The sequence below is a fragment of the Streptomyces sp. NPDC002754 genome, from assembly GCF_053592315.1.
In genome coordinates, this window is sequence record NZ_JBSFVM010000007.1 from 115,344 (window position 1) to 171,150 (window position 55,807).

Genomic DNA, 55,807 nt, shown 5'->3' on the forward strand with positions numbered 1-55,807 from the left:
TCGGCGTCTCCGTCGGCCAGGACGTCACCCCCGGCGAGCAGATAGGCCTCTCCGGAGCCACCGGCAACGTCACGGGCCCGCACCTCCACTTCGAGGCCCGTACCGGCCCCGACTACGGCTCGGACATCGACCCCGTCGCGTACCTGCGCCAGCACGGTGTGAACGTCTGACCCGCAAGACCCCACGCACGCGAAAGCCCCGGCTCACCGAGCCGGGGCTTTCGCGTGCGTGGGGTCGCGATGTCCAAAAAATATCCCCGGATTCAGTCCCCTCGTCGGAAATTCAAGTCCGGTGGAATAGAGTCACGGGGTAAACGTTCCGGCCGCGTGCCATTCGCGCTTGACCGGGTGTCAATCGACCGCGTATCGCGGGCATCGAGGCGGAGGCCGAGTCATGCGCATTCCCGCACAGTCGGTATGCACAGCGATCCGCGACGACATCGTCGCCGGCGTCTACGAGCGCGGTGGCCGGCTCACCGAGGAACTGCTCGCGCGTCGCTACGGGGTCTCGCGCGTGCCTGTCCGTGAGGCGCTGCGCACCCTGGAGGCGGAGGGGTTCGTCGTCACGCGCAGGCACGCGGGCGCGTGCGTGGCCGAACCCACCGAGCGGGAGGCGGCCGACCTCCTGGAGATCCGCATGCTGCTCGAACCCATGGGCGCCGCCCGCGCCGCGCAGCGCCGCACCGAGGCCCACCTCAAGGTGCTGCGCGGCCTGGTCAGGCTGGGGCAGGAGCGCTCCCGGCGGGGTGAGAGCGAGGATCTGCGCTCTCTCGGCAGCTGGTTCCACGAGACGCTCGCCCAGGCCTCGGGCAGCCCTGGCCTGATCACCCTGCTCACCCAGCTCCGCCACAAGATCGCCTGGATGTACGCCGTGGAGAGCCCGGCCCGGCCGGCCGAGTCCTGGGCCGAGCACGGTGCCATCGTCGACGCCGTGGCGCGGGGCGACGCGGAGCGTGCCCGCGCCCTGACCACCCTGCACGCGGAGCGTGCGGCCGCCGCCCACAGGCTGCGCGTCCCCCGCGCGGGCGGGCGCGTGAGGACTTCGCAACATGCAGTCAACACGGTGGGGCGCCAGGCTTAACAACAGCGCCGTATACAAAGAAGTGCACTATTCGGTGAATGGATTGAACGAGGTGCGGGGAAAATTGGCTGCCTGTTTCTTCCTATTCCCTGTCGCTCAATTCGCTCCGCAATCGTGAACGAAAAAGCCGCGCGTCCCAAAAGGGAACGCGCGGCTCAGCCGTACTGCTTTTGTCTTTGTGTCAGACGGTCTCGGGGAGCTCCTCGAGACCCTCGGCGACCAGCTTCGCCAGACGGTCGAGCGCGGCGTCCGCACCCTCGGCGTCGGAGGCCAGCACGATCTCCTCGCCGCCCTGCGCGCCCAGGCCGAGCACGGCCAGCATGGAGGCGGCGTTGACGGGGTTGCCGTCGGCCTTGGCGATCGTCACGGGAACGCCGGCCGCCGTGGCGGCGCGGACGAAGATGGAGGCGGGGCGGGCGTGGAGGCCCTCGGTCCAGCCGACGTTGACGCGGCGCTCAGCCATGTGATGCTGCCCTTCAGGTGTCTCACGGTTGTCTAGACCAGTGTTCCATATCGTAAGGCGTGCGTGACGCGGACCCAGGTCCTCACCGGCACGGCCCTTCGGTCCTCCATAGCGTGCCTCCCGTACGCACGGGCCGCGACCCGTACGACAGGCCGTCATCTGTCAGTGCCCGGCCCTACTCTTGCGGCATGGAGACCCCGTCGGACCGGCATGAGTATCCCGCCCACTGGGAGGCCGACGTCGTGCTGCGCGACGGCGGCACCGCGCGGATCAGGCCCATCACGACCGCGGACGCCGAGCATCTGACCAGCTTCTACGAGCAGGTCTCGGACGAGTCGAAGTACTACCGTTTCTTCGCGCCCTACCCCCGCCTGTCCGCCAAGGACGTGCACCGCTTCACCCATCACGACTACGTGGACCGGGTCGGTCTCGCCGTCACGGTGGGCGGCGAGTTCATCGCCACGGTGCGCTACGACCGGATCAACGCGCAGGGGAGGCCGGCGACCGCGCCGGCCGACGAGGCGGAGGTCGCCTTCCTCGTGCAGGACGCCCACCAGGGCCGGGGCGTCGCCTCGGCGCTCCTGGAGCACATCGCGGCCGTCGCCCGCGAGCGCGGCATCCGCCGGTTCGCCGCCGAGGTGCTGCCCGCCAACAGCAAGATGATCAAGGTGTTCCGGGACGCCGGGTACACGCAGAAGCGCAGCTTCGAGGACGGCGTCGTCCGCCTGGAGTTCGACATCGAGCCCACGGAGGCCTCGCTCGCGGTGCAGCACGCGCGCGAGCAGCGCGCCGAGGCCCGCTCGGTGCATCGCCTGCTCGCCCCCGGCTCCGTCGCCGTGATCGGCGTGGGGCGTGCCGCCGGAGGAGTGGGCCGCAGCGTTCTCGACAACCTGAAGGACGCCGGTTTCACGGGCCGCCTGTACGCGGTGAACCAGGCGTTCGGGGACGACGTCACCGAGATCGACGGCGTGCCCGCCCACCGCTCCGTACGCGACATCGACCCGGCCGCCACGGTCGACCTGGCCGTCGTCGCCGTGCCCGCCCCGGACGTCCCCGAAGTCGTCGCCGAATGCGGCGAGCGCGGCGTGCAGGGCCTCGTCGTGGTCTCCGCCGGCTACGCCGAGAGCGGGGAGGAGGGCCGCGAGCGCCAGCGCGCCCTGGTCCGCCAGGCCCGCAGCTACGGGATGCGCATCGTCGGGCCGAACGCCTTCGGAATCGTCAACACGTCACCTGAGGTACGGCTCAACGCCTCGCTCGCCCCCGAGATGCCGCGTCCCGGACACATCGGCCTGTTCGCCCAGTCCGGCGCCATCGGCATCGCGCTTCTGTCCCGCCTGCACCGCAGGGGCGGGGGCGTTACCGGAGCCAGCGGGGTCTCCACGTTCGTCTCCGCGGGCAACCGCGCGGACGTCTCCGGGAACGACGTCCTGCAGTACTGGTACGACGACGCGGACACCCACGTCGCCCTCATGTACCTCGAATCGATCGGCAATCCCCGCAAGTTCACCCGCCTCGCCCGCCGCGCGGCCGCCGCCAAGCCCCTCGTGGTCGTGCAGGGCGCCCGGCACAGCGGCATCGCGCCGACGGGGCACGCGGTGCGGGCCACCCGCCTCCCGTACGCCACCGTGTCCTCGCTGCTGCGGCAGGCGGGGGTCATCCGGGTCGACACGATCACCGAACTCGTGGACACCGGCCTCCTGTTGGCCCGCCAGCCGCTGCCCGAGGGGCCACGCGTCGCCATCCTCGGCAATTCGGAGTCACTGGGCCTCCTGACGTACGACGTGTGCCTCTCCGAAGGGCTGCGCCCCAAGCCACCGCTGGACCTGACGACCGCCGCGTCCGCCGCCGACTTCCGGGCGGCTCTGGAGCAGGCACTGGCCGACGAGAAGACGGACGCCGTCGTGGTCACCGCGATCCCCGCCGTGGGGGAGGGCCCCTCGGAAGACGCGGAACTCGCGGCCGCCCTGAGCGCGGCAGCCGCCACCGGCCCCACGAAGCCGGTGCTCGTCGTCCACGTCGAGCTCGGTGGCCTCGCGGAAGCACTCTCCGCCGCGGCCAGCACGGGACCCAACGCGCCGGACACGCCACCGCACCGCACCACCCCCGAGACGGTCTCCGAGGAACTGCCGCCTCCCGCGGAAGCGGAGCCCGCGCCGCGCCTCATCCCCGCCTACCCGGCCGCCGAGCGCGCCGTCCGCGCGCTCTCCCAGGTGGCCAAGTACGGCCAGTGGCGACGGGACACGGCCGCGCCCGGCAAGGTGCCCGAGTACGACGCCGTCGACGAACAGGGGGCCGCCGACCTCATCGCGGAACTGCTCGCCAAGGAGAGCGACCCGCGAGGCGCCGACCTCGCCCCGGAGGACGCCCGCGCGCTGCTGTCCCGCTACGGCATCGACGTGCGCGCCACCACGCCCGCACCCGGCCCGGACGAGGCCGCGGCGGCAGCACACACGCTCGGCTACCCGGTGGCCCTGAAGACGACGGCCCCGCACCTGCGGCACCGCCCCGACCTGGGCGGCGTACGCCTGGACCTGACCGGCGAGGGAGAGCTGCGGCGCGCCTACGAAGACCTGACCCAGCGGCTCGGCAAGCCGGCCGAACTGCGGCCGGTCGTGCAGTCGATGGCACCGCGCGGAGTCGACACCGTCGTGCGCGCCGTCATAGACCCGGCCGCGGGCGCCGTGCTCTCCTTCGGGCTCGCCGGCGCCGCCTCCGAACTGCTCGGTGACACCGCGCACCGGCTGATCCCGGTGACCGACAAGGACGCGCAGGCGATCGTGCGGTCCATCAAGACGTCCCCGATCCTGTTCGGCTGGCGCGGCGCGGCCCCCGTCGACACGCCCGCGCTCGAGGAGCTGCTGCAGCGGGTGTCGCGCCTGGTCGACGACCACCCCGAGGTCGTCGGCGTCGCCCTCGAACCGGTCGTCGTGGCGGAGCGCGGGCTGACCGTCCTCGGCGCCTCCGTCCGGCTCGCGCCGCCGCCCGCCCGTGACGACCTCGGCCCGCGCACCCTGCCCGACGCGTACTGAACCACTTCGCGACCACCCCGTCCGAAGCCCTCACGGAGAGTTATCCACAGGGGCATCGGCAGTCTCTTTGCGGGCCTTAGGATGGACCCCATGGCCAAGACCAGTACGACGACCCAAGGGCTGCGAGCGGCGATCGAGCGCAGCGGTTACTACCCGGCTCTTGTGGCCGAGGCGGTGGAGGCCTCGGTCGGCGGCGAGCCGATCTCGTCATATCTGGTGCACCAGGAGACCACGTTCGACGCGAACGAAGTCCGTCGGCATGTCACCGTCCTGGTCCTGACCGACAGCCGCTTCATCGTCAGCCACACCGACGAGCAGGCGGCGGACAGCACGTCCCCGACGTCGTACGCGACGACGTCGACGGAGTCCGTGCAGATCGGCCGGATCTCGTCGGTCGTGCTCAGCCGCGTCGTCGCCAATCCGGAGAAGTACGTCCCGGGGTCGCTGCCCCGCGAGGTCGTCCTCACCATCGGCTGGGGCGCCGTGTCCCGCATCGACATGGAGCCGGCGACCTGCGGTGACCCCAACTGCGAGGCGGACCACGGATACACGGGCAGCACGACCGCGGACGACCTGAGCCTGCGCGTCAGCGAGGCAGGGGACGGCCCGGAGACCGTGCGCCAGGCCCTCACCTTCGCCCAGTCCCTCTCCGAGGCCATCGCGGACGCCGGCCGCCGATGACGCAGGCCGCCTGGGACGACGTAGAGCCGCTGCCCGTCCACTCCGCTCCCGTCCCGGCGTACGGCACCGGATCCCTCGCCGATCTACTGCCCACCATCGGCACCCACCTGGGCGTGCCCGGCTGTACCGCCGCCATCCCCGAGCTGCAGCCGGTCGACCGCGCCTGCGTGTTCCTGATCGACGGCCTGGGCTGGGAGCAGCTCAGGGCGCATCCGGACGAGGCCCCGTTCCTCAGCTCGCTCATATCGTCCTCGCGCGGCGGCACCGGCCGCCCGATCACCGCGGGCTATCCGGCGACCACCGCGACCTCCCTCGCCTCCGTGGGCACCGGTCTGCCGCCCGGCGCGCACGGCCTGCCCGGCTACACCGTGCGCAACCCGGACACCGGCGAGCTGATGAACCAGCTCCGCTGGAAGCCGTGGACGAAGCCGCGGACCTGGCAGCCGTACCCCACGATCTTCCAGCGCGCCCACGAGGCGGGCGTGCACACGGCACAGGTGTCCGCGCCGCACTTCGAGTCGACGCCCCTCACCAAGATCGCCCTCAGCGGCGGCACGTTCCACGGACGCCTCTCCGGCGAGGACCGCATGGACCTGGCCGCCGAGCAGCTGTCCGCGGGGGACCGGTCGCTCGTCTACACGTACTACAGCGAGGTCGACGGCAAGGGGCACCGCTTCGGCGTCGACTCCGACCCCTGGCGCGGCCAGCTCATGTACGTCGACCGCCTCGCGCAGCGCCTCGCCGAGCAACTGCCGCCGCGCAGCGCCCTGTACGTCACCGCCGACCACGGCATGGTCGACATCCCCTTCGACGAGCAGTCCCGTATCGACTTCGACGACGACTGGGAACTGGGCGCGGGCGTCGCCCTGTTGGGTGGCGAGGGCCGCGCCCGCCATGTGTACGCGGTGCCGGGCGCGGCGGGTGACGTGCTCACGGTGTGGCGCGAGGTGCTCGGTGAGCAGTTCTGGATCGCCTCGCGCGACGAGGCCATCGCGGCCGGCTGGTTCGGGCCACAGGTTGATCAACGTGTGTACGACCGGCTCGGTGACGTCATCGCCGCGGCCCGTGACGACGTGGTCCTCATCGCCTCACGAAGCGAGCCGAAGGAATCCCTGATGGTCGGCAACCACGGCTCGATGACCCCGGCGGAGCAGCTCGTACCACTGCTGGAAGTACGGTCCTGACCCACCGGCCCCACCGATCACTTCGGCAACCCCCTCACGTCACGCGAAAGGTGCTCAACTTCCCATGCCCGAGCTGGTGTTCTTCTCCGGAACGATGGACTGTGGGAAGTCGACCCTCGCTCTGCAGATCGAGCACAACCGCTCGGCGCGCGGCCTCCAGGGCCTCATCTTCACCCGCGACGACCGTGCGGGGGAGGGCAGGCTCTCCTCCCGCCTCGGCCTGGTCACGGACGCCGTGGAGGTCGCCGACGACCTGGATGTCTACGGGTACGTGGTCGACCACCTCTCGCACGGTGGCAGGGTGGACTACCTGATCGCGGACGAGGCACAGTTCCTCGCGCCGGAGCAGATCGACCAGCTCGCCCGCGTCGTCGACGAGCTGGAACTGGACGTCTTCGCCTTCGGCATCACGACCGACTTCCGCTCCAAGCTGTTCCCCGGCTCGCAGCGCCTGGTCGAACTCGCCGACCGCGTAGAGGTGTTGCAGGTCGAGGCGCTGTGCTGGTGCGGTGCCCGTGCCACGCACAACGCCCGTACGGTCAACGGCGCGATGGTCGTCGAAGGCGCCCAGGTCGTCGTCGGCGACGTGGACCACATGGCGGACGAGATCGGCTACGAGGTGCTGTGCCGGCGGCACCATCGGCGGCGGATGACGAGTGCGACGGCGCACGCGGCAGCGCTCTCCCCGGACGTGCTGCCGGTCGGCTCGGCCTGAGCGAAACACGGGTCCCCGGGAAACGCAGGCCCCAGGAGACGCTCCACCTACGCAGCCGGAGACGCCACCACCGAGAACTCCGCGCCCTCCGGATCCGCCACCGTGGCCACCCGTCCGTGCGAGCCCTCGCGGGCGGCGGACACCACGTGGCCGCCCAGGTCGGCGGCGCGTTCCACCGACTCGTCCACGTCCCTGACCGTGAAGTACGTCATCCAACGCGGGCCCTGGCCACGGGGCAGGGCGTGGCCGACGCCGTGCACGGAGGCCACGGGGCGGCCCGCCAGGTGCAGGGTCAGGAAGTCGAAGTCGGCGGAGACGACGGCCTCTTCGGTGTATCCGAAGACCGCCTGGTAGAACTTCGCGACGCTCGCGGTCTCCCGCGTCACCAGCTCGTTCCACGCCATCGCACCCGGCACCCCGGTCACCGCCGACCCCACGTGCCCGGCGGCCTGCCAGATTCCGAACACCGCGCCCGCGGGGTCGGAGCCGATCGCCAGCCGGCCTGCTTCCCCGGCGTCCAGCGGGCCCACGCCCACCGTGCCGCCGCAGTGCCGTACCGTCTCGGCCGTCGCGTCCACATCGTCCGAGGCCATGTAGGGGGTCCAGGCGATCGGCAGCTGGCGGCCGGGCGGCAGCTGGCCGATGCCGGCGACTTCCCTGCCGTTGAGGAGCGCCCGCGCGTACGGGCCGAGCTGCTGGGGGCCGGGCCTGAACTCCCAGCCGAACAGCGCCCCGTAGAACTCCTGGGTCGCGGCCATGTCGTGCACCATCAGGCTCACCCAGCAAGGGGTGCCCGGTGCGCGCCGGGCTGCTGCCTCGGTCATCGTCACTCTCTCCTCGGAACGGAACCCTCGGGGCCCGCGGCTCGGGCTCTCAATGTCAGGTGGCGCCCGTATCTCAGGTGGCGCCCGTGCCGATGGTGGCACTCGGTGCCGTACGACGCTCTTCGGCCGCGCCGAAACCATCGGACTCCCCGCGGAGGATGCCCGAAACGGTGTTTCGCATACGTTTCGGTGCCGCGGCCCCGCCATGTCCGGTCAACATACGCTCGGTAGTCGATCGAGCACGCTATACGACCAGGAGCGCGCAGGCCAGAGCATGAGCAAGGATGGACCCATGAATGCCATCATCTCCGCATCCGAACTCGCGAGCGAGTTGACGGGCGGGCGGCCCCCCGTGCTGCTCGACGTCCGCTGGCAGCTCAGCCTCGCCAAGTCCGCCGGTGCGCCGGCGTTCGACGGCCGTGCCGAGTACACGGCGGGCCATGTGCCGGGCGCGGTCTACGTCGACCTCGACACGGAACTCGCTGGTCACGCGGGGCCGGGCGACGGCCGGCACCCCTTGCCCGAGCTGTCCGGATTCGGTGCGGCGATGCGCGCGGCCGGCGTCTCCGCGGACCGCGACGTGGTTGTATACGACGGCGGCCAGGGCTGGGCCGCGGCGCGCGCCTGGTGGCTGCTGCGCTGGACGGGTCACCCGTCCGTGAGAGTTCTCGACGGCGGGCTTGACGCCTGGGACGGCCCCCTGGAGACCAAGGCCCCGGCGCCGCAGCCGGGCAGCTTCGAGCCTGCACCCGGTGCCACCGGACTGCTCGACGCGGATGCCGCCGCGTCCCTGGCCCGCTCCGGTCTCCTCCTGGACGCCCGCGCCGCCGAGCGCTACCGCGGCGACGTGGAGCCCATCGACCGCGTCGGCGGCCACATCCCCGGCGCCGTGTCCGCTCCGACCACGGAGAACGTCGGCGGCGACGGCCGCTTCCGGCCGGCCGCCGAGCTCGCGGAACGCTTCAAGTCCCTTGGCGCGAACGGTGATCCGGGCCAGGTCGGCGTCTACTGCGGCTCAGGTGTCTCCGCCGCGCACGAGATCCTGGCGCTCGCCGTGGCGGGCACCGACGCCCAGCTGTACGTCGGCTCCTGGTCCCAGTGGTCCGCCGACGAGGCGCGCCCGGTGGCGACGGGACCGGACCCGCAGTAGCCACCGCCACGCAGAGGGGGCCCGCGCCGACTGAACGGCGCGGGCCCCCTCTGCGTACAAGAGCTTGCTACTCGTGACGCAAGAAGTGACTACTCCTGCTTCTTGCGGCGCGTACCGAAGACGATCTCGTCCCAACTCGGCACCGCGGCGCGGCGGCCGGGCCGTACTCCGTCGGCCTCGGCCTGGCGGTCGGTGGTGCCGGTGAGGCGGTCACGGTGGCCGGCGACGGCGCGCGGCATCAGGATGTCCGCGTACGCCGATCCGGCCCCGGCCGACGCCGCGGGCGCCGCCGGCTCCTCCACCTCGGCGGCCGCGGGCGGCTCGGGCTCCTCCTGCGGCGGCTCGGGAGCCACGGCGGGACGCTCGGGCACCGCGAGGTCGCCGCGGTAGCTGGGCACGGCCTCCAGGAGGCTGGTCAGCGAGTCGCGCTCCGGCGGGGCCGACGAGGTGATCGCCGGCAGCTCGGTCTCTTCGGGCTCCGGCTCCACGGGCGGCGCGGGCCGCTCGAGCTGCCGGTCCAGGGCACGGTCGAGGGGGCGGTCCCTGGGCAGCCGGGCGATACGCGGCACGAACGGGAACGTGGGTTCGGGCGTGCCGATGTCCTCGGACTCGCCGATCAGCGAGCGCGCCTCGTCGTCCACGGCCTGGACCAGCCTGCGGGGCGGGTCGTACGTCCAGCTCGCCGAGTGCGGTTCGGCCGCGACCCGGTAGACGAGCAGGACTTCCCACGTGCCGTCGTCCCGGCGCCAGGAGTCCCACTGGACCGAGTCCTTGTCGGCGCCGCGCAGCACGAGGCGCTCCTGCACCGCCTCGCCCAGCTGGGGCCCGGCGTTCTCGCCGGGGCGGCGCACGGGGGTCTTTCTGGCACGCTCGGCCATGAACGCGCGCTCCGCGAGCACGGGGCCCTCGAATCGGCGCACCCGGTCGACCGGGATGCCGGCGAACTGCGCGACCTCTTCCGCGGTCGCGCCTGCCCGTATACGCGCCTGAATGTCGCGCGGGCGGAGGTGGCTCTCCACCTCGATCTCGATCTGGCCGAGGCGCGGACGGTCGCCACGTACGGCGGCCCGGAGGCGCTCGTCGATCGGCAGCGTGTACTCCGTGCTGTCCGCAGCCTTCAGCACCAGCCGTGTGCCGTCGTTAGAGACGGCCACGACACGCAGTTCGGGCATGGGGACCTCCCGGGTGGTGCCTGCCGACGTCACGTGCGTCGCTGCTTCCGCTAGTCGAGTGTGGCCTGCCCGGGTGCAGCCTGCCACAACCTTGCCGAGTTGCCCGGCGTGTCGGGCATGGGCCCTGGTACGCCGTTATGGCACGGTTACCTATTCGCAACGCTAAGTGACGGACACCGTCACCCTGTGCAGCGAACCCCCTCCCCACGGTCCTGGCAGGACTCGAGCACCCTGGCGGGAGACCGGGCCCAGGGCTGGCAACAGTACTCCATTCGGGCCACTTGCGTGGATCGGCACGCTGTTGAAGTTCTGTCGGGGAGCGGGAGTTGGGGCTGGGATTCTCCGACCCTGGCGGGTGATGTGTGGGGTCCGCGTGTTCTGCTTCACGAAACCTCCGGAACCGGAACTGATTCCTCCTCCGATACGTCCTTTCTCTTGTGTCCTAGGGAGTTCGCTTACTCTTGGGAGCTTCGTTGGTGCATGGGTGGTTTTGTCGAGAAGGGCGGGAAAGTTCCGATCATGGGCAGGAAGCCGGAGATCTCCGAGGACATATCCGAGGACATGGAGGAAGAGCCCAAGGGGAAGCGGCTGGATCTGAGCGTCCCGCAGGTGGCGGGCAGTGCGATCGCCGCCGTCGTGGCCGCGAAGCTCGCCTCGGGGCTCGGTGTCTACGGGACGATCCTCGGCGCCGGCGTGGTCAGTGCGCTCGCCACTTGCGGTGGCACGCTCTTCCAGCACTTCTTCAAGCGCACCGGAGAGCAGATACGTGACGTCAAGGACGTCGTGAAGCCGAAGACCCGGCAGGTGCCGGTGACGGCGGAGGGCAGGCCCGTGCCCCGTACGTTCCGCTCGGACTCCTCGATGGGCGCCACGAGTTCCATGGTCACGGGTTCCGAGCCGCCCGCGGCGCGACCGGCCGTGACGGCACTGCCGACCACCACGACCTGGGGGACACGGAAGACCCCGGCCGCGGATGCCGATGAGACGACGGCGTTGCCGCAGGCCTCCGCCGTCGAGCAGGTCACCGCCATGGAAAAGGTCACCGCCATGGAGCGGGTCTCCACCACCGCCACCGAGGGCACCCAACTGCTCGACACGGGCGCCGTGGCCGACCTGCTGCCCGACGAGGACACCGACAAGACGCGACTGCTGGGCACCGCGGGTGCGGCCGCCGCGGCCGATCCCGAGAAGACCCAGCTGATCAAGCCGGAGACGGTCGACGTGGCCACGCGGATGCTGCGCGTCCCGGACGGTGAGGACGTCGACGGCGGCGCGGACCTCGACGACGAGTTCACCGGGGGCGACGAGTTCACCGAGGGCACCGTGCACCGTTCGGGCATCAAGAGCTGGAAGCGGCCGCTGATCGCCGCGGCGCTCGTGTTCGGCGTCACCATGGGCGGCATCACGACGTACGAACTGGTGTCGGGCAACACCTTCGGCGGTGGGAGCGGCGGTGGCACCACCATCGGCGACGCCTTCAAGGGGCGCAGCTCCTCGTCCGGCGGCGACACCACTCCGGACACCACCCCGGCGCCGTCCGACAGCGGTGACACCGGCTCGGACACCGGTACGCAGCACAACGACGACTCAGGCACCACCACCCCGGACCCGAGCGCCACCCCGACGAACGGTGACACCGGCGGTTCGGACAGCGGCTCGGACTCCGGTTCGGACAGCGGCTCCTCCCACTCGGGCTCCGATTCGGGCTCCGATTCGGGCTCCGATTCGGGTTCCGACACCGGTTCGGACTCCGGTTCGGACTCGGGCTCCGACAACGGCTCGGATTCCGGTTCGGACAGTGGCAGCACCACCAACCCGACCACCGCGCCCACACCGGGCTCGGACGCCCAGCCGCAGTCGGAGTGACCCGATGCACGCCCCTCCGGGGGCCGGCGGGTCAGTCGCCGAGGACCCGCCGAAGATAGGCATTGCCGAACACGCGGTCCGGGTCCAGGCGGTCGCGCAGCGCCGTGAACTCGCCGAAGCGCGGGTACGCGCGCGTGAAGTAGTCCGCGTCGCGCGTGTGTATCTTGCCCCAGTGCGGGCGCCCCTCATGGGCGGTGAGGATCTGCTCGGCCGCGGTGAAGTACCGGTGGTACGGCGTCCCCTTGTACATGTGCACGGCTACGTAGGCGGTGTCGCGGTCGGACGCAGTGGACAGCGCGATGTCGTCGGCCGGGGCGGTGCGGACCTCCACGGGGAAGCTGACCCGCAGGCGCGAGCGGTCGACCAGGGACTTCAACTCGCGCAGTGTGTCCACCAGGGCCGCGCGCGGAAGCGCGTACTCCATCTCCACGAAGCGCACGCGGCGCGGTGATGTGAAGACCTTGTAGGGGATGTCCGTGTATGTCCGGGAGGACAGTGCCCGGCTGGAGACCTTGGCGATCGACGGGATCGTGGCGGGCACCGCGCGGCCGATCGAATTGGCCACCTGGAACAGGCCGTTGGAGAGCAGCTCGTCCTCGACGAAGCCGCTGAGCCTCGAGACGGGGGCCTCCGGGCCCGCGCTGCGGTTGTTGCGCTTGGTGTTGCAGCTGCCCGTGTGCGGGAACCAGTAGAACTCGAAGTGCTCGTTCTCGGCGTGCAGCTCCTCGAAGTCCGTGAGCACCCGGTCGAGGGACATCGGCTCCTCGCGCGCGGAGAGCAGGAAGATCGGCTCCACGGCGAAGGTGATCGCCGTGATGATGCCGAGGGCGCCGAGACCGATGCGGGCGGCCGCGAAGACGTCGGGGTTCTCCTTCTCGGAACAGACGAGGAGTTCTCCGCTCGCGGTGACCAGCTCAAGTCCCTTGATCTGCGCGGCGATCGACGCGGAGTCGCGGCCCGTGCCGTGCGTGCCGGTGCTGGTGGCGCCGGAGACCGTCTGCTCCATGATGTCGCCCATGTTCGTGAGCGAAAGGCCCTCGCGGGCCAGGGCCATGTTGAGTCGCTTGAGCGGTGTACCGGCCTCGACCGTGACGGTCCCGTTCACCCGGTCAATGCTGCGGATCCCGGTCAACAGTTGAGGGCGTATCAACACCCCGTCGGTCGCGGCCGCCGCGGTGAAGGAGTGGCCCGAGCCGACGGCCTTCACCTTCAGGCCGTCCTCCGCGGCGCCGCGTACCGCCGCTGTCAGCTCCTCGACGGACGCGGGCGTCACCTCGCGCACGGGGCGTGCCGTGACGTTCCCCGCCCAGTTACGCCAGGCTTGGCTGCTCCTCCGGCTGCCCGTCCGCGTCCCCGGCGTGCCCGGCGTTCCCGTCTGCGACCTGCTCATTGGTGCTTCCTCCCCGCTGCGGAACAACCGGCCGCTTCAGCCGGCGATAGCCGAGGAGCCCGACGACGACCGCGACGGCGCCGGATACCCCCGGCACCGCGTACCCGGCTCCCGCCCCGGCCGCGTCGATCACCCAGCCGGCCACGGAGGAGCCGAGCGCGACGCCGACCGAGAGTCCGGTACTCACCCAGGTCATGCCCTCGGTCAGCTTCGCGCGCGGTACGTGCTGCTCGACGAGGGCCATCGTCGTGATCATCGTCGGTGCGACGGACAGGCCCGCGACGAAGAGCGCCACGGCCAGGAGTGGCAGGTTCCCGACCAGTTGGAGGGGGATCATACTCACGGCCATCGTGACGACACCCACCAGCCACCTGGGAGCGGGCGCCCCCTTGAAGTGCAGCAGGCCGAACAGGGCGCCCGCGAGGCAGGAGCCGGTCGCGTAGACGGCGAGCACCACGCTGGCCATCGACTTGTGGCCGAGGTCCTCGGCGTAGGCCACCGTGACGACGTCGATCGACCCGAAGATCGCCCCCGTCGCGACGAAGGTCGCCACCAGAACCTGCAAACCACGCGCGCGGAGCGCCGATCCGCGGGTGTGCTGTTCACGCGGGTGCGGTACGGGTTCCGTGGCTCGCTGCGACGTCAGCCAGAAGACACCGGCCGCGAGGAAACAGCCCGCCAGAAGGGGGCCCGCCTCCGGGAACCACACGGTGGACAGTCCGATCGAGATGATCGGCCCGAACACGAAGCACACCTCGTCCAGCACCGACTCGAAGGAGTACGCGGTGTGCAGCTGCCGCGGGACGTCTCCGTAGAGGGCCGCCCATCGTGACCGGATCATGGAGCCGACACTCGGGACGCAGCCGACGAGCGCCGCGCACGCGAACAGGGTCCAGTCCGGCGCCGTGTACTTCGCGCACAGCAGGAGAGCGGTGACGGCGGCGAGCGAGACCAGAGTGGCGGGCCGCAGCACCCGGCGCTGTCCGTGCCGGTCGACGAGTCGGGAGATCTGCGGCCCGATCAGCGCGGCGGACAGGGCGACTGTCGCGGACAGGGCGCCGGCGAGCCCGTAGCGACCGGTCAACTGGGAGACCATCGTGACGATGCCGATGCCCATCATGGACAGGGGCATCCGGCCCAGGAGCCCGGCCGCGGAGAAGCTCTTGGTTCCGGGCAGGGCGAATATGGCGCGGTAGGGGCTGGGCAACTCGACTCCGGTAAGGCGTAAAAGCAGTGGATACAGCTTACGCGTGTCACGGCCCGGGCGACACGCGGTTTTCCGCCTGTCAGTGCCGGGTGGGAGGATCGAAGACATGCCAGACGCGCACGCTGCCAGCCTTGATGCCCGCCCCTACGATGCCCTGCTGCTGCTCTCGTTCGGTGGTCCGGAGGGCCCCGACGACGTCGTCCCGTTCCTGGAGAACGTGACGCGCGGCCGGGGCATCCCCAAGGAGCGGCTCAAAGAGGTCGGGCAGCACTACTTCCTGTTCGGCGGGGTCAGCCCGATCAACGACCAGAACAGGGCGCTGCTCGACGCCCTGCGCAAGGACTTCGCCGAGCACGGCCTGGACCTGCCGGTCTACTGGGGCAACCGGAACTGGGCGCCGTACCTGACGGACACGCTGCGCGAGATGGTCACCGACGGCCACCGCCGCATCCTCGTCCTCGCCACCAGCGCCTACGCCTCGTACTCGGGCTGCCGCCAATACCGCGAGAACCTCGCGGAGTCGCTCGCCGCGCTGGAGGCCGAGGGCCTGGAACCGCCGAAGATCGACAAGCTGCGGCACTACTTCAACCACCCCGGCTTCGTGCGCCCCATGATGGAGGGCGTCTTGAAGTCCCTCGCCGACCTCCCCGAGGACGTCCGCGCCGGCGCCCACATCGCCTTCACCACGCACTCCATCCCGACCGCTGCGGCCGACACCTCCGGGCGGCCCGAGGAGCACGGCGACGGGGGCGCGTACGTGAAGCAGCACCTGGATGTCGCGCAGCTGATCGCCGACGCGGTGCGCGAGGAGACCGGTGTCGCCCACCCCTGGCAGCTCGTCTACCAGTCGCGTTCCGGCGCCCCGCACATCCCGTGGCTCGAGCCCGACATCTGCGACCACCTGGAGGAGCGCCACGCGGCGGGCGTCCCGGCCGTCGTCATGGTGCCCATCGGCTTCGTCTCCGACCACATGGAGGTCCTCTACGACCTCGACACCGAGGCCGAGGCGAAGGCCGCGGAGCTGGGTCTTCCAGTGCGCCGCTCCGCCACCGTGGGAGCCGACTCGCGCTTCGCGGCCGCCGTACGGGAGTTGACCCTGGAACGGGCCGCGACCGAGAGCGGCAGGAACGTCACACCGTGCGCCCTGGGCGCGCTCGGCGCGAGCCACGACCTGTGTCCCGTGGGCTGCTGCCCCGCCCGCGCCCCCAAGCCGGCCGCCGCCGGCGCCGACAGCCCGTACGCGTAAGGACAGTGACGTGACCGACTCCCAGGCCCCCAGGGCCACCGAGGCTGCCCACACCGCAGGCGACCTCACGTCCCTCAAGGCGGAACTGCTCGAGATCGCCCTGGAGGCGGCGGCGCGGGCCGGCGTGTTCCTGCGCGACGGCAGGCCCGAGGACCTCGGTGTCGCCGCCACCAAGACGAGCGCCGTCGACGTCGTCACCGAGATGGACATCGCCTCCGAGAAGCTGATCACCGACTACCTGGCCGAGCGCCGCCCCGACGACGGGGTGCTCGGCGAGGAGGGCTCCTCCGTGGAGGGCACCAGCGGCGTCCAGTGGGTGATCGATCCCATCGACGGCACCGTCAACTACCTTTACGGACGCCCGGATTGGTCCGTCTCCATCGCGGCCCGCAAGGACGGCGAGACGCTCGTCGGCGTCGTCGCCGCCCCGATGCGCGCCGAGACCTACCGCGCCGTCCTCGGCGAGGGCGCCTTCGTGAACGACCGCCCCGCGCACCCGCGCGTGGCGCCGCCCCTCGAGCAGGCGCTGGTCGGCACCGGCTTCGGCTACCTGGAGTCGCGCCGCGCCCGCCAGGCCGAGGTCCTCGGTCAGCTGGTGCCGCGCGTGCGCGACATCCGGCGCGGCGGCTCGGCCGCGATCGACCTGTGCGACGTGGCGCTCGGGCGCATGGACGCGTACTACGAACGCGGCCTGAACCCCTGGGACTTCGCGGCCGGCGACCTCATCGCGCGCGAGGCGGGCGCCCTCACCGGAGGCCGTCCCGGAGAGCCGCTCTCCCCGGAGCTGACGATCGCGGCGCCCCCCGGCGTCTTCGAGCCGCTTCAGAACTGGCTGGAAGAACTCGGCGCCTGGCACGACTGAGCGCCCCGGCCAACGGCTCACAGCCAACGGCCAACGGCTCACGCACTCGCGGAACGCGAAAGGGCCCCGGCGCCCGCCTGGATCAACCAGGCGCCGGGGCCTTCGTACGTGCGTCAGACGCTCGAGGCGTGAACCTCCACGCCGTGCTCGGCGGCGAGGCGGCGGAGGTCGTCCAGTTCGCCCTGCTCGACCTCGGCAAGGAAGTCGTCACCGGTCTCGCGCGCCAGCGTCAGGTCGGTCTCGGCCGCCTTGATGCGCTGCAGAAGTCCTGCGGTGAATGCGTCCATGGTTGCGCCCCCTCATCCTGGGTCGTGGGTCGATGGCACGGGGGTGTGCCCTTGGAAGGGGCGATCACGTCCCGAGGCAGCCCTGGCGGAGGGCGGTCTCTACAGCGGCTCGTGGCATGCCACATACAAAGCGTGATCGCGGATGTACAGCCGTCCTCCCCAAGCTCCCTTCCGGAGAAACCTCGGCCTACGCAGAAAAAATCCCGCATTCCCCGGGGCCCCGTCCGTCTTACAGCCGGTTTATGGCCGAAAGGGGCAGGATGGTGACCACAGCCCCACACCCGACCTGCCCGCGTGCCCGAGAAACGCGCCGGTGGGCGACCAGAGGAAGGACAAACGACGTGCGCGTACTCGTCGTCGAGGACGAGCAACTGCTCGCCGATGCGGTGGCCACCGGACTCCGCCGGGAGGCCATGGCCGTCGACGTCGTGTACGACGGTGCGGCCGCCCTGGAGCGCATCGGCGTCAACGACTACGACGTGGTCGTCCTCGACCGCGATCTCCCGCTTGTGCACGGCGACGACGTCGCCCGCAAGCTCGTCGAGCTGGGCATGCCCACCCGCATCCTCATGCTGACCGCCTCCGGCGACGTCAGCGACCGCGTGGAGGGCCTGGAGATCGGGGCGGACGACTACCTCCCCAAGCCCTTCGCGTTCAGCGAGCTGACGGCCCGTGTGCGGGCTCTCGGGCGACGTACGAGCATGCCGCTGCCACCCGTGCTCGAGCGCGCGGGGATCAAGCTCGACCCGAACCGCCGTGAGGTGTTCCGGGACGGCAAGGAGATCCAGCTCGCTCCCAAGGAGTTCGCGGTCCTCGAGGTGCTGCTGCGCAGTGAAGGCGCCGTCGTCTCGGCCGAGCAGCTCCTGGAGAAGGCCTGGGACGAGAACACGGACCCGTTCACGAACGTCGTGCGGGTCACCGTGATGACCCTGCGCCGCAAGCTGGGCGAGCCCGCCGTCATCGTCACCGTGCCCGGCTCGGGCTACCGGATCTGATCCCTAGATGGCCGCCGCACCCGCGCCACCCTCTCCGGCGCCACCGAAACCGACATGGAAGCCCGGGACGAAGACGGAACCGCCCTTCCCCTGGCTCCGCCCGACCATCCGGATACGCCTCACACTGCTGTACGGCGGCATGTTCCTCATCGCGGGCATCCTGCTGCTCTCGATCATCTACCTCCTGGCCGCGCAGGCCCTCGACGTGGGCGGCGACCTGCCGTTCAAGGTCACCGACGGGCATGTCATCAGCGCCAGCTGCAATTTCCCGACGGGGAACATCTCGGCGAGCGAGCTGAACGATCTGATGAACGGCTGCGTCAACAAGCAGCGCCAGCACGCTCTCGACGTGCTTCTCAGCCGCTCCCTGATGGCCCTGATGGGCCTCGCCGTCATCGCTTTTGCCTTCGGCTACGCCATGGCGGGCCGTGTCCTGTCCCCGCTCGGCCGGATCACGCGCACCGCGCGCAGGGTCGCCGGCACGGACCTGACGCGCCGCATCGAGCTGGACGGACCGGACGACGAGCTGAAGGAGCTGTCCGACACCTTCGACGAGATGCTGGACCGCCTGGAGCGCGCCTTCACGGCGCAGCAGCGCTTCGTCGGCAATGCCTCCCATGAGCTGCGTACGCCGCTCGCGATCAACCGCACCCTCCTGGAGGTGCACCTCTCCGATCCGGGCGCCCCTGTGGAGCTCCAGCAGCTCGGCAAGACACTGCTCGCCACGAACGAGCGCAGCGAGCAGCTCGTGGAGGGCCTGCTGCTGCTCGCCCGCAGCGACAACCAGATCGTCGAGCGCAAGCCCGTGGACCTGGCGGAGGTCGCCTCGCAGGCGATCGACCAGGCCAGGTCCGAGGCCGACGAGAAGGGCGTGGAGATCCGCGGGGAGTGCAAGGAAGCGGTGATCCAGGGCAACGGCGTGCTCCTGGAGCGCATCGCCCTGAACCTCGTACAGAACGCGGTCCGCTACAACATCCCCGAAGGGGGATGGGTGGAGGTGGACACGGAGGCCCAGCACGGCCAGGCGGTCCTGGTGGTCGCGAATACGGGTCCCGTGGTCCCCGCCTACGAGATCGACAACCTCTTCGAACCATTCAGGCGGCTGCGGACCGAGCGCACCGGCAGCGACAAGGGCGTGGGCCTCGGGCTCTCCATCGCCCGGTCCGTCGCGCGCGCCCACGGCGGCCGCATCACAGCCGAGCCACGCGAGGGGGGTGGGCTCGTGATGCGGGTCACCCTGCCGATCTAGCTCGGTTCAACGTGCGTGCGGCGCATGGATCTGACATGCTTCCGCCGACGCGCTGGGGACGTTCGCTTTTGGCTGAATTTTCCGGACCTGCGCCGGAGATTGTCGTGTGTGATCGATCACATGGGCTTTTTTTCGGCCGTCCACTCTCCGTGATCGCAAAAGCCGTGTGAAAGCCGGGAAAGTCCGGGTTTTCGGGCGCCTTGATCACGGGAAGTACACGGGGTGGCGCCTGTGCAGTGCGGCAATCGGACCGTGTACGGTCCCGTTCGCCACCCAAGACGATCACTCGTGAGGGATCCAGTTGGGTGTCGATTGAGTAACAGACCTTGATGTGAGGCAAAATCTCCGCCTCAGGTCGGGCACAAGTCCGGCCTCTCATGCGTTACGGCGCTTGAGACACCGAAGACACCCAGAGGGGGAGAGCGACATGGCAACGGATTACGACACCCCACGCAAGACCGATGACGACCTCAACGAAGACAGCATTGAGGAACTGAAGTCGCGGCGTAACGACAAGTCGGCGTCGAATGTCGACGTGGACGAGTTCGAGGCGGCGGAGGGCCTGGAGCTTCCGGGCGCCGACCTCTCGAACGAGGAACTGGCCGTCCGTGTCCTGCCCAAGCAGCAGGACGAGTTCACCTGCATGAGCTGCTTCTTGGTGCACCACCGAAGCCAGCTCGCGCGGGAGAAGAACGGGCAGCCCATCTGCCGCGACTGCGACTGAGGGCGGGTCGGGCATGACCAGCTCGACCCCGCCCTGGAAGCGCCGCTCCCGCAACAAGAAGGACCGCGGGGCGGCTCAAGGCCCGTCAGAGGCCGTGCGTGACGACGAGCGAGGCTCTTTCCCAGGAGCACCAGGTGCTGTACCCGGTGCCCCCGGAGAAGACGCCTCGCTCGAATCGGCGGACGATCACGCGTCGACGGGCGAACTGCCGGTGGCCCCGGCGGCCGGCGGTGACGGTGCGCGCAGAGGCGGCGCCGTCGCGAGAAGTGCCAGAACAGCCAGAACGGGGCTGGCCAAGGGCGGCGCGGCCGCCAAGGCCTCGATCGGCTATCTCGCCGATCGCATCATCGAGATCGCGCCGCGGGTTCCCGTGCGGGACCTGGCGACCCTCCGCAAGCAGTTCCCCGGTCTCGACCCGGAACAGCTCGCGGACAAGCTGGTCACGGGCGCGGCCGCAGCAACATCCACCGTGGGTGCGGGAGTCGGCGCCGCCGCGATGCTGCCCGTACCGCCCGCGATGCCGACCGAACTGGCCGCGGAGGTGACCGGCGTGGCCGCGATCGAGCTCAAGCTGATCGCCGAGCTGCACGAGGTCTACGGACTGCGCCCGCCAGGGGCCCTGAAGGCCCGTAGCGGCGCCTACCTGACCGCATGGACGGAAGAGCGCGGCATCGACGTGGCGAAGCCGACCACGGTCAACGCAGCGCTCGGCGGGCAGATGAAGCGCGAGCTGCGGCAGCAGATCATGAAGCGGATGGTGCGGAACCTTCCGAGCCTGACGCCGTTCATGATCGGCGCGGCCGTGGGAGCGTTCATGAACCGGCGTGACACCAGAAAACTGGCCGACCGGGTACGCCAGGACCTGCGGCGACACCAGGTCCCCTGGGAGGCGCTGAACGAACAGTCGCCCCTGGAGGAGCCGCCCGACGCCCTGGAGATCGGGGCCTGACCCCGCCCTCGCCGGGCGCGGCCCGGAGTTCAGGCGCGGCTCAGAGCCTTTGCCAAAGCTTCAGGGTCGCGCGTCGACAGGTAGACGTACGGCGTCGGGTCCGACGGATCCGTGATCTCCGCCCGCACCGCGGTCGTGACATAGCTGCGCAGCAGCATGAAGGCGCGCGGGTCGGCCTTGTACGTGCGCCACGCGCGTGCCTCCTCCGCGTCCAGCACGTGCACCTCGCCGAGCGCGGACAGCGGGATCTTCGCGTCGCCCGCGACCAGCGAGTCGGCCACGACACGGACCCGCGCCGAGCCGTACGAGCTGGTGATCACGGCCGCGACGACCAGTCCGACGACGAAGCCGCCGAGCAGTGGCAACGGGCCGAAGGGCAGCATGATGATGGCCCCGACAACCCCCACCATGAACGTGATCAACCACCACGTACGGGGCGCGGTGAGTCGTTCGTCGTAAGGCGTCGTCGAGAGCTCCATGGGGTCAAGCTTGGCACGATGCGTGCACTGATAGGACGCGCGGGTAAGGTCTGCGGCTGTGAGTGGTACTTCTGCAGCTCTGACGCCCCCCGCCGACGCCATAGCCCCGGTGCGGCACCCCGACGCGCCCGCCCCCGGCGAGCTCCTCGGCGCGCACTACGGACACTGTTTCGGCTGCGGCGGCGACCAACCGCACGGGCTGCACCTGGAGGCGCGGGCCGGTGAAGGCGTCACCGTCACCGCCGAGTTCACCGTGCGCCCCGCGCATCAGGGCGCGCCGGGTCTCGCGCACGGCGGGGTCCTCGCTACCGCGCTCGACGAGACGCTCGGCTCCCTGAACTGGCTGCTTCAGGCCATCGCCGTGACCGGCCGCCTGGAGACCGACTTCGTGCGGCCCGTTCCCGTGGACACGGTGCTGTATCTGTCCGCCGAGGTGACGGCCGTCGCCGGCCGCAAGATCTACTCGACCGCGACCGGCCGGATCGGCGGCCCCGACGGGCCCGTGGCGGTGCGTGCCGAAGCCCTCTTCATCGAGGTCAAGGTCGACCACTTCATCGAGAACGGCCGCCCGGCAGAGATCGAGGCGGCCATGAGCGACCCCGACCAGGTCAGGCGCGCCCGCGCCTTCGAGGTGAACCCGTGAGCATTGTGTCCGGCGGCCCCGGCAGCGAACTCGGCGTGCTCCTGCGGCGCGTCGACCCCGACGTGCCGCTGCCCTCGTACGAGCACCCCGGCGACGCCGGAGCGGATCTGCGTACCACCGAGGCGTGCGAACTCGCGCCCGGTGAGCGGGTCGTCCTGCCCACCGGTGTGTCGGTCGCCCTGCCCGAGGGGTACGCGGCCTTTGTGCACCCCAGATCCGGCCTCGCAGCGCGCTGCGGCGTGGCTCTGGTGAATGCCCCAGGGACGGTGGATGCCGGGTACCGTGGGGAGATCAAGGTGATCGTGGTGAATCTCGACCCGCGCGAGAGCGTGCGGTTCGAGCGCTTCGACCGGATTGCCCAACTGGTGGTCCAGCAGGTCGAGAGGGTCCGCTTCCAGGAGGTCGCGGAGCTTCCCGATTCGGTGCGGGCCGGAGGGGGCTTCGGGTCCACCGGCGGGCACGCTGCCGTGGGTGGCCCGACCGTTGCCGACAGTGGCGCGGACGGTCAAAAGGGTGGGAATCGATACGCTTCGGTCGTATCCGACCGGGAAGGACAGTGACGTGTTCGGACGTCGTAACAAGAACGGCGCCGCCGAGGATGCGGCCGGCGAGGCCGAGCAGTTCGCTGAGAACGCTGACAGCGTCGGCAGCGTCGACTCGGACGAGCAGGAGTCGGACCGCGTCCGGCTCGAGCCCGAGCCCCGTCCCGACGGTCCCTGGGACGCCTCCGAGGTCCGCGAGCCCGGCGAGGGCCGGGTCGACCTGGGCGGAGTCTTCGTCCCCGGCGTGGAGGGCATGGAGCTGCGTGTGGAGGTCGCGGGCGACGCGATCGTCGCGGCGACCGTCGTCCTCCAGGACAGCGCGATCCAGCTGCAGGCCTTCGCCGCCCCCAAGAAGGAGGGCATCTGGGGCGAGGTCCGCGAGGAGATCGCCTCCGGCATCACTCAGCAGGGTGGTGTGATCGACGAGGTCGAGGGCTCGCTCGGCTGGGAACTGCGTGCCCAGGTGCCGGTGCAACTGCCGGACGGCACGGGCGGTTTCCAGGTCGTGCGCTTCATCGGCGTGGACGGCCCGCGCTGGTTCCTGCGCGGCGTGATCTCGGGCCAGGGTGCCGTGCAGCCGCAGGCGGCCGGTCTCCTGGAGCAGATCTTCAAGGACACCGTCGTGGTGCGCGGCGAGGGCCCGATGGCCCCGCGTGACCCGATCGTCCTGAAGCTCCCCGACGACGCGCAGATGGTCGCCGAGAGCTCCCAGGGTGAGGGCCAGGAGCCCTCGCGCTTCTCCGGCGGCATGGGCCAGCTGGCCCGCGGCCCGGAGATCACCGAGGTGCGCTGAGGCGCTCACACAGCCGTACGAGGCCGGGGTCGCGCATCCGTCAGGGTGCGCGGCCCCGGTTTCGTGCATCAGGGGGCATCAGGGGGCATCAGGGTTGCGTCAAGGCCACCCGTCCGGCCGTCATCCGCCCCATTTGCGCAGATCGCAGGCCGTAGGCTCGACGCTGCGTGGAGCAGTCACCGGAAGACAATGAGGCCATGGGACGCGGGACGCGGGGCAAACTACGGATCTACCTCGGTTCGGCACCGGGCGTCGGCAAGACGTACGCGATGCTGTCGGAGGCGCACCGCCGGGTGGAGCGGGGCACGGACTGCGTGGTGGCGTTCGTCGAGCATCACGACCGGCCGCGCACCGAGGTGATGCTGCACGGCCTGGAGCAGATCCCGCGCCGGGAGCTCGCGTACCGGGGGACGGTCTTCCACGAGATGGACGTGGACGCCGTGCTGCGGCGCGCCCCGGCCGTCGCCCTCGTCGACGAACTGGCCCACACGAACGTGCCCGGGTCACGCAACGCCAAGCGCTGGCAGGACGTCGAAGAACTGCTCGGTGCGGGCATCGACGTCATATCGACCGTCAACATCCAGCATCTTGAGTCGTTGGGCGATGTGGTTGATTCGATCACTGGTGTACGTCAACGGGAGACGGTCCCCGACGAGGTCGTCCGCCGTGCCGACCAGATCGAGCTCGTCGACATGTCGCCCCAGTCGCTGCGCCGCCGCATGGCCCACGGCAACATCTACAAGCCCGACAAGGTCGATGCGGCACTCTCCAACTACTTCCGCCCCGGAAACCTCACCGCACTGCGGGAGTTGGCGCTCCTGTGGGTCGCCGACCGGGCCGACGAGTACCTCCAGGAGTACCGGGGCGAGCACAACATCCGCTCCACGTGGCAGGCCCGCGAGCGCATCGTCGTCGGCCTGACCGGAGGACCCGAGGGCCGTACGTTGATCAGGCGCGCGGCGCGGCTCGCCGAGAAGGGCGCGGGCGGCGAGGTGCTCGCGGTCTACATCGCCCGCAGCGACGGCCTCACCGCCGCCTCGCCCAAGGAACTGGCAGTCCAGCGCACCCTCGTCGAAGACCTGGGCGGCACGTTCCACCACGTCATCGGCGACGACATTCCCGCCGCCCTTCTGGAGTTCGCCCGCGGCGTCAACGCCACGCAGATCGTCCTCGGCTCCTCGCGGCGCAAGACCTGGCAGTACATGTTCGGCCCCGGCGTCGGCGCGACCGTCGCCCGCGAGTCCGGGGCCGACCTCGACGTGCACATCGTCACCCACGACGAGGTCGCCAAGGGGCGCGGACTGCCCGTCGCCCGCGGCGCCCGGCTCGGCCGGTCCCGAATCGTGTGGGGCTGGCTCACCGGCATCGGCGGCCCCGCGCTGCTCGCGCTGGGCCTCACGCACGCCAACAGCGACCTCGGCCTCGCCAACGACATGCTGCTGTTCCTGTCGCTGACGGTCGCCGCCGCCCTGGTCGGCGGACTGCTCCCGGCGCTGGCGTCGGCGGCCTTCGGCTCCCTGCTGCTCAACTACTTCTTCACGCCGCCGCTGCACCTGTGGACCGTCGCCGACCCCCGCAACATCGTCGCCATCGTGATCTTCGTGGGCGTCGCGGTGTCCGTGGCCTCGGTCGTCGACACCGCGGCGCGGCGCACCCACCAGGCGGCCCGGCTGCGCGCCGAGTCCGAGATCCTCTCCGTCCTGGCGGGCAGCGTGCTGCGCGGCGACACCAGCCTGGAGGCGCTCCTCGAACGCGTACGGGAGACCTTCGCGATGGAGTCCGTGGCGCTCCTGGAGCGGGAGGGCGACACCGCGCCGTGGACCTGCGCGGCGAGCGTCGGCGCGCAGTCCCTCGGCCGGCCCGAGGACGCCGACGTCGACATGCCGGTCGGAGACCACCTGGCGCTCGCCCTGACCGGGCGCGTGCTGCCCGCGGAGGACCGGCGCGTGCTCGCCGCCTTCGCCGCGCAGGCCGCCGTCGTGCTCGACCGCCAGCGCCTGCAGTCCGAGGCCGACCAGGCGCGGGCGCTCGCCGAGGGCAACCGCATCCGTACGGCCCTGCTGGCCGCCGTCTCGCACGATCTGCGGACGCCGCTCGCGGGCATCAAGGCGTCGGTGTCGTCACTGCGCTCCGAGGACGTCGACTGGTCGCCCGAGGACCAGGCGGAACTGCTCGCCGGGATCGAGGAGGGCGCCGACCGGCTCGACCACCTGGTCGGGAACCTGCTCGACATGTCGCGCCTCCAGACCGGCACTGTCACCCCGCTCATCCGCGAGATCGACCTCGACGAGGTCGTGCCGATGGCGCTGGTCGGTGTGCCGGACCCGGACCTCAGCGTCGACCTGGACGTGCCCGAGACGCTGCCCATGGTCAGCGTCGACAAGGGGCTCCTGGAGCGGGCTGTCGCCAACGTCGTCGAGAACGCGGTCAAGTACAGCCCACCCGACAAACCCGTCCTCGTCTCCGCGAGCACGCTCGGCGACCGTGTGGAGCTGCGCGTCGTGGACCGCGGGCCCGGAGTACCGGACGACGCCAAGGACCGGATTTTCGAGCCCTTCCAGCGCTACGGTGACGCTCCGCGCGGCGCCGGTGTGGGCCTCGGGCTCGCCGTGGCGCGCGGCTTCACGGAGGCCATGGGGGGCACGCTCGGCGCGGAGGACACTCCAGGAGGCGGCCTCACCATGGTCCTCACCCTGCGGGCCGCGACCCGCACCACTCCTCAGGACGCGGTCCGGGAGGCCGTACAAACAGCCGTACAAACAGCCGTACCGACAGCCGTACCGACAGCCGGGCAAGCAGCCGGTCAGGACGCTGGACCCCAGAGAGGCAGGCACGCATGACCCGGGTGCTCGTGGTCGACGACGAGCCGCAGATCGTGCGCGCCCTCGTCATCAACCTGAAGGCGCGCAAGTACGAGGTGGACGCCGCCCACGACGGGGCGCAGGCGCTGCAGCTCGCCGCCGCCCGCCACCCCGACGTGATCGTCCTCGACCTGGGCCTGCCCGACATGGACGGCGTCGAGGTGATCAAGGGGCTGCGCGGCTGGACCCGCGTACCGATCCTCGTGCTGTCCGCGCGGCATTCGTCCGACGAGAAGGTCGAGGCGCTCGACGCGGGCGCCGACGACTACGTGACCAAGCCCTTCGGCATGGACGAGCTCCTCGCCCGGCTGCGGGCGGCGGTGCGGCGGGCCGAACCCACGGGCGGGACCGAGGACGAGGGGATCGTCGAGACCTCCGACTTCACGGTCGACATGGCCGCGAAAAAGGTCAACCGGGGCGGGCACGACGTACGGCTGACTCCGACCGAATGGCATCTCCTGGAGGTCCTCGTCCGCAATACGGGCCGCCTGGTCAGCCAGAAGCAGCTGCTGCAGGAGGTGTGGGGGCCCTCGTACGGGACGGAGACCAACTATCTGCGGGTGTACATGGCGCAGTTGCGACGCAAGTTGGAGACCGATCCCTCGCACCCGCGGCACTTCGTCACCGAACCGGGGATGGGCTACCGATTCGAGCGGTGAGGCCCGCGAAAACGGGGTACACCAGCGGGTACGACGCTGTCACAGGGCCCAGGTACGCTTCGAGTATGAGTGCTGTTCCGCGTTCCGACAGGGCGTCGTCCGAGAAACCGGCGGGCCGGTTCCGTCGCATGCTCGACAGGCTGTCCAGCTCCCAGGAGGACCTGGAGTCGGAGGAGCTGCGCGAGGACTCGGAGACCACCGGCTGCACGCGCATCGGCGACTGTGCGGACCGGCAAATGGTCACCGTAACTGGTACGTTGCGCACGGTAACCCTGCGGCCACGCGCTGGAGTTCCCGCGCTGGAGGCGGAGTTGTTCGACGGCTCGGCCGCCGTGGACGTGGTGTGGCTCGGCAGGCGCTCGATCGTCGGGATCGAGCCGGGGCGCAAGCTCATAGCTTCGGGACGGATCTCGATGAGTCGGGGCCGTAGGGTGCTGTTCAATCCGAAGTACGAACTCAGACCGCTCGGACGGGAGTAGCCGGTGACGTCCCTCGACAAGCCGACCGACCGCGAACACACAGGCCAGGACGTGACGGACGACGACGTGACGGACAAGGCCGTGACGGAGGCCGCGCTCTTCGAGGCCTTCGGCGGCGTGCGGGGCATGGTGGAGACCGTCCTGCCGGGCCTGCTCTTCGTGAGCATCTTCACGGTCAACAAGGACCTGCACATGTCGGCCATCGCGGCCGTCGCGGTGTCCCTGGTCCTCGTCGCCGTGCGCCTCGTCATGAAGGACACCGTCAAGCACGCCTTCAGTGGCGTCTTCGGTGTCGCCTTCGGTGTCGTCTTCGCGATGATGACGGGCAACGCCAAGGACTTCTATCTGCCGGGCATGCTCTACACGTTGGGGCTCGCGCTCGCGTACATCGTCACGACGCTGTGCGGGGTGCCCCTGATCGGCCTGATCCTCGGGCCGGTGTTCAAGGAGAACCTGTCCTGGCGGACCCGCAACCCAGGCCGCAAGAAGGCGTACGCGAAGGCGAGTTGGGCCTGGGGGCTCATTCTCCTGGCCAAGTGCGCGATCCTGTTCCCGCTGTACCTGTGGGGGGACACGACCCAATTCGGCTGGGTGCTCGTCGCGTTGAAGATCCCGCCGTTCCTGCTGGCCGTGTGGCTCACGTGGGTGTTCCTCGCGAAGGCGCCCGCGCCCATCGACGTGTTCGCGGAGATGGAGGCGGAGGAGGCTGCCGCCAAGGAGCGGGAGGCCGGGACCGTGGACGCGTCGGGGCGCGCGCGGCACCGCCGCGAGGCCTGAGGGCCACAGAGCCCGAAAACCTGAAAGCCCCCGGCGAGCAGGACTCGCCGGGGGCTTCCACGTTGGTGCTACGCGTCCTCGCGCCGCACCGACAGCAGGTCCTCCAGCTGCTCCTCGCGCGCCTGCGCCGCGACGAACAGCAGCTCGTCGCCCGCCTCGAGGGAGTCCTCCGCGCTGGGGGCCAGGACGCGGGTGCCGCGGATGATCGTCACCAGGGACGTGTCCTGCGGCCACTGGACGTCGCCGACCCGCGTACCGGCCAGGGCGGACTCCTCCGGGAGGGTCAGCTCCACCAGGTTCGCGTCGCCGTGGCTGAAGCGGAGCAGGCGGACGAGATCGCCCACGCTGACCGCCTCTTCGACGAGCGCCGACATGAGCCGCGGCGTCGAGACGGCCACGTCCACGCCCCACGACTCGTTGAACAGCCACTCGTTCTTGGGGTTGTTGACGCGGGCGACGACCCGCGGGACCCCGTACTCGGTCTTCGCGAGCAGCGAGACGACCAGGTTGACCTTGTCGTCGCCGGTGGCCGCGATGACCACGTTGCAGCGCTGCAGCGCCGCCTCGTCCAGGGACGTGATCTCGCAGGCGTCGGCGAGCAGCCACTCCGCCTGCGGCACGCGCTCGACCGAGATGGCCGTCGGCGCCTTGTCGACGAGGAGCACCTCGTGACCGTTCTCAAGGAGCTCGCCCGCGATCGAACGGCCGACCGCCCCGGCTCCGGCAATGGCGACCCTCATCAGTGACCGCCTTCCTCATCAGGGCCCTCGGCGAACGCCGCCTCGACCTTCTCGACGTCGTCCGTGCGCATCATCACGTGCACGAGGTCGCCCTCCTGGAGCACCGTCTGCGACGTCGGCAGTATTGCCTCGCCGAGCCGGGTCAGGAACGCGACGCGCACGCCCGTCTCCTCCTGGAGGCGGCTGATCTTCTGGCCGATCCAGGACTCCGACGTGTGCACCTCGGCGAGCTGGACGCCGCCGGTGGGATCGCGCCACAGCGGCTCGGCGCCGGACGGCAGGAGGCGCCGCAGCATCTGGTCGGCGGTCCAGCGGACCGTGGCGACCGTCGGAATGCCCAGGCGCTGGTAGACCTCCGCACGGCGGGGGTCGTAGATGCGCGCCGCCACGTTCTCGATGCCGAACATCTCGCGCGCCACGCGCGCGGCGATGATGTTCGAGTTGTCACCACTGGAGACCGCGGCGAAGGCGCCGGCCTCCTCGATGCCCGCTTCGCGCAGGGTGTCCTGGTCGAAACCGACTCCGGTGACGCGACGGCCGCCGAAACCCGAACCCAGGCGACGGAACGCCGTCGGGTCCTGATCGACCACGGCGATCGTGTGGCCCTGCTGCTCCAGGGTCTGGGCGAGTTGGGACCCTACTCGGCCACAGCCCATGATCACGATATGCACGGCCCTACCCCGCACTCCTCATAGGCCTTTTGACCTGCGTAAACGTCCTGCTCATGGCTCTCTCTCGCGGCTTGGTCCGCCCGGTGCGGCTTGATCTCGGGCACGGTGCGGGCAGCATTGCGGCTCGCGCTCGGGACCACCGTATCGGCTCTGTAAGAGAACTCGTCCTCCGCGTCGGCGGGGAGATCGTCGGAGGCGTGGCACAGAGCACGAAGCTGAATGGGGGTGGTGGGTGGGCGGCCCCCGGTTCGAACGCTTACGATCCTCTCCGTGTCCAAACTGACCGACGTGCCCAAACGGATCTTGATCGGGCGCGCTCTGCGCAGCGACCGGCTCGGAGAAACGCTCCTGCCGAAGCGCATCGCCCTCCCCGTTTTCGCCTCCGACCCGCTGTCCTCCGTGGCGTACGCGCCCGGCGAGGTCCTGCTGGTCCTCTCCATCGCGGGCGTGTCGGCGTACCACTTCAGCCCCTGGATCGCGCTCGCGGTCGTCGTGCTGATGTTCACGGTCGTCGCCTCCTACCGCCAGAACGTCCACGCCTATCCGAGCGGTGGCGGCGACTACGAGGTGGCCAACACCAACCTCGGTCCGAAGGCCGGGCTCACCGTCGCGAGCGCGCTGCTCGTCGACTACGTCCTGACCGTCGCCGTGTCGATCTCCTCCGGCATCGAGAACCTCGGCTCCGCGATCCCCTTCGTGGTCGAGCACAAGGTGATGTGCGCGGTCGTCGTGATCGTGCTGCTCACCTTGATGAACCTGCGCGGTGTGAAGGAGTCGGGGAAGCTTTTCGCCATTCCCACGTACGTCTTCGTGGCCGGCGTCTTCATCATGATCGCCTGGGGTGCGTTCCGCGGGCTCGTCCTCGGCGACTCCATGCACGCGCCCACCGCCGACTTCCACATCAAGGCGGAGCACCAGGGCCTCGCGGGCATCGCCCTGGTCTTCCTGCTGCTGCGTGCCTTCTCCTCAGGATGTGCGGCGCTCACCGGCGTCGAGGCGATCTCCAACGGCGTACCGGCGTTCCGCAAGCCCAAGTCGAAGAACGCGGCGAGCACGCTCGCGCTCATGGGCGGCCTCGCCGTCACCATGTTCTGCGGAATCATCGTGCTCGCCCTTGTGACCGATGTGCGGATGGCCGAGAACCCGGCGAAGGATCTGATCCACAACGGTGCGGCGGTCGGTGCCGGCTTCGTGCAGGACCCGGTGATCTCGCAGGTCGCCGAGGCCGTCTTCGGCGGCGGCAGCTTCATGTTCCTGGTCCTCGCGGCCGCCACCGCCCTCGTGCTCTTCCTCGCGGCCAACACCGCGTACAACGGCTTCCCGCTGCTCGGCTCGATCCTCGCCCAGGACCGCTACCTGCCGCGCCAGCTGCACACCCGCGGCGACCGCCTCGCGTTCTCCAACGGCATCGTGCTCCTGGCCGGCGCGGCGGCCCTCCTGGTCGTCATCTACGGGGCCGACTCGACGCGCCTGATCCAGCTCTACATCGTGGGCGTGTTCGTGTCGTTCACGCTCAGCCAGATCGGCATGGTGCGGCACTGGAACCGGCACCTGGCCACGGAGCGGGACCCCGCCAAGCGGCGCCGCATGGTCCGCTCGCGCGCGATCAACACGTTCGGCGCGTTCCTGACCGGCCTGGTCCTCGTGGTCGTCCTCCTGACGAAGTTCACGCACGGTGCCTGGGTCGCGCTGCTCGGCATGTGCATCTTCTTCGTGACGATGACCGTGATCCGCAAGCACTACGACCGGGTCGCCGAGGAGATCGCCGCCCCGGAGACCCCGACGGACGACAGCGTGCGCCCCTCGCGCGTGCACTCCCTCGTCCTCGTCTCGAAGATCCACCGCCCGACGCTGCGTGCGCTCGCGTACGCGAAGTTGATGCGTACGGACACCCTTGAGGCGTTGAGCGTCAATGTTGATCCAGCCGAGACGAAGACGTTGAGAGAGGAGTGGGAGCGTCGAGGTATCGACGTGCCGCTCAAGGTTCTTGACTCGCCGTACCGGGAAATCACCCGGCCGATCATCGAGTATGTCAAGAACCTCCGTAAGGAGTCCCCGCGCGACGCCGTGAGCGTGATCATCCCGGAGTACGTGGTGGGTCACTGGTACGAGCACCTGCTGCACAACCAGAGCGCGCTGCGGCTGAAGGGCCGGCTGCTCTTCACGCCCGGCATCATGGTGACGTCCGTCCCGTATCAGCTGGAGTCCTCCGAGGCCGCCAAGAAGCGGGCCCGCAGGCGGTCCGAGTGGAACGCGCCGGGTGCCGTGCGGCGCGGTCCGGTGGAGAAGCGCCCGAAGGAGCCCAGCTCGAAGTAGTCCCTCCACAGGAGGACCTGCCCTGGTGAGCGGCCGGGCGACAGCCACGTAAGCTGGTGGGCTGTTGTCCGGCCGCTTTCATATGTGGCCCGCGATGCCAAAAGATCTTCCCCCTTACGTACTGGAGCCCCGCCATGCAGGCAGAACCGACGAAGTCACTGGTGGGGGAGGAGTACGAGGTCGAGGTCGGCCCCGTCGCGCACGGCGGTCACTGCATCGCGCGTACGGCCGAGGGTCAGGTCCTTTTCGTACGGCACACGCTGCCCGGAGAGCGGGTCGTGGCGCGGGTGACCGACGGCGAGGAGGGCGCGCGTTTCCTGCGGGCCGACGCCGTGCAGGTCATCGAGGCGTCCAAGGACCGCGTCGAGGCGCCGTGCCCGTACGCGGGCCCCGGCCGCTGTGGTGGCTGCGACTGGCAGCACGCCAAGCCCGGCGCCCAGCGGCGTCTCAAGGGTGAGGTCGTCGCCGAGCAGTTGCAGCGGCTCGCGGGTCTCACGCCCGAGCAGGCCGGCTGGGACGGCACGGTGATGCCGGCCGAGGGCGACAAGCTTCCCCCGGGCGAGGTCCCGCAGTGGCGTACGCGCGTCCAGTACGCGGTCGACGCCGACGGCAACGCGGGACTGCGCCGCCACCGCTCGCACGAGGTCGAGCCGATCGAGCACTGCATGATCGCTGCCGAGGGCGTGTCCGAGCTGGGCATCGAGAAGCGGGACTGGTCCGGCATGGAGTCGGTCGAGGCGATCGCGGCCACTGGTTCGAACGACCGGCAGGTGATCCTCGCGCCGAAGCCCGGCGCCCGCCTTCCGCTGGTCGAGCTGGACAAGCCCGTCTCCGTGATGCGGGTCGAGGAGCACGACGGTGGCGTCCACCGCGTCCACGGCCGCGCGTTCGTGCGTGAGCGTGCCGACAACCGCACCTACCGTGTCGGCAGCGGCGGCTTCTGGCAGGTGCACCCGCAGGCCGCGGACACGCTGATGCGCGCCGTGATGCAGGGCCTGCTGCCGCGCAAGGGCGACATGGCGCTCGACCTGTACTGCGGCGTCGGCCTCTTCGCGGGCGCGCTCGCGGACCGGGTCGGCGACAAGGGCGCTGTCCTCGGCATCGAGTCCGGCAAGCGCGCGGTCGAGGACGCCCGGCACAACCTGGAGGCCTTCGACCGCGTCCGCATCGAGCAGGGCAAGGTCGAGGCGGTCCTGCCGCGCACCGGCATCTCCGAGGTCGACCTCGTCGTCCTGGACCCGCCGCGCGCGGGCGCGGGCAAGAAGACGGTCACCCACCTCACGACGCTCGGCGCCCGCCGCATCGCATACGTCGCCTGCGACCCGGCTGCCCTCGCGCGGGACCTCGGGTACTTCAAGGAGGGCGGGTACAAGGTGCGGTCGCTGCGGGCGTTCGACCTGTTCCCGATGACGCACCACGTGGAGTGCGTGGCGATCCTGGAGCCGGTCAAGAAGGACGCCTGACCTGCCGCGCGTCGAGCTTCAGTATCTGGCCAAAGAATCTTGACCCTGCATTGACCAACTGTCGAACTTTGACGATTGGTCACGCATAATGCGTCCATGCGAACGACTCAACGTAAGGCGCAGGAAGTTGCGGAGCGTGACCGGAAGCTGGTGGATGTCGCGCTCGACATGGTGTGTCGCGACGGCTTCCACAATCTGACGCTGGGGAAGCTGGCCGACGAGGCCGGCTACTCCAAGGGCACCGTCTACAACCACTTCACCTGCAGGGAAGACCTGCTCATCGAGCTCTCCGCGGAGAGTGCGCGCCGCCAGCTGCGCTACTTCCAGGCGATCGCCGATCTGCCCTGGGACGGGGTGCGCTCCGTGTACGGCATGGCGCTCGCCTATCTGCGGCACGCCGAGGTGGCTCCGGTGCTGTTCGAGTGCAGCATCACGGCGCGCACCGACGCCGTCTGCAAGGTTGCCTCCGAGCAGCGGCTCAAGCGGCGTGACCTGGTCGAGGCGCAGATGTCGCAGGTGGTGGGGTACGCCGTGGAGCGCTCCGTCGCCGAGGGCTCCTTCGAGAACGCCGATGTGGAAGCGGCCGTCGCGGTGGACGCCCTGCGCGCCTACATCCTGGGCTACGCGGCCATGCACCTGCTCTCGCGGCGCTTCCTGTGGGCCGGCGACGAGGATCGCGACGCCCGCCTGAAGGTGATGACCTCCATGGTCGGCGGCCTGGGTTGGGAGCGTCTCGCCGCCGACGACGTGGCGCGGCTGTCGCGCGAGGTGGCAGGCATCGTCGACGCGATCGCCGCACAGTAGACCTCTGATAGTCGCTCTGAGTAGGCAACGCGCCCCGCGGGGGAAGCGGGTTGCCTCGTTCCGCATTTCGGCATTCACACTCCGTTCATCGACATCGACCTTGAACCAGTTGTCAAAAATCGACGACTCGTCATAAGTTGATGGAGCGCCCGGCCGATCGGTCGGGCCGTGATGCGGAACGGAGGGGCAATGCGCATCAACATCGCTCGCCGCGGAAGTGCTCTGTGGCACGCGTGTGTCGATCTGGCCCGGGAGCGCTACGCACGGGACTACGACGCACGGATCGCACCGTCACCGGACAGCTTCATCGCCCTGTGCTCGGACGAGGGCGAGGGGGCGGGCAGCGGATCGGATGTCGTCCCGCTGGCCTGTGCGGGACTGACGTACGGAGGGGAACGCAGCCTCCTCATCGAGAACTACCTGGGAGACGAGGTCGGCAGCGCCATATCCCAGTACACGCGCACCGCATGCGAGCCGGCCGGTCTTGTCGAGGTCGGACCGCTGGCCTCCAGCGAGCCCGGCGCGGGCCTGAAGCTCATCGGCATGGTGCCCGCACTGTGCTGGTGCAACGGCGCCTCCTACCTGCTGTGCACCGTCACCCAGCCGCTCGCCCGCACCCTGGCGCGGATCGGACTGCGGTTCACCGGCCTCGCTGAGGCCCGCGAGGACGCGCTGCCACCGGAGCAGCAGGGCAACTGGGGCTCGTACTACGACACGAAGCCCGTGGCCGGGTTCATCGACCTGCGGGCGTTCGACGCCGGCATCAACCGTGAGGCCGAGTCCGGCTATCACCTCGCCGTGACCTGGGCGCAGGAGGCACCGCTCGCCGTGCAGGGGGCGGGTGCCCGATGAGGAAGATCCACGACGGTCTGTACGCACCCGAGCGGCGTGACCACGTCCTCGTCGAGAGGCTCGCCGCCGACGGCTCGGTCGCCGACCTCTTCACGTACGGGGATCTCGCGGGCTGGAGCGGGCAGATCCGGCGGCTGCTCGCCGATCTCGGCGCCGACGCCGGCGCCACGATCGGCGTCGTCGCGGGCAACGGCCCGGAATGGGTCGCCGCCGATCTCGCGCTGCTGCTCGGCGGGTATGTCGAGGTGCCGGTGCCGCTGGCGTTCTCCGGCGAGCAGGCCGCCTCGCTGCTGAAAGAGGTGCGGCTCTGCCTCGCCGACGAGGCCGGGGTCAGCAAGCTCGCCGAATGGGGCCTGGACGGCGCCGTCACCGTGCTGCCGATCGCGGCGGACAGCGGCGCCGGGAACCGGGTGGCCCAGCCGGAGGACCTCCGGCTGCCACCGGACGAGCGGATCATCAAGGTCATCCACACCTCGGGGACGACCGGTGCGCCCAAGGGCGTGAAGATCCGGTCGAAGGCGCTCGAGGCGTTGCTCGTCTCCCTCGACTCCGTCTCGCCCGACGGGGTGTACGCCCGCTATCTCTCTCTGGTGCCGTTCAGCCTGCTCATCGAGCAGGTCACCGCGGTCTACCTGCCGATCATCAACGGCGGCCGGATGATCCTGCTGCCCGAGGACACCGCGCTGCTCGGCACGGCGGGATCACGTGCCGACGACGTGGTCACCTGGATGCGCGCCGCGCGGCCGACCGCCGCCGTGCTGCCGCCGGCCGCGGTGAGCGCCCTCGACAAGGCGGTGCGGGGCGCCGAGGCGGGCCCCGTGCTCGGCGAGGGTGTGCGGCCGTTCCTGATGGCGGGCGGCGCGCCCGTCGACGTAGCGGCTCAACTGCGCCTGGACGCGGCCGGGTTGCGGGTGCACGAGGGGTACGGGCTGTCCGAGAACAGTTCGGTCGTCTCGTGGAACACCCCCGAGCACTGGCGACCCGGAACGGTCGGCAGGCCGCTGCCGCACTGCGAGGTCCGGCTCTCCGAGGACGGGGAGCTGCTGGTGAGGTCGACGTCGCTGTTCGCCGGATACACCGTCGAGGACCCGACCAGCCGCCCCGTCGACGAGGACGGCTGGCTGCACACCGGGGACCGCGGCGAGATCGACGAGGACGGCTTCATCCGCATCCTCGGCCGGCTGAAGAACGTGATCATCACCAGTCACGGCCGCAACGTCTCGCCCGAGTGGGTCGAGGGCAGCCTGCGCAGCTGCCCCTCGGTGGTGGACGCCGTGGTGTTCGGCGAGGGCCTTGAGCACCTCTCGGCCCTGCTGATCACCGGCGAGGCCTTCGACGCCGGCCTGGTCGAGGAGGTGCGGCGGCAGGCACGCGCGTACGCCGAACGGCACCTGGCGGAGACCGACCGGCCCGAGCGCTTCTTCGTGGTGGCCGACAGCAGCGACTTCCGCCGCACGTACTTCACCGTCACCGGCCGGCCGCGACGCCAGAAGCTCTTCGACGACCTGATCGCGGTCACGAGCGAGTACGGCCACCGGGACGACCACAACATCTGACCTGCACACGAACGGGGACCCAGCCATGACAGTTGCCCAGAACACGCTGCGCCTGACCAGCATCGGCGACGGCGACGGCATGATGATCACGCCCACCGGCATCGACGCCGACTTCACCGAGCTGTACCAGGCGGGCCTCGACGGCCTGCTCGCCGACACCGGCCACCTCCTCATCCGCGGATTCGCCCCGGGCGTCGAGGAGTTCAACGAACTGGTGCGCCGCTACAGCTCCCGCACCACCCTCGACCCGGCCCGCGCCTTCCACGGCAACGCCGCGCAGAAGGTCGACTCCGGACACGACCCGATCGGCCTGCACCTGGAGAACGGGGCCACGCCCTTCGCCCCCGACCTGCTCTGGTTCCACTGCGTCAAGGCCGCCGCGTCCGGCTCCGAGACGACCGTCTGCGACGGCTTCCGGGTCTGGGACGCGCTGTCCGAGCGGGCCAGGAAGGTCTTCGCCGGCAACCCGGTGACGTACGCCCGCAGCAATGTCCCGCGGACCATGTGGCAGCGGCTCGCCGCCCACCTCACCGGCCCCGACGCCGACCCGGACGACATGACCGTCGACCACCTCCGCGCCGTGTCCAACCAGGGCGCCGACGCCGTCTTCACCGAGGCCGCCGACGGCTCGCTGACCTACGAGTACCGCGTGGGCGCCGCCCATCCGACCCGTACGTCCGCGCGCACCGCGTGGGCCAACAGCATCCTCGGCCCCTCGTTCAACTACGAGGCGCCCGAGATCCGCTTCGCCGACGGCTCGCCGATACCCGACGACGTGATCGCCGAGTACACCGAGGTCTCCGAGAAGGTCACCGAGGAGATCCAGTGGGAGGACGGCGACATCGTCCTCATCGACAACACCCGTGTCATGCACGGCCGCCGGGCGATCACCGACCCCGAGCGCACCATCCTCAACGCCCAGAGCTACGCCAGGAGCTGACCCATGAAGTACGGCATCGTCATCCGCTACGAGTTCGACACCTCCTGGCTGCGTCTGAGCCGCGAGCAGCGGGGTGAGAAGGAAGAGGTCTTCCAGAAGGAGATCGTCGGGCCCTTCGCGGACCGGATGTCCGTCCGGCACTTCGACGCCGAGGCGTTCGCCACGGACTACTCCGACTTCCTGTTCGTCGAGACCGACGACATCAAGACCTACTACTACTTCATCGAGAAGCTGCGGGACAGCGAGTTCGTCGCCCAGGGCTGGGTGCGGCTGCGGGACATCTCCATCGGGCTGCAGGACGGCTACAAGGAGTTCGAGAATGACCAGGTCTGACCAGTTCGACGGCATCGCGGAGGCCGTCCGCACCGAGCTGGCCTCGGTGACCCGGCTCGCGCACATCAACACCTTCCACCCGGGCGCCTTCGACTGGAGCGAGGCCGGCACGCGGGCCGAGCGCGAGTTCGCCTCCGTCGTCGCGTACGGGGAGACCGGTCACGAGACCGAGGCCGTCGCCTACCTCACCAAGGAGCTGGCGCAGCTCGCCGAGATCGAACGCCACGTCAGTACTGTCATGGCCATGGTGATGGGAGAGCTGCACGACCTGCGCGACCCCATCAACCTCGGGCACGAACTCCACCACGCCCTCTCCTGCTTCGCCGCCGAGGAGATCCAGCACGCCAACACCTTCTACCGGTACGTGCGTGCCCTGTCCGGCGCCGAACCCCGCGTGGAAAAGGCCCTCTTCGACGAGCGCCTCGACGTCTTCCGCACCGACGACCACCCCTACGTCAAGCTGGTCGCGCTGTGCTGCTCGGCCTACGTCGGGGAGTCCGTGATCACCGTGTTCGAGCACCGCACCGACGCGCTCGACCCCGACCGGACCCGCTTCTTCACCCGCCTCCTGCACACGCACGGCCTCGACGAGGCCCGGCACGTGAAGATCGACCACGTGGCGATGAAGCTGATCCACCCGGCGCTCACCGCCGAGCAGCAGCAGCGCGTACGGGCACTCCTCGACCAGATCGAGGAACTGAACCGCACCCTCGCCGCGACCTTCGAAGCCCGCACCCGGCAGCTCCTCGACGTCGACTTCGTCACCGGCAACCCGGCGGCCGCCGTGCAGTTGGAGATGACGAAGGCGTTCGGGCGGAAGGTCTTCGCCGACGACGGCACGCTCCACAGCGTCGACGAGATCCTCGACGACGAACTGGCGGGACTCATCACGGAGTTCTCCGGTGTCGGCCGCGTGCACGCCGCGGCCGTCGCGGCGCCGACGAAGGCGCTGAGCACATTGGGGAGCGCGTCGTGACGTCCGCGGCCGTCGGTTCGGGCACCGTCGCACCTGCCCGTCCGGCTGTGGCCGGGGGCAGGGTCGCGGTCGCCGCGGCTGTGCTCGCCCTGCTCCTGGCCGCGATGGACGCCACCGTCATGGGCACCGTGCTGCCCAGCGTCCTGTCCGACGTCGGCGGCGGCTCGGGCGGCGGATACGCCTGGCTGGTATCCGGGTTCATGCTGGCGCAGGTGGCGGGCACCCCGCTGGCGGGGTGGGTCGCCGACCGGCTCGACGATCGAATCCTCGCCGTCGGCTCGACGCTGGTCTTCCTCGGCGCCTCCGTGCTCGCCGGGGTCGCGGGTTCGTTCGGCGTGCTGGTCGCCGCCCGCGTGCTGCACGGCCTGGCCGCCGGCGCGATCGTCGTCTCCAGTTACGTGATCGTGGGCCGGGTCTTCGGAGCCGAGCGGCGCGCCAAGGCCCAGTCGATGCTGAGCACGGTCTGGGGCGTGGCCGCCGTCCTCGGCCCCGTCGTCGGCGCGGCCGTCACCGAGGTCTGGGGCTGGCGCTGGGTGTTCTTCCTGAACGTGCCCCTGTGCGCCTTCGTCGTCCTGGCCGTCCTGTTCGCCCTGCCCAAGCGGCAGGCCACCTCGGGGGCACGGGCACCGGCACGGGCACCGGGCTCCGGCTTCCCGGCGGGGGAGTACCTGCTGGTCACCGGCGGTTCGGCGCTCGTCCTGGTCGGATTGCAGGGCGGCGAACTCGGCCTCGGTACGATCGGCGGCGCCCTCGCCGCACTCGCGGGCATCGTGGCGCTGGTCCTGGTGCGCCGCTTCGGCGGCGGCCTCGTACCGCGCCGGATCCTCGCCCGGACCCCCTCGGCGGGCGCGGCCCTGGCCACCGTCGGCGCGTGCGTCGTGATGTACGCGACGGTCACCGTGCTGCCCGTACGGCTCGCCGCCTCCGGCACCTCGACCACTCGGATCGCCGTGGTCGTCGGCCTGGCCGCACTCGGCTGGGTCGCCGGAAGCGCCGTCACCGGCGCGACAGTGGCCAAACACGGCTATCGGCCCTTGCTGTTGGCGGGCGCGGTCGCCCTGCTGATCAGCGCCGTGCTCAGCGCCACAGGCGAACTCGCCTGGCTGGCCGGCGTGACCGCGGGGCTCGGCACCGGAGCCGTCACGGCCACGACGCTCGCCCTCATCCAGGACCAGTCGCCGCCCGAGCAGTTGGGCGTGGCCACCTCGGCCGCGACGATGCTGCGCAACCTCGGTTCGGCGGCCGGCGTGAACGGCATCGCGGCCCTGACCGCGACGCTGGCCACCACCTCCCATCACGGCCAGCAGAACCGGGCGTTCTGGGTCCTCGCCGCAGTGGTCCTCGTGACCGTCCTCGCCCCGGCGGTCACGGCGCCCCGCCGGCGCGCCACCACCGGGTGACAGCTGCGGCAACAGCTGGGGCAGGGGCGCTCGGACGCCCCTGCCCCGGTCGGCCGCGAACAGAACGGAACACGATGACCCCGACCACGACGGCTCCTCCCGCGCCGACCGGGGCGAAGGCGCCGCATCCCTGGCTGAGCGCTTCGACGGCTGTCGCGGCCGGTACCGACGTCACCGCCCGAACTTCTCGACCGCCTCCGCCGTGACCGGCGTGAAGAAGTTGACCAGGTTGCCGTCGGGGTCGCGGAAGAGGAGGGAGCGGTTGCCCCAGGGCATGGTGGTGGGCTCGGTGACGAAGTCCGTGACGTAGCCGGTCAGGTCCTTGTGGGTGCGGTCCACGTCGGCGACGAGGAACTCGGTGATCACGCTGTGGTTGGCCGCCGGGCGGGCCGAGTCCGGGGCGAACAGCGGGACCGTGCGGGTACTGGCGATCGCGAGTGTGGCGGCCGGTGTGCGGAGTTCGGCGAAGTCCTCGGTCGCCCACGTCGCCTGCACGCCCGTGGCCCGCTCGTAGAACTCGACGAGGCGTGCGACGTCGGCCGTGATGATGCGGATCGATACGAAGTCCATGGGGTGGGGCTCCCTGAGTCTGGGCGGGGTCGAGTGCTTCGCAGGCTAGGGGAAATAGGGGACAGAATCGGTCCGGTATCCGCGTTAGTGTTCGAGCATGTCCCGACCCGCAGGGCGCGTGCTCACCCTCCTCGAGTTGTTGCAGTCGGGCGGCACCCGGACCGTCGCCGAACTCGCCGACCGGCTCGGCGTCGACGGGCGTACCGTGCGGCGGTACGTCGACCACCTCGTCGACCTCGACGTGCCCGTGGAGTCGGTGCGCGGCCGCTACGGCGGGTACCGGATCGGTCCCGGTCACCGGCTGCCCCCGCTGATGCTGGGCGACGACGAGGCGCTGGCCGTGCTGCTCGGCCTGATCGCCGGTCGGCGGGCGGGGCTGACGGCGGCGGGGAGCACGGCGAGCGAGACGGCCGCGGCGAAGATCCGGCGGGTGCTGCCCAAGCCGCTCGCCCGGCGGCTCGACACGCTCCTGGACTCGCTCTCCTTCACGGACCGGCCCGGCGAGCAGGCCCCCGCCCCGGACGCCGGGGTGCTGCTCACCGTCGCCGACGCGGTGCGCCACCGTCGGCCGGTCTCGATCCGGTACGTCGACGGGGAGGGGCGGCGCAGCGAGCGCACGCTCCATCCGTACGGGATCGTCGCCCACGTGGGGCGGTGGTACGTCACCGGGCGGGATGCCGGGCTCGGTGAGGACCGGACTCTTCGGCTCGACCGGATCGTGGACGCGCGGTCGCTGCCGGGTACCTTCGAGGCGCCCGAGGAGGGCGACGGGCCCGAACCGGCGCAGCGCGTGCTGACCGGGCTTGCCACGGCCCCGTACCGGTACGAGGTGACCCTGCGGATTCACGGAACCGTTGAGCAGATCCGGGGTCGACTCCCCGCGAGTGTCGCGGTGTTGGATGAGACGGAGGTCGAAGAGTGTTGGCGGCGCGTCGAGCTGCGGGCGCAGCGGCTCGACTGGCTGCCACCCGTGCTGGCCTCGCTCGACCGGCCGTTCGTCGTCGAGCGGCCCGCCGAACTCAGCGACCTCGTAGGCGAGTTCGCCGAGCGGCTCGGCTCGTACGCCCGTCGAACCTGACGTCACTCCCTCGGCGTGAGCGAAGGTGTCGGCGCCGGGCCCGGTGCTCAGTCCACGCTGTAGCAGCGGATGGCGATGGTGACCCCGTCCTCTGGGTTGCCTTCGTCGCGTGCGAGGCCGACGAAGACCGTGCGGGTGAGCCAGAGGTGGGCGGGGGTGTCGGTGCGGAACGTCGGCGCCGTGCGGAAGTAGCCGGAATCCTCCACGTAGTAGCCGCGGTTGACGATGTCGATGACGGCACCGTCGTCGGCCCGCAGCAGGTAGCGGGCCTCCAGCTCGCAGACGCCGCCGCGGGTGTTCGACCAGTCGCCGCCGCCGGACAGCACCGTGCCGCTCAGGCGTGGGCCGCGTACGGTGCCGCCGGTGATCGGGGTGAAGTCCGTGCGTTCGCCGGCGCCGTGGCCGATGTGCAGGGGTTCGGTGACCTCGGCGCGGATCTCGAAGGCGTAGGAGAGGCGGGGGGTGGTGGGGGATGGAGCGGTGGTCATGGGGTGTGAACCTCTCGTCAGTGGAGCGGTGTTGAGGTCGCGCGGCTGCGGCTCGGGCGCCAGCCCGGGCGCGGGACCGAGTCGAGCAGCGTGCGGGTGTACGTCGCCGTGGGCTCGGCCAGTACCGTGCGGGTGGGGCCGCGTTCGACGATGCGGCCCCGGTGCATGACGGCGATGTCGTCGCATACGTGCTGGACGATGCCCAGGTCGTGGGTGATGAACAGGTAGGCCACCGAGGTCCGTTGGCGGATCTCGCGGAGCAGCGTGAGGATCTGTGCCTGCACGGAGACGTCGAGCGCGGCGACCGCCTCGTCGAGGACGAGGATTTGGGGCGCTACCGCCAACGCCCTTGCGATTGCCACGCGTTGGCGTTGGCCGCCGGACAGGGCGTGGGGCCGGGAGGCGGCCTGTCGGTCGTCGAGGCCCACCTGTTCCAGGAGCCCCGCCACGCGTCGGTCCAGGGCCGAACCGCGCAGGTCCGTGTGGAGCGCGAGAACCTCGGCGAGGCAGTCGCGAACGCGTTGGCGGCGGTCCAGGGAGGCATATGGGTCCTGGAAGACCATCTGGATCTCGCGGGCGGCCCGGCGCCGCTGGGCCGTCCGGCGGGGTGGGCCGTGGCGTTCGCGTCCGGCGAGGCGGACGGTCCCGGCCGTCGGGCGTTCCAGACCGGCGACCATCCGGGCGGTGGTCGTCTTGCCGGACCCCGACTCGCCCACGACAGCCAGCGAGCCGCCCGGCGCCAGCGTCAGGTCGACGTCCTCGACGGCGACGAGCTCGCCGAACTCCTTGCGCAGACCGCTGACTTCCAGCACGTAGGGCCCTTGAGGGCGGGCCGGTTCAGGCGTCGAGGGCATCGGCGGGCTCCACGGGGTAGTGGCAGGCGGCGAGACCGTCGCCGACGGGGCGCGGCTGTGGGCTCTGCGCGCGGCACAGGTCGCGGGCCGCGGGGCAGCGCGGCGCGAACGCGCACCCCGGCCCGGCCTCGAACGCGGACAACGGGCGGCCGGGCACGGCCCGCAGCTCCCGCGCGTCCGCGCCCGGCGCGGGGCGGGAGGCGAGCAGCGCCCGGGTGTACGGATGGCGGGACGACGTGTGCAACCGGTCGCCGGGAAGCTCCTCCACCACGGAGCCCGCGTACATCACGGCGATCCGGTCGCACACGGCGGCCGCGAGCGCCAGGTCGTGCGTGATGAACAGCAGGGCGAGACCGCGGGCGGCGCGGGCCTCGTCGATGATCGCCATCACCTCGGACTGCGTCGTGACGTCGAGCGCCGTGGTCGGCTCGTCCGCCACCAGCAGCCGGGGGCCGCCGGCGAGCGCCGCCGCGATCATCACCCGCTGGAGCAGCCCCCCGGACAGCTCCGGCGGACGCTGCCGCAGCCGGCGCTCCGCGTCGGGGATCCCGACGTCCCGCAGCAGCCCGGTCACCGTTGCGGTGGCCTCGCGCGGCCGGGTGCCGTGGGCGATCAGGCCCTCGGTGAGGAAGTCGCCGACCGTGCGGACCGGGTTGATGTGGGCGCGCGGGTCCTGGTGGATCATCGCGACGTCCTTGGCCCGCAGCGCCCGCAGTTCGCCCGCGCCCATCGCCGGTACGGACACGCCGTCGACGAGCACATCGCCCTCGACGCGGGCGCCCGGTGGCAGCAGTCGGAGCACGGAGCGCGCGGTGAGCGACTTGCCGGAACCGGACTCCCCGACGAGGCCGAGCGCCGAGCCGGCCGGTACGGAGAGGTCGACCCGGTGGATGACCGGGCGGTCGACGCCGCCCACGGGGAGGGTGACCCGCAGACCGCGGATGTCGAGGAGCGCGGTCGCCGGCCCACCGCTCTCGGCGCCCGTCGGCCCGTCGCTTTCGGCGCCCGTTGGCCCGCCGCTCACGGTGCCCGTCGGTGCGTCGCTCTCGGTGCTTGTTGGGCTGTCGCTTTCGGCGGTCGCCGGGTCGTCGCTCACGGTGCCCGTCGGCCCCTCGCTCTCGGCGCCCGTCGGGCTGTCGCTCTCGGCGCCCGTCGGCCCCTCGCTCTCGGCGCCCGTCGGGCTGTCGCTCTCGGCGCCCGTCGGGTCGTCGCTTTCGGCGCCCGTCCGGTCGTCGCCCGCGGCTCCCGCCGGACCTCGTCCTCTCCCAGCGGTCATCGGGGTTCCCCCTTGCCTGGTCGTCATCGGCCGCCCTCCTCTCCCAGCAGCCGCCGTGACAGGCCGTTGCCGAGCAGCGTGCAGGAGATCACGAACACGACGATCACCAGGCCCGCGTACAGCGACTGTTCGGCCCGCCCCGCCAGGACGCCCGACGCGCCCTGCGCGACCATCAGCCCCCACTCGGCGGTCGGCGGCTGTGCGCCCAGGCCGATGAACGAGAACGCCGCCACGTCGAGCAGCGTGTAGCCGAACGACACCGTCACCTGCACCAGGATCAGCGGCAGCAGCGCGGGCGTCAGGTGGCGCAGACAGATCCGCCGGCCCGGCACGCCGAGCATGCGCAGCGCGGACACGTACGGCAGGTGGACCTCGCGCAGCGCGGCGCCGCGTACGGTCCGTGCGACGTACGGGAGGTAGGCGACGGACAGTGTCACGACCGCCACCTGGAGGCCCGCGCCGAAGACGGCCGCGCCGACCACGGCGAGGATCAGGCCCGGGAAGCCGAACACGACGTTCAGGGCCGTCGAGACGACACGGTCGTACCAACCACCCAGCCACGCCGCCGAGATGGCGATCGCCGTGCCGACGACGCTCGCGACGAGCGTGACCACGGCGGGTGCGAGCAGGCTGAGCCGCGCCCCGTACAGGACACGCGAGAAGATGTCGCGTCCGGTGTCGTCGGTGCCGAACCAGTGGGCGCTCGTGCTGCCTTGGTAGACGGCCATCGGGTCGACGGCCTCCGGATCGTACGGCGCGATGAGCGGTGCGCACACGGCGGCGAGGGCGACGAGCGCGACGACGGTGGCCGCGGCGATCAGCAAGCCGTTGCCGCGGACCAGTGAGCGTGCGTGCCCCGACAGGCGGGTGCTTACGATGAGTTGATGGGTCGTCATGCGGTGGCCTCCAGTGGCGTACGCCGGTCGAGGAGCGCGGAGACGACGTCCACCACGGTGTTCACGCCGACGAACAGCACGACACTGATCAGCGCGAGAGCCTGCACCACCGCCAGGTCCTGTTTCGCGGCGCTCTGCACGAGCAGTGCCCCGATGCCGTTGATCCCGAAGGCCTGCTCGACGATCGCGCAGCCCGCGATCAGCCCCGCCACGGCCACCCCGGAGACGGAGAAGATGGGCGCCGACGCGTTGCGCAGCACGTGCTTGCGCACCACGAGCCGTTCCGGCAGGCCACGGCCGCGCGCGGTCAGTACATGCTCCGAGGCGAGTTCGGCGCGCACCGCGGAGCGCGTCACCTGGGCGACGTACGCGAGCCAGGTCGCGGCGAGCGCGAGCGCGGGCAGCGTCAGGTGCTCGAGCCGCCCGGCGAACCCCGACCCGCTCCCGTACGCGGGGAAGAGGCCCCAGCGCACCGAAAGCCACCAGATCAGCAGCACCGACATCACAAACGTCGGCACTGCCATCAGTGTCGTCGTCACGACGGTCACCACCGTCTCGCCCCAGCCGCCGCGCAGCGCCGCGAGCGTGCCGAGGGCTACACCCGCCACGATGATCAGGACGGCGGCGAAGGCGACGAGGAACAGGGTGTTGCCGAGCCGGTCGCCGACCAGGTGCGAGACGGAGTCACGGTAGCTGAGGGACTGTCCGAGATCGCCGTGCAGGAGCGCGGTGAGCCAACGCCAGTAGCCCTGGAGGAACGGGTCGTCGAGGTGGTACTGGTGGTGGATCTCGGCGAGCAGGCGGGCGCTGGGCGGCTTGCCGCCGCCGACGAGGAGCGTCGCGGGGTCGCCCGGCGAGACGAACAGCGCCCCGTACACGGCGACGCTCGCGATGAGGGCCGTCATGGCGAGCATCGCGGCGCGCCGGGCCATGAACCGCCAGATCATGATGAGGACTCCGACCCGGAGCCGGCGCTCTCGCCGGTGCCGCCGATGTACGCAGCCCACGGCATGTTGATGTAGGCGAAGGAGGCGGGGGTGCCGCTGATCCGCTTGTTCAGGAACATCCGCTCGTACGGGCAGGCGATGGGCACGATCGGGTAGTCCTGCGCGTACAGCGCCTGCGCCTTGGTGAACTCGCGTGCGGAGGTCTTCGGGTCGTCCGTGCCCTTGGCGGCCCGAACATGTGAAGTCACCTCGCTGTTGCGGTAGTTGACCCAGTTCATCGGGGACTTCGGGTCGGTGAGCATGTCCGCGTACGCGAGCGGGTCGGGGATGTCCACGTATCCGAGGGTCATCGTGGCGTCGAGCCCCTTGCGCAGCGCCGGGTTGGAGAACAGGCCGGACATCTGGGTCGGCTGCAACTGCCGGATGACGATCTTGAGGCCGATCCGCTTGGCGGAGGCCTGGAGGAATGTCAGGGTCTGCAAGGACTGTTGGTCGCCGGCGGCCATGGCGACCGTGAGCGTCCGCCGCTTCGGGGCGGCCTCCGCGACGAGCGTCTTCGCCTTCGCGGCATTCGGTTCGGGGGAGGCGGGCAGCGCGGCGTACCCCTTGGCGTACACGTCCTTGGCCGGGCTGTTCTTCCAGACCAGGGAGGGGATAAAAGTCTTCTGGCGCTGGGCCGCGCCGTCGAAGACGTTCTTGATGAGGGCGTCGCGGTCGAGGACGAGTGAGAGCGCGTCGGCGATACGGCGGTCGGCGAGCGGCGAGGTGGGGGAGGTGGCCCCGAGGAACACGGTCTGCGCGGAGGGGCCGTAGTGCACGCTCCCTTCCTTCGAGCCGCGCAGCGCCTTCGCGGAGGTCGACGCGAGCTCGTAACTGCCGTCTATCTGACCGGACATGAGGGCACTGGTGAGCGTCCCGTTGTCGGTGATGAACCGGAAGGTGAGCTTCTTGACCTTGGGGCGCAGGGACGCGTCCCAGTACGCGGGGTTACGCACGAGGGTGATGGAATCGCCGGACCGCCAACTGTTCAACTTGAACGGCCCGGTGCACATCAGGCCACCGCGCGCCGTGCCGTACGCGGGGCCCGCCTTCTTCAGGTACGAGGCCTTGTTGACGGCGCCGAACCCGTTGACGAGGTACTTCAGGAACAGCGAGTCGGGCGTGCGGAAGCGCACGGTGACCTGGTGTCCCGAAGTGGCCTTGATAGTGGTGACGTTGGCGAGCACGGGGGCGTTGACGCTCTGCGTTGCCGGGACGCGCTGCCGCTCCAGGCTCGCGACGACGTCGGTGGCGGTCATCAGGCTGCCGTCCCAGAAGCGGACGCCGCGCCGCAGGTTCAGGACGAGGGTCTTCGGGTCGGGCCGGTTCCATGAGGTGGCGAGGCCGGGGGCCGTCGAGTAGTCGGCCTTCAGGCGGATCAGCGGGTCGCAGACGTTGGACGCGACGGTGCTGGGCGAGTAGTCGCCGACCTTCGCCGGGTCCAGCGTGCTCGGCTCGCCCATCGGCAGGTTCCACGTGACGTGGTCGAGGGTGCCGCGCGCGGTGGGGGTGGTGGCCGTGAGCTTGATCGCGTCGGTCGTCGTGGTAGTTCCGGAGGAGGAACAGGAGGTCAGGGCGAGCGTGGTGGCCAGCGCCGCGAGAGAGATGACGGTGAGTCGGGGAGCGTGCATGAGGGTGCTCCTGAGGAGGATGGAGTGCTGAGGCGGTACGGGGTCCTTCGCTGTGGGGGGTGGCGGTGCGGGTGCCGGGTCAGGCCCCGGTGGGCAGGACCGAGAGGGTGAGGCGTGAGGGGTGGGCGTCGCCTGTGCGAAGCGTCTGGACGGAGGACTTGGCCGCGGCCGTGGTCCACGGGTTGTCCTCACTGCCGGACGACGGCAGGAAGAGCGGGTAGTCGCTGGACGCGAGGAGTACGGCGAGCCGGTGTCCCGGGCGCACCCGGTAGCCGGTGTGGCCGAGGTCGACGCGGATCTCGTCCGGGGCGAGGTCGGGGCGTATACAGGCCTCGCCGCGCGCGATCAGGTGGGCTCGCCCGTCGGGGCGCACGTCCACGAGCTTCACGAAGACGTCGAACACCGGGGCGGTGCCGGCGACATGGAGGTGCAGGCCCAGCGGCCCCACCAGGTCGAGCGGTTCGGTGAGCGCCGCCGCGGAGAAGACGAGCACGTCGTCGCGGGAGGCCGTGCCCGCCAGATCGGGGTAACTGTGCAGATACTCGAAGGAGTTGAAGGTGTCCGACGGCACCAGTTCCTCCGGTTCGTACGTCCACTGCGCCGAACTCGGCGCACCCGCAGGGGAGTCCGTGAGCGTCCCGCCCGGAAGCGGTCCCGCCGCCCGCTCGGGCCTCTCCAGCCAGAGCGTGCGCTCGACGGTTCCGGGCGGCGGCCAGCTCGTCGACGTATGCCACTCGCCGTGCCCCAACTCCCAGTGCACCTTGGACAGTTCGCCGACCGGCCGGACGCCCTTCAGGAACACGTCGAAGAACTCGATCGCCGGGTCGACGTACTGCGGAAGCATCCGGTCGAGGGCCGCCGGGTTCGCCCCGTGGTCCGTCCCGGCGGTGGCGGGCGCGTCGGCGAGGCGGTAGTTCTCGTGGTCCACCGCGCCCGCCCACAGGTACTGCACGGCGTCCCAGCCGGGCCGGGCCGCGAGCGCCAGATAGTCGCGCAGGTGCGGGATCAGGATGTTGTCGAACCAGCCCACGCAGTGCAGCACCGGTACGGGGCGCGCGTCATAGGGGTGCCTGCCGCGCGCCGGGAACAGGTCGGTGAAGTGCGGAACGAGCGCGTCGAACCAGGCCGAGCGGGCGCCGATCGCGCGGAACGCCTCCTCGAACTGCTCGACGACCGGGCGCACCGACCGATCCGGCTCGTACGCGTACAGGCCCTGGTCCACCCAGTAGTGGGCGTAGTACTCGATGCCCTCCAGCCACACGGGCCGGCCGACGCCCGGCGGGTCGTGCGGGCCGCTTCCCTGGGTCGTCGCGTTGAAGTCGACCGTGGTCACGCGCGGCACGACGGCCCGCAGCGCCGGATGCTGGGAGGCCACCGCCGCCCACTGCGTGTAGCCGTAGTACGAGTCGCCGAACATGCCCACCAGCCCGTCGGACCAGGCCTGTTGGACGATCCAGTCGATCGTGTCGTAGCCGTCGTCGGACTCGCGCAGGAACGGCAGCGTCTGCCCCTCGGAGCGGAACTTGCCGCGCACGTCCTGCACCACGACGGCGTAGCCGCGGGCGGTGAAGCGGGCGGCGATCTTGTCGAAGTACACGTAGCGGCTGTTCTTGTCGTACGGCAGGCGTACGAGGACGGTCGGGACCGGCACGTCCGCGAGGTCCGCCGGGTCCGCGGCGCCATCGGGTGGATACACGTCCGTGGCGAGCCGGATCCCGTCGCGCATCCGTACCCGGTACTGGCGGGCCCGCTCGGACACGGGAGCCGGGCCGACACGCGTGAAGCGAAAGGTCATGGAGGGGTCCCCCAAAATCTCCTGGAAACAGGGCTGGAGAGGACGAGTGAAGGGAGAGCGGCGCCGTGATGAAACGGCGTTGTACAACAACATTGCAGCTCCGTGTGAACGCGGTCAACCCATTGGGTTAAGGTCGGCGACATGCCGATCGAGGTAGACGAGGCCAAGCGGCTCGACGAGATCGCGAGCGCCACCATCCAGGTCGCCAGGGATCGCGGCGTGCGCTCCGTGACCATCCGGGCCGTGGCCCAGCAGCTCGGTGGGTCCACGGCGATGGTGACCAACTACGTGTCCAGCCGCGCCGCGTTGATGATCAACGCGCTGCGCCGCGCCGGGGCCGACTGGACCCGCGAGCTGGAGCGGGCCATAGAAGGCGCCGAGGGTGAGGACAGGCTGCGCGCCGCGGTCCGCTGGATGTGCACCACCGAGCAGGACGACGAGGTGGTGCGCCGGCTGATGATGGAGATCGCCAGTGCGGGGCCCGGCGCCGAGGTCGAGGACATGCGGCGGTCCACCGCGCGCGGCGACCGGGAGGGCCTCGGGGAGCTGGTCGCCGAAGCGGGGCTGCCCGACGCGGAAGTGAGCGGCGACATCCTCCATCTGATCCTGCGTGGCTACTGGCTGGCGACGCTGGAGGACCCCGAGAGCTGGCCGGCCGAGCGCGGCGAGCGGGCGATCCTGGCCGTGATCGACAGGCTGCGGGAGTCCGCGGACTGAACGCCCTTCCGCGGAACCGCTGTTGACATCGGCGGGTGCCGGGCCGCAGTCTGTGCGCGAAATAAAACGCCGTTGTATCTCACGCTCGCGCCGCGCCAGAAGCAGCCAGAAGCAGCTGGAACCGGAAGAGGTGCCCCATGGGAAGTCCCGGCCAGAACACCGAGTTGTGGCAGCGCCCCGCGGCCGAACTCGCCGCCGCCGTAGGCGAAGGGGAGGTCTCCTCGTACGAGGTCGTCACATCGTGCCTCGACCGCATCGACGAGACGAACCCGAAGGTCAACGCGCTGGTGGAGGTCCGGCGTGACGAGGCGCTCGCCGCCGCGCGACAGGCCGACGCCGACCTCGCGGCCGGTGCCGAACCCGGCCCGCTGCACGGCGTGCCCGTCTCCATCAAGGTCAACACCGAGCAGCGCGGCCACGCGACGACCAACGGTCTGGCCGCGCTCGCGGGGGAGGTCGCCGCCGAGGACGCGGCCTGCGTCACGGCCCTTCGTGCCGCCGGGGCGATACCGCTCGGGCGCAGCAACGTGCCCGCGTTCTCGCTGCGTTGGTTCTCCACGAACGACCTGCACGGGCGGACCCTCAACCCCTGGGACGCCGCACGCACGCCCGGCGGCTCCAGCGGGGGAGCGGCGGCCGGGATCGCGGCCGGGATGACGCCGCTGGCGCAGGGCAACGACATCGGCGGGTCGATCCGTTTCCCGGCGGCCTGTTGCGGCGTGGTCGGGCTGCGGCCCACCGTGGGCCGGGTCTCCGGCTGGGCGCCGCCCGCGTACGCCGACACTCCGCAGGGCCGGATGCCGCTCGACCTCCCGCCCACCGTGCAGGCCTGCGCGGTGCAGGGGCCGCTCGGCAGGACGGTTGCGGACGCGCGGCTCGCGCTGCACGCCATGAGCACGCCCGACCTCCGCGACCCCTATGGCGTCCCGGCGCTGCCCGAAGCGCGCGGCCAGGCCCCGACCCGGGTCACGCTCGTCCGGGGCAACGACGGCGCGAAGAACCACCCTGCCGTCGACGCGGCCCTCACCGACGCCGCCGCCCGCCTCGCCGACGCCGGGTACGAGGTCGACGAGGTGGCGGCCGAACCACTCCTCGCGGAGGCCGCCCGGCTGTGGCTGCTCCTGCTCACGGAGGACACCAGGCCGTTGCTCCGCGTGGTGGACCGGATCGGCGACGACGCCATCCGTACCGCACTGGCCCGGCACTTCAAGGCGTCGGCCGCCGTGTGGGGCGCGGCGCCGGACCTGGAGACGTACATCAACGGCTGGGGTCGGCGCGGCGCACTCGTCACTCGGCTCCAGCAACTCCTGGGCACCGGCCGCCTGTTGCTGACCCCGGTGTGCGCCGAGCCGCCCTTCGAGCAGGACGCCGACATCGCGGACGAGACGCGTGGCCTGGAGCTCTTCCCGGCGATGTGGCCGATGACGTCGGTCCCGATCCTCGGCTTCCCGGCCGTCACCGTCCCGGTGGCCGCGCACGACGGGCTGCCGATCGGGGTGCAGTTGGTGGGCGGCCGGTTCACGGAGGACGGCCTGCTGGACGCCGCGCAGGCCGTCGAGGAACGGTCGCCGGTACTGAGGACGTGGGCGTAGACCCACCCGCGCATTGCTCGTGGCCCCCGCCCACACATTCCTCAGCGCACCGGAGCCCCCGGCCCCAGCGGAATCCCGAGCGCCCACCACGCGAGGAACAGCAGCGTCCATGTCGCCGTCATCGCGATGGCGAGGGGCAGCGTGTACGCGGCGAGGGTGCCGATGCCCGCGTCCTTGCGATAGCGCTGGAGGAAGCCGAGGGCCATCACGAAGTACGGGCTCATCGGGGTGATCGCGGTCGACCCGGAGTCGGCGATGCGGAACAGGGCCTGCGTCGTCTCGGCCGGCACGTGCGCCAGCATCAGCATCGGTACGAGGACGGGCGCGGCCAGCGCCCACATCGCGGTCCCGCTGGTCACCACCACGTTCACGACGGTCAGCAGAAGCAGGATCAGCAGGAACACCACGACGATCGGCATCCCGCTGTGCTCCAAGAGTTCCGCCGCCCGCACCGCCAGGACGTCGCCGATGTGCGTCCAGTCGAAGTAGGCGAGGAACTGGGCGATGGCGAAGAACAGCACCAGCACGGGCGCCATCTGCTTCACGCCCGCCGCCATCAGCTTCGGTACGTCGCCGGGCTTCGCGATCGACCCCGAGCGCGCCCCGTACACGATGCCGGTGAGCGCGAACAGGATGGCCACGACCGCCGCGATGCCGTCGATGAACGGGGACTCGACGATGCTGCCGCCGTCCCCGCGCAGGGGCGAGGACGTGGGGACGAGCGCCGCCACGACCAGCAGCAGGCCGCCACCGAGCGCGAGCAACGCCCGCCGCAGCGCGGACCGTTCGCGCTCGCTGAGGTCCAGCGTGCCCAGGTCCTCGACGTCGGCGTCCGGATCCGGGTCGAGGTCCGGCCGCTTGGCCAGCACCCACCGCGTGACCAGCGTGATGACGGTGGCGAGCAGCAGGGAGGAGGCGATGTTGAAGAACCAGTTGGACAGCGGGGACACGTACGCGGCGTCGCCGCCCGCGATCTTCGCGGCCGCCGTCGTGATGCCCGCGAAGATCGCGTCGTTCGGCGTCGGAATCGGGCTCGCGTCGTAGCCGGAGGCGATCGACGTGTACGCCACGACGATGCCGAGGATCGGGGAGCGGCCCACGGCGCGGAAGGCGAGGCCGCCGAGCGGCACCAGGATGATGTACGCGGCGGCCGACGCGACGTGCGCCACCGTCCCGGCGAACGCGACGGCGAACACCACCCACGACGCGGGCACCCGCGCGACCCCGACCTTCATCGCGGCGGACAGGAACCCGCTGCGCTCGGCGACGGCGACGCCCATGATGACGACCACGATCGTCGCCATCGGCGGGAACTCGGCGAAGTTCGACACCATCGTCGACACCGCCATGGCGAGCCCGTCGCCGCTGAGCAGGTTCTGCACGACGACCGTCTTGTGGTCGGCGGGCGACACCACGGACACGTCGAACCCGGCGAGCACGGCGCTGACGACGGCGAGCACCGCCGACAGGATCCAGAACAGCCAGAACGGATGCGGCAGCGCGTTCCCCGCCCGCTCGACGACGCCGAGGGCGCGGATGACGAGGGGCAGCCGCGCCGCATCGGCTCCGGTCCCGCCCGACGGGGGCGCTTCTCTCTGTACGGTCATGATGTCGGCTCCGAACTAGCGTGGAGGGGAGGGGAGTTGGTGGTTGCGGAAGAACGCCCACATCACCTTGTGGGCCTGGATCGTCTGCGTCGTGTAGCCGCCGCCGCTGTAGCCGTCGGCTCCCGGCCAGGTGTGTCCGCCGTCGGTGACCGCGACGTGCGCCACCTCCGCGCCGTCCGCGCAGCCGGTCCACCGCGACGTCGTGATGTCGGGCTCGGTCACCTCGTCAGGCGTTCGGGCGCGGCAGCCGTCCCGGTCGGCCCACTCGCGCACCCAGTCCTGGATGGCGGGCAGCCCGCGGTCGGTGTCGCCCGCGTACGGGATGGTGGTGTCACCGGTGCCGTGGAAGTCGAGGACGGGCATCGGGCGGTCCTGGGCGCAGCCGCCCTCGCGCGTGCCGGGGTAGAAGGCGCCGGCGACCGGTGCGACGGCCGCGAAACGGTCGGACATCCGGCAGGCGAGCAGGCCGGTGAACCCGGCGCCGTTCGACTTGCCGGTGGCGTACACTCGCCGCTCGTTCACGCACAGCGAGCCTTCGAGGGAGTCGAGGAGGTCCCCGGTGAACGCGACGTCGTCCACGCCGGCCGCCGCGTACGGGGCGCCCTGCCAGGCCTGCCGCTGCCCGTCGCCGGTGCCGACGACACCGTTCGGGTACGCGACGATCGCGGGCAGCGTGGAGAGGCGCGAGAACGCCTCGGTTCCGGCGCCGGTGTTGCCCCGCCCGTGGTACGCGATGATCAGCGGCCAACTCCGGTCGGGTGTATAGCCGTTGGGAAGGTGGAGCTGGTACGTGCGCTCGCGGCCTCCGCTGGTCATGGTGTGCGGGACGCTGGTGCCGGGTTGCTGCGCGGTGGGGGCGTCGCAGCCGGTGGGGCGGGCGGCAGGGGAGGCCTGGGCCGGGGCGAACGGTACGGTGACGAGCGCGGCGGCCAGTACGCAGGCACGCCGAAGTAGACCCTTCATTGCGGCTCCTAAATGAGGGTTGCTCAGGGGGACGGGTCAGTGGGACGGGTCAGTGGGACGGGCCAGGGGGGGCGGGTCAGGGGGCTGGAGCTAGAGGTCGAGCCATTCCTCGACGAAGGCGGACACGCGGTCGACGGCGGCGGCCACGATGGCCTCGCCGTCCTCGGCCGTGACCGAAGTGGGGTCGCCGAGCACCCCGTTGGCGCTCAGCTCGTCGTACGGCAGGGTCAGCGTCGGCTGCGAGAAGGAGCGGGCGAGGCGCGCCTCGGGCTTGAGCCCGTCGACGGCGACGGACCCCGGCTCCAGGCGGTCGCGATGCACCAACTCCGGTGCCAGGTGCAGCATTTGGGCGGTCTCCGCCTCCCCGCTGTGCCCGCTGACCTCGCTCACGCCCATCTCCCCGATCACGTCGGACGCGAGTGAGGTGACGGGCGTCCAGGCGAACCGCACATCGGGGTGGGACACGAGCAGGTCCTGCGCCACGGTGGTGAGCGTCGCGTTGTTGCCGCCGTGTCCTGTGAGCACCAGGAACCGCCGCCAGCCGTGCCGCCGCAGGCTCTCGACGTACTCGCGCACGACGGCGGCGAACGTGGTCGTCGTCAGCGTCACCGTCCCGGCGAACGCCATGTGGTGCGGCGAGACGCCGACCGGGAGCGGCGGGCCGATCACCACGCGTCCGGCGAGCCGGGCCCCGACGAGGTCGGCGATCCGCTCGGCGCGGATGGTGTCCGTGGCGATCGGCATGCCGGGGCCGTGCTGCTCGTAGGCGCCGGCGGGGATGATGACGACGGGTGCGCGGGTGACGGCCTCGGCGGCCTCTTCGGTCGTCAACTCGGCCAGGTGCAGGGGCTGTTCGGAGCTCACGAGAGCTCACCTCCGTCGGGGAAGTCGGCGCCGAGCACGGTGTCCCGGATCGCGGTCAGGTGTTCGCGGGTGATCCGCTCGGCGGCCGGCGCGTCGCCTTCGCGTACCGCCTCGACGATCTGGAGATGCTCGG

The 55,807-nt window shown here is 70.8% G+C and carries 54 protein-coding genes (2 of these 54 only partly in view); 33 read left to right on the plus strand and 21 right to left on the minus strand.

The features are described from left to right. A protein-coding gene (locus ACWD2L_RS17655) for a M23 family metallopeptidase (RefSeq protein ID WP_351333074.1) crosses the window boundary here: on the plus strand, positions 1 to 170 show its 3' end. 631 nt of this gene lie to the left of the window's left edge; the window shows 170 of its 801 coding nt (coding positions 632-801); its start codon lies beyond the left edge, outside the window; its stop codon occupies positions 168 to 170. 223 nt (positions 171 to 393) lie between these two features. Continuing rightward, positions 394 to 1,080 (plus strand): GntR family transcriptional regulator, encoded by a 687-nt coding sequence (locus ACWD2L_RS17660; protein WP_351331752.1) that lies wholly within the window; start codon positions 394 to 396, stop codon positions 1,078 to 1,080. 181 nt (positions 1,081 to 1,261) lie between these two features. On the opposite strand, the gene ACWD2L_RS17665 is transcribed toward ACWD2L_RS17660, so the two are convergent. Further along, the gene (locus ACWD2L_RS17665; RefSeq protein WP_351331753.1) at positions 1,262 to 1,543 is read right to left on the minus strand and encodes an HPr family phosphocarrier protein; all 282 of its coding nucleotides are present in this window, start codon (positions 1,541 to 1,543) and stop codon (positions 1,262 to 1,264) included. 188 nt (positions 1,544 to 1,731) lie between these two features. On the opposite strand from ACWD2L_RS17665, the gene ACWD2L_RS17670 reads away from it, so the two are divergent. The 4 genes from ACWD2L_RS17670 to ACWD2L_RS17685 all read left to right on the plus strand — a co-directional run bounded on the left by ACWD2L_RS17670 (position 1,732) and on the right by ACWD2L_RS17685 (position 7,152). Further along, positions 1,732 to 4,572: a bifunctional acetate--CoA ligase family protein/GNAT family N-acetyltransferase gene (locus ACWD2L_RS17670; RefSeq protein ID WP_351331755.1), complete on the plus strand. Its 2,841-nt coding sequence runs from the start codon at positions 1,732 to 1,734 to the stop codon at positions 4,570 to 4,572. 90 nt (positions 4,573 to 4,662) lie between these two features. After that, positions 4,663 to 5,253: a DUF5998 family protein gene (locus tag ACWD2L_RS17675; RefSeq protein ID WP_351331757.1), complete on the plus strand. Its 591-nt coding sequence runs from the start codon at positions 4,663 to 4,665 to the stop codon at positions 5,251 to 5,253. After that, a complete protein-coding gene (locus ACWD2L_RS17680; RefSeq protein WP_351331759.1) occupies positions 5,250 to 6,437 on the plus strand; it encodes an alkaline phosphatase family protein in 1,188 nt (395 codons plus the stop codon). The genes ACWD2L_RS17675 and ACWD2L_RS17680 overlap by 4 nt, the downstream gene beginning before the upstream one ends. 64 nt (positions 6,438 to 6,501) lie before the next feature. Then, entirely contained in the window at positions 6,502 to 7,152 is a 651-nt protein-coding gene (locus ACWD2L_RS17685) for a thymidine kinase (protein ID WP_351331761.1), read from the plus strand. A 47-nt stretch (positions 7,153 to 7,199) separates the two neighbouring features. On the opposite strand, the gene ACWD2L_RS17690 is transcribed toward ACWD2L_RS17685, so the two are convergent. After that, the gene (locus ACWD2L_RS17690) at positions 7,200 to 7,976 is read right to left on the minus strand and encodes a VOC family protein (protein ID WP_351331763.1); all 777 of its coding nucleotides are present in this window, start codon (positions 7,974 to 7,976) and stop codon (positions 7,200 to 7,202) included. Positions 7,977 to 8,268: 292 nt separating this feature from the next. Here ACWD2L_RS17690 and ACWD2L_RS17695 point away from each other — a divergent pair, with 292 nt between their 5' ends. Further along, positions 8,269 to 9,126 carry a sulfurtransferase gene (locus ACWD2L_RS17695; protein ID WP_351331765.1) on the plus strand — a complete coding sequence of 286 codons (858 nt, stop codon included), beginning with the start codon at positions 8,269 to 8,271 and terminating at the stop codon, positions 9,124 to 9,126. An 89-nt stretch (positions 9,127 to 9,215) separates the two neighbouring features. Here the strand turns inward: ACWD2L_RS17695 and sepH are convergent, their stop codons facing one another. Continuing rightward, the gene (sepH, locus tag ACWD2L_RS17700) at positions 9,216 to 10,298 is read right to left on the minus strand and encodes a septation protein SepH (protein ID WP_351338586.1); all 1,083 of its coding nucleotides are present in this window, start codon (positions 10,296 to 10,298) and stop codon (positions 9,216 to 9,218) included. A gap of 519 nt (positions 10,299 to 10,817) precedes the next feature. Between sepH and ACWD2L_RS17705 the strand changes: the two genes are divergently transcribed. Then, entirely contained in the window at positions 10,818 to 12,164 is a 1,347-nt protein-coding gene (locus ACWD2L_RS17705) for a hypothetical protein (RefSeq protein ID WP_451190084.1), read from the plus strand. Positions 12,165 to 12,195: 31 nt separating this feature from the next. Here the strand turns inward: ACWD2L_RS17705 and ACWD2L_RS17710 are convergent, their stop codons facing one another. Both ACWD2L_RS17710 and ACWD2L_RS17715 read right to left on the minus strand, forming a co-directional pair. Continuing rightward, positions 12,196 to 13,554 (minus strand): D-arabinono-1,4-lactone oxidase, encoded by a 1,359-nt coding sequence (locus ACWD2L_RS17710; protein WP_351338581.1) that lies wholly within the window; start codon positions 13,552 to 13,554, stop codon positions 12,196 to 12,198. Beyond that, entirely contained in the window at positions 13,475 to 14,761 is a 1,287-nt protein-coding gene (locus tag ACWD2L_RS17715; RefSeq protein WP_351338578.1) for an MFS transporter, read from the minus strand. The genes ACWD2L_RS17710 and ACWD2L_RS17715 overlap by 80 nt, the downstream gene beginning before the upstream one ends. A 106-nt stretch (positions 14,762 to 14,867) precedes the next feature. On the opposite strand from ACWD2L_RS17715, the gene ACWD2L_RS17720 reads away from it, so the two are divergent. Both ACWD2L_RS17720 and ACWD2L_RS17725 read left to right on the plus strand, forming a co-directional pair. After that, a complete protein-coding gene (locus ACWD2L_RS17720) occupies positions 14,868 to 16,007 on the plus strand; it encodes a ferrochelatase (RefSeq protein WP_351338576.1) in 1,140 nt (379 codons plus the stop codon). 85 nt (positions 16,008 to 16,092) lie between these two features. After that, a complete protein-coding gene (locus ACWD2L_RS17725) occupies positions 16,093 to 16,869 on the plus strand; it encodes an inositol monophosphatase family protein (RefSeq protein ID WP_351338594.1) in 777 nt (258 codons plus the stop codon). A gap of 113 nt (positions 16,870 to 16,982) precedes the next feature. Here ACWD2L_RS17725 and ACWD2L_RS17730 read toward each other — a convergent pair whose 3' ends face one another. After that, positions 16,983 to 17,156, minus strand: coding sequence for a hypothetical protein (locus tag ACWD2L_RS17730; protein ID WP_351338573.1), 174 nt, complete (start codon positions 17,154 to 17,156; stop codon positions 16,983 to 16,985). A gap of 341 nt (positions 17,157 to 17,497) precedes the next feature. Between ACWD2L_RS17730 and ACWD2L_RS17735 the strand changes: the two genes are divergently transcribed. The 4 genes from ACWD2L_RS17735 to ACWD2L_RS17750 all read left to right on the plus strand — a co-directional run bounded on the left by ACWD2L_RS17735 (position 17,498) and on the right by ACWD2L_RS17750 (position 21,073). After that, positions 17,498 to 18,151 (plus strand): response regulator transcription factor, encoded by a 654-nt coding sequence (locus ACWD2L_RS17735; RefSeq protein WP_266714992.1) that lies wholly within the window; start codon positions 17,498 to 17,500, stop codon positions 18,149 to 18,151. 7 nt (positions 18,152 to 18,158) lie between these two features. Then, the gene (locus ACWD2L_RS17740) at positions 18,159 to 19,400 is read left to right on the plus strand and encodes a sensor histidine kinase (protein WP_351338571.1); all 1,242 of its coding nucleotides are present in this window, start codon (positions 18,159 to 18,161) and stop codon (positions 19,398 to 19,400) included. 427 nt (positions 19,401 to 19,827) lie between these two features. Then, entirely contained in the window at positions 19,828 to 20,124 is a 297-nt protein-coding gene (locus tag ACWD2L_RS17745) for a DUF4193 domain-containing protein (protein WP_018535993.1), read from the plus strand. 13 nt (positions 20,125 to 20,137) lie between these two features. Continuing rightward, positions 20,138 to 21,073 (plus strand): hypothetical protein, encoded by a 936-nt coding sequence (locus ACWD2L_RS17750; protein WP_351338568.1) that lies wholly within the window; start codon positions 20,138 to 20,140, stop codon positions 21,071 to 21,073. Positions 21,074 to 21,102: 29 nt separating this feature from the next. On the opposite strand, the gene ACWD2L_RS17755 is transcribed toward ACWD2L_RS17750, so the two are convergent. Continuing rightward, the gene (locus ACWD2L_RS17755; RefSeq protein ID WP_351338565.1) at positions 21,103 to 21,552 is read right to left on the minus strand and encodes a DUF3093 domain-containing protein; all 450 of its coding nucleotides are present in this window, start codon (positions 21,550 to 21,552) and stop codon (positions 21,103 to 21,105) included. 58 nt (positions 21,553 to 21,610) lie between these two features. Between ACWD2L_RS17755 and ACWD2L_RS17760 the strand changes: the two genes are divergently transcribed. The 7 genes from ACWD2L_RS17760 (at position 21,611) to ACWD2L_RS17790 (ending at position 28,306) form a co-directional block, all read left to right on the plus strand. After that, positions 21,611 to 22,195 (plus strand): PaaI family thioesterase, encoded by a 585-nt coding sequence (locus ACWD2L_RS17760; protein ID WP_351338563.1) that lies wholly within the window; start codon positions 21,611 to 21,613, stop codon positions 22,193 to 22,195. A 5-nt stretch (positions 22,196 to 22,200) separates the two neighbouring features. After that, on the plus strand, positions 22,201 to 22,755 hold the full coding sequence (gene dut, locus ACWD2L_RS17765) for a dUTP diphosphatase (protein WP_451190191.1): 555 nt from the start codon (positions 22,201 to 22,203) through the stop codon (positions 22,753 to 22,755). Position 22,756: 1 nt separating this feature from the next. Further along, on the plus strand, positions 22,757 to 23,530 hold the full coding sequence (locus ACWD2L_RS17770; protein WP_351338560.1) for a DUF3710 domain-containing protein: 774 nt from the start codon (positions 22,757 to 22,759) through the stop codon (positions 23,528 to 23,530). 197 nt (positions 23,531 to 23,727) lie between these two features. Further along, positions 23,728 to 26,370: a sensor histidine kinase KdpD gene (locus ACWD2L_RS17775; protein ID WP_351338557.1), complete on the plus strand. Its 2,643-nt coding sequence runs from the start codon at positions 23,728 to 23,730 to the stop codon at positions 26,368 to 26,370. Then, positions 26,367 to 27,050, plus strand: a complete 684-nt coding sequence (locus ACWD2L_RS17780; RefSeq protein WP_351338555.1) for a response regulator — start codon at positions 26,367 to 26,369, stop codon at positions 27,048 to 27,050. Before ACWD2L_RS17775 ends, ACWD2L_RS17780 begins: the two co-directional genes overlap by 4 nt. Before the next feature lie 65 nt (positions 27,051 to 27,115). After that, the gene (locus ACWD2L_RS17785) at positions 27,116 to 27,529 is read left to right on the plus strand and encodes an OB-fold nucleic acid binding domain-containing protein (RefSeq protein ID WP_351338553.1); all 414 of its coding nucleotides are present in this window, start codon (positions 27,116 to 27,118) and stop codon (positions 27,527 to 27,529) included. Between the two features lie 3 nt (positions 27,530 to 27,532). Continuing rightward, positions 27,533 to 28,306 carry a DUF3159 domain-containing protein gene (locus ACWD2L_RS17790; protein WP_351338551.1) on the plus strand — a complete coding sequence of 258 codons (774 nt, stop codon included), beginning with the start codon at positions 27,533 to 27,535 and terminating at the stop codon, positions 28,304 to 28,306. Positions 28,307 to 28,374: 68 nt separating this feature from the next. Here the strand turns inward: ACWD2L_RS17790 and ACWD2L_RS17795 are convergent, their stop codons facing one another. Together ACWD2L_RS17795 and ACWD2L_RS17800 are read right to left on the minus strand one after the other, a co-directional pair. Then, the gene (locus ACWD2L_RS17795) at positions 28,375 to 29,046 is read right to left on the minus strand and encodes a potassium channel family protein (RefSeq protein WP_266715002.1); all 672 of its coding nucleotides are present in this window, start codon (positions 29,044 to 29,046) and stop codon (positions 28,375 to 28,377) included. Beyond that, complete coding sequence (locus ACWD2L_RS17800; protein WP_351338548.1) at positions 29,046 to 29,717, minus strand: potassium channel family protein; 672 nt, start codon at positions 29,715 to 29,717, stop codon at positions 29,046 to 29,048. The genes ACWD2L_RS17795 and ACWD2L_RS17800 overlap by 1 nt, the downstream gene beginning before the upstream one ends. A gap of 270 nt (positions 29,718 to 29,987) precedes the next feature. On the opposite strand from ACWD2L_RS17800, the gene ACWD2L_RS17805 reads away from it, so the two are divergent. The 9 genes from ACWD2L_RS17805 (at position 29,988) to ACWD2L_RS17845 (ending at position 40,357) form a co-directional block, all read left to right on the plus strand. Then, positions 29,988 to 32,033: an APC family permease gene (locus ACWD2L_RS17805; protein ID WP_351338545.1), complete on the plus strand. Its 2,046-nt coding sequence runs from the start codon at positions 29,988 to 29,990 to the stop codon at positions 32,031 to 32,033. Positions 32,034 to 32,167: 134 nt separating this feature from the next. Next, the gene (locus ACWD2L_RS17810) at positions 32,168 to 33,496 is read left to right on the plus strand and encodes a class I SAM-dependent RNA methyltransferase (RefSeq protein ID WP_451190094.1); all 1,329 of its coding nucleotides are present in this window, start codon (positions 32,168 to 32,170) and stop codon (positions 33,494 to 33,496) included. A gap of 96 nt (positions 33,497 to 33,592) precedes the next feature. Continuing rightward, positions 33,593 to 34,300: a TetR/AcrR family transcriptional regulator gene (locus ACWD2L_RS17815; RefSeq protein WP_351334198.1), complete on the plus strand. Its 708-nt coding sequence runs from the start codon at positions 33,593 to 33,595 to the stop codon at positions 34,298 to 34,300. Between the two features lie 189 nt (positions 34,301 to 34,489). Further along, positions 34,490 to 35,152: a thermostable hemolysin gene (locus tag ACWD2L_RS17820; protein ID WP_351334200.1), complete on the plus strand. Its 663-nt coding sequence runs from the start codon at positions 34,490 to 34,492 to the stop codon at positions 35,150 to 35,152. Next, a complete protein-coding gene (locus ACWD2L_RS17825; RefSeq protein WP_351334203.1) occupies positions 35,149 to 36,708 on the plus strand; it encodes an AMP-binding protein in 1,560 nt (519 codons plus the stop codon). Before ACWD2L_RS17820 ends, ACWD2L_RS17825 begins: the two co-directional genes overlap by 4 nt. A 25-nt stretch (positions 36,709 to 36,733) precedes the next feature. Beyond that, positions 36,734 to 37,648, plus strand: coding sequence for a TauD/TfdA family dioxygenase (locus tag ACWD2L_RS17830; RefSeq protein WP_351334206.1), 915 nt, complete (start codon positions 36,734 to 36,736; stop codon positions 37,646 to 37,648). A gap of 3 nt (positions 37,649 to 37,651) precedes the next feature. After that, the gene (locus ACWD2L_RS17835) at positions 37,652 to 37,981 is read left to right on the plus strand and encodes a hypothetical protein (RefSeq protein ID WP_351334208.1); all 330 of its coding nucleotides are present in this window, start codon (positions 37,652 to 37,654) and stop codon (positions 37,979 to 37,981) included. Beyond that, complete coding sequence (locus ACWD2L_RS17840; protein ID WP_351334210.1) at positions 37,968 to 38,957, plus strand: hypothetical protein; 990 nt, start codon at positions 37,968 to 37,970, stop codon at positions 38,955 to 38,957. The genes ACWD2L_RS17835 and ACWD2L_RS17840 overlap by 14 nt, the downstream gene beginning before the upstream one ends. Continuing rightward, positions 38,954 to 40,357, plus strand: a complete 1,404-nt coding sequence (locus ACWD2L_RS17845; protein ID WP_351334213.1) for an MFS transporter — start codon at positions 38,954 to 38,956, stop codon at positions 40,355 to 40,357. Before ACWD2L_RS17840 ends, ACWD2L_RS17845 begins: the two co-directional genes overlap by 4 nt. Positions 40,358 to 40,528: 171 nt before the next feature. Here the strand turns inward: ACWD2L_RS17845 and ACWD2L_RS17850 are convergent, their stop codons facing one another. After that, positions 40,529 to 40,927 carry a VOC family protein gene (locus tag ACWD2L_RS17850; RefSeq protein ID WP_351334216.1) on the minus strand — a complete coding sequence of 133 codons (399 nt, stop codon included), beginning with the start codon at positions 40,925 to 40,927 and terminating at the stop codon, positions 40,529 to 40,531. Positions 40,928 to 41,024: 97 nt separating this feature from the next. Between ACWD2L_RS17850 and ACWD2L_RS17855 the strand changes: the two genes are divergently transcribed. After that, entirely contained in the window at positions 41,025 to 42,005 is a 981-nt protein-coding gene (locus ACWD2L_RS17855) for a helix-turn-helix transcriptional regulator (protein ID WP_351334217.1), read from the plus strand. 47 nt (positions 42,006 to 42,052) lie between these two features. Here ACWD2L_RS17855 and ACWD2L_RS17860 read toward each other — a convergent pair whose 3' ends face one another. The 7 genes from ACWD2L_RS17860 to ACWD2L_RS17890 form a co-directional block, all read right to left on the minus strand. Next, complete coding sequence (locus tag ACWD2L_RS17860; RefSeq protein WP_351334220.1) at positions 42,053 to 42,493, minus strand: DUF3237 domain-containing protein; 441 nt, start codon at positions 42,491 to 42,493, stop codon at positions 42,053 to 42,055. A gap of 17 nt (positions 42,494 to 42,510) precedes the next feature. Continuing rightward, positions 42,511 to 43,347, minus strand: a complete 837-nt coding sequence (locus ACWD2L_RS17865; RefSeq protein WP_351334223.1) for an ABC transporter ATP-binding protein — start codon at positions 43,345 to 43,347, stop codon at positions 42,511 to 42,513. Further along, the gene (locus ACWD2L_RS17870) at positions 43,331 to 44,623 is read right to left on the minus strand and encodes an ABC transporter ATP-binding protein (RefSeq protein WP_351334226.1); all 1,293 of its coding nucleotides are present in this window, start codon (positions 44,621 to 44,623) and stop codon (positions 43,331 to 43,333) included. Before ACWD2L_RS17870 ends, ACWD2L_RS17865 begins: the two co-directional genes overlap by 17 nt. Positions 44,624 to 44,646: 23 nt before the next feature. Continuing rightward, the gene (locus ACWD2L_RS17875) at positions 44,647 to 45,519 is read right to left on the minus strand and encodes an ABC transporter permease (RefSeq protein ID WP_351334229.1); all 873 of its coding nucleotides are present in this window, start codon (positions 45,517 to 45,519) and stop codon (positions 44,647 to 44,649) included. Then, positions 45,516 to 46,466 (minus strand): ABC transporter permease, encoded by a 951-nt coding sequence (locus ACWD2L_RS17880; RefSeq protein WP_351334231.1) that lies wholly within the window; start codon positions 46,464 to 46,466, stop codon positions 45,516 to 45,518. The genes ACWD2L_RS17875 and ACWD2L_RS17880 overlap by 4 nt, the downstream gene beginning before the upstream one ends. Then, positions 46,463 to 48,136: an ABC transporter substrate-binding protein gene (locus ACWD2L_RS17885; protein WP_351334233.1), complete on the minus strand. Its 1,674-nt coding sequence runs from the start codon at positions 48,134 to 48,136 to the stop codon at positions 46,463 to 46,465. Before ACWD2L_RS17885 ends, ACWD2L_RS17880 begins: the two co-directional genes overlap by 4 nt. Positions 48,137 to 48,215: 79 nt before the next feature. Continuing rightward, the gene (locus ACWD2L_RS17890; protein WP_351334236.1) at positions 48,216 to 49,931 is read right to left on the minus strand and encodes a CocE/NonD family hydrolase; all 1,716 of its coding nucleotides are present in this window, start codon (positions 49,929 to 49,931) and stop codon (positions 48,216 to 48,218) included. A gap of 141 nt (positions 49,932 to 50,072) precedes the next feature. Here ACWD2L_RS17890 and ACWD2L_RS17895 point away from each other — a divergent pair, with 141 nt between their 5' ends. Both ACWD2L_RS17895 and ACWD2L_RS17900 read left to right on the plus strand, forming a co-directional pair. Next, a complete protein-coding gene (locus tag ACWD2L_RS17895; protein ID WP_351334238.1) occupies positions 50,073 to 50,648 on the plus strand; it encodes a TetR/AcrR family transcriptional regulator in 576 nt (191 codons plus the stop codon). 137 nt (positions 50,649 to 50,785) lie between these two features. Beyond that, positions 50,786 to 52,240: an amidase gene (locus ACWD2L_RS17900; protein WP_351334240.1), complete on the plus strand. Its 1,455-nt coding sequence runs from the start codon at positions 50,786 to 50,788 to the stop codon at positions 52,238 to 52,240. 41 nt (positions 52,241 to 52,281) lie between these two features. Here ACWD2L_RS17900 and ACWD2L_RS17905 read toward each other — a convergent pair whose 3' ends face one another. The 4 genes from ACWD2L_RS17905 to ACWD2L_RS17920 form a co-directional block, all read right to left on the minus strand. Continuing rightward, complete coding sequence (locus ACWD2L_RS17905; RefSeq protein WP_351334241.1) at positions 52,282 to 53,847, minus strand: AbgT family transporter; 1,566 nt, start codon at positions 53,845 to 53,847, stop codon at positions 52,282 to 52,284. Between the two features lie 15 nt (positions 53,848 to 53,862). After that, entirely contained in the window at positions 53,863 to 54,810 is a 948-nt protein-coding gene (locus tag ACWD2L_RS17910) for an alpha/beta hydrolase family esterase (protein WP_351334243.1), read from the minus strand. Between the two features lie 90 nt (positions 54,811 to 54,900). After that, positions 54,901 to 55,674: a creatininase family protein gene (locus ACWD2L_RS17915; protein WP_351334244.1), complete on the minus strand. Its 774-nt coding sequence runs from the start codon at positions 55,672 to 55,674 to the stop codon at positions 54,901 to 54,903. Further along, positions 55,671 to 55,807: the 3' portion of a FadR/GntR family transcriptional regulator gene (locus tag ACWD2L_RS17920; protein ID WP_351334245.1), read on the minus strand. Its footprint extends 562 nt past the window's final position; only the last 137 of its 699 coding nucleotides appear in the window; its start codon lies beyond the right edge, outside the window; it ends in the stop codon at positions 55,671 to 55,673. Before ACWD2L_RS17920 ends, ACWD2L_RS17915 begins: the two co-directional genes overlap by 4 nt.

Coding starts and splice junctions, on each gene's coding strand:
- ACWD2L_RS17720 (WP_351338576.1), top strand. CDS start 14,868: ATGCCAGACGCGCACGCTGCCAGCCTTGATGCCCGCCCCTACGATGCC.
- ACWD2L_RS17880 (WP_351334231.1), bottom strand. CDS start 46,466: ATGATCTGGCGGTTCATGGCCCGGCGCGCCGCGATGCTCGCCATGACG.
- ACWD2L_RS17660 (WP_351331752.1), top strand. CDS start 394: ATGCGCATTCCCGCACAGTCGGTATGCACAGCGATCCGCGACGACATC.
- ACWD2L_RS17910 (WP_351334243.1), bottom strand. CDS start 54,810: ATGAAGGGTCTACTTCGGCGTGCCTGCGTACTGGCCGCCGCGCTCGTC.
- ACWD2L_RS17905 (WP_351334241.1), bottom strand. CDS start 53,847: ATGACCGTACAGAGAGAAGCGCCCCCGTCGGGCGGGACCGGAGCCGAT.
- ACWD2L_RS17795 (WP_266715002.1), bottom strand. CDS start 29,046: ATGAGGGTCGCCATTGCCGGAGCCGGGGCGGTCGGCCGTTCGATCGCG.
- ACWD2L_RS17785 (WP_351338553.1), top strand. CDS start 27,116: ATGAGTGCTGTTCCGCGTTCCGACAGGGCGTCGTCCGAGAAACCGGCG.
- ACWD2L_RS17730 (WP_351338573.1), bottom strand. CDS start 17,156: ATGGACGCATTCACCGCAGGACTTCTGCAGCGCATCAAGGCGGCCGAG.
- ACWD2L_RS17775 (WP_351338557.1), top strand. CDS start 23,728: ATGGGACGCGGGACGCGGGGCAAACTACGGATCTACCTCGGTTCGGCA.
- ACWD2L_RS17825 (WP_351334203.1), top strand. CDS start 35,149: ATGAGGAAGATCCACGACGGTCTGTACGCACCCGAGCGGCGTGACCAC.
- ACWD2L_RS17685 (WP_351331761.1), top strand. CDS start 6,502: ATGCCCGAGCTGGTGTTCTTCTCCGGAACGATGGACTGTGGGAAGTCG.
- ACWD2L_RS17755 (WP_351338565.1), bottom strand. CDS start 21,552: ATGGAGCTCTCGACGACGCCTTACGACGAACGACTCACCGCGCCCCGT.
- ACWD2L_RS17870 (WP_351334226.1), bottom strand. CDS start 44,623: ATGACCGCTGGGAGAGGACGAGGTCCGGCGGGAGCCGCGGGCGACGAC.
- ACWD2L_RS17890 (WP_351334236.1), bottom strand. CDS start 49,931: ATGACCTTTCGCTTCACGCGTGTCGGCCCGGCTCCCGTGTCCGAGCGG.
- ACWD2L_RS17830 (WP_351334206.1), top strand. CDS start 36,734: ATGACAGTTGCCCAGAACACGCTGCGCCTGACCAGCATCGGCGACGGC.
- ACWD2L_RS17840 (WP_351334210.1), top strand. CDS start 37,968: ATGACCAGGTCTGACCAGTTCGACGGCATCGCGGAGGCCGTCCGCACC.
- ACWD2L_RS17740 (WP_351338571.1), top strand. CDS start 18,159: ATGGCCGCCGCACCCGCGCCACCCTCTCCGGCGCCACCGAAACCGACA.
- ACWD2L_RS17815 (WP_351334198.1), top strand. CDS start 33,593: ATGCGAACGACTCAACGTAAGGCGCAGGAAGTTGCGGAGCGTGACCGG.
- ACWD2L_RS17695 (WP_351331765.1), top strand. CDS start 8,269: ATGAATGCCATCATCTCCGCATCCGAACTCGCGAGCGAGTTGACGGGC.
- ACWD2L_RS17705 (WP_451190084.1), top strand. CDS start 10,818: ATGGGCAGGAAGCCGGAGATCTCCGAGGACATATCCGAGGACATGGAG.
- ACWD2L_RS17860 (WP_351334220.1), bottom strand. CDS start 42,493: ATGACCACCGCTCCATCCCCCACCACCCCCCGCCTCTCCTACGCCTTC.
- ACWD2L_RS17690 (WP_351331763.1), bottom strand. CDS start 7,976: ATGACCGAGGCAGCAGCCCGGCGCGCACCGGGCACCCCTTGCTGGGTG.
- ACWD2L_RS17665 (WP_351331753.1), bottom strand. CDS start 1,543: ATGGCTGAGCGCCGCGTCAACGTCGGCTGGACCGAGGGCCTCCACGCC.
- ACWD2L_RS17810 (WP_451190094.1), top strand. CDS start 32,168: ATGCAGGCAGAACCGACGAAGTCACTGGTGGGGGAGGAGTACGAGGTC.
- ACWD2L_RS17900 (WP_351334240.1), top strand. CDS start 50,786: ATGGGAAGTCCCGGCCAGAACACCGAGTTGTGGCAGCGCCCCGCGGCC.
- ACWD2L_RS17850 (WP_351334216.1), bottom strand. CDS start 40,927: ATGGACTTCGTATCGATCCGCATCATCACGGCCGACGTCGCACGCCTC.
- ACWD2L_RS17780 (WP_351338555.1), top strand. CDS start 26,367: ATGACCCGGGTGCTCGTGGTCGACGACGAGCCGCAGATCGTGCGCGCC.
- ACWD2L_RS17745 (WP_018535993.1), top strand. CDS start 19,828: ATGGCAACGGATTACGACACCCCACGCAAGACCGATGACGACCTCAAC.
- ACWD2L_RS17895 (WP_351334238.1), top strand. CDS start 50,073: ATGCCGATCGAGGTAGACGAGGCCAAGCGGCTCGACGAGATCGCGAGC.
- ACWD2L_RS17675 (WP_351331757.1), top strand. CDS start 4,663: ATGGCCAAGACCAGTACGACGACCCAAGGGCTGCGAGCGGCGATCGAG.
- ACWD2L_RS17670 (WP_351331755.1), top strand. CDS start 1,732: ATGGAGACCCCGTCGGACCGGCATGAGTATCCCGCCCACTGGGAGGCC.
- sepH (WP_351338586.1), bottom strand. CDS start 10,298: ATGCCCGAACTGCGTGTCGTGGCCGTCTCTAACGACGGCACACGGCTG.
- ACWD2L_RS17820 (WP_351334200.1), top strand. CDS start 34,490: ATGCGCATCAACATCGCTCGCCGCGGAAGTGCTCTGTGGCACGCGTGT.
- ACWD2L_RS17710 (WP_351338581.1), bottom strand. CDS start 13,554: ATGAGCAGGTCGCAGACGGGAACGCCGGGCACGCCGGGGACGCGGACG.
- ACWD2L_RS17835 (WP_351334208.1), top strand. CDS start 37,652: ATGAAGTACGGCATCGTCATCCGCTACGAGTTCGACACCTCCTGGCTG.
- ACWD2L_RS17865 (WP_351334223.1), bottom strand. CDS start 43,347: ATGCCCTCGACGCCTGAACCGGCCCGCCCTCAAGGGCCCTACGTGCTG.
- ACWD2L_RS17875 (WP_351334229.1), bottom strand. CDS start 45,519: ATGACGACCCATCAACTCATCGTAAGCACCCGCCTGTCGGGGCACGCA.
- ACWD2L_RS17855 (WP_351334217.1), top strand. CDS start 41,025: ATGTCCCGACCCGCAGGGCGCGTGCTCACCCTCCTCGAGTTGTTGCAG.
- ACWD2L_RS17680 (WP_351331759.1), top strand. CDS start 5,250: ATGACGCAGGCCGCCTGGGACGACGTAGAGCCGCTGCCCGTCCACTCC.
- ACWD2L_RS17885 (WP_351334233.1), bottom strand. CDS start 48,136: ATGCACGCTCCCCGACTCACCGTCATCTCTCTCGCGGCGCTGGCCACC.
- ACWD2L_RS17750 (WP_351338568.1), top strand. CDS start 20,138: ATGACCAGCTCGACCCCGCCCTGGAAGCGCCGCTCCCGCAACAAGAAG.